52 protein-coding genes and 1 other RNA gene (1 of these 53 cut by a window edge) are annotated in these 57671 nt (G+C 58.6%); 38 read left to right on the top strand and 15 right to left on the bottom strand.

The genetic code is table 11. From position 1 onward, the window contains the following. Positions 1–27 precede the first annotated feature (27 nt). The 18 genes from WKI41_RS20875 (at position 28) to murB (ending at position 18765) form a co-directional block, all read left to right on the top strand. Positions 28–564, top strand: coding sequence for a lytic transglycosylase domain-containing protein (locus tag WKI41_RS20875; protein WP_340195345.1), 537 nt, complete (start codon positions 28–30; stop codon positions 562–564). A 74-nt stretch (positions 565–638) separates the two neighbouring features. Then, on the top strand, positions 639–1838 hold the full coding sequence (locus tag WKI41_RS20870; RefSeq protein ID WP_340195344.1) for an FAD-dependent oxidoreductase: 1200 nt from the start codon (positions 639–641) through the stop codon (positions 1836–1838). 74 nt (positions 1839–1912) lie between these two features. After that, on the top strand, positions 1913–2194 hold the full coding sequence (locus tag WKI41_RS20865) for a type II toxin-antitoxin system RelE/ParE family toxin (RefSeq protein WP_340195343.1): 282 nt from the start codon (positions 1913–1915) through the stop codon (positions 2192–2194). A gap of 53 nt (positions 2195–2247) precedes the next feature. After that, positions 2248–2547: a HigA family addiction module antitoxin gene (locus WKI41_RS20860; protein ID WP_340195342.1), complete on the top strand. Its 300-nt coding sequence runs from the start codon at positions 2248–2250 to the stop codon at positions 2545–2547. 106 nt (positions 2548–2653) lie between these two features. Next, entirely contained in the window at positions 2654–3847 is a 1194-nt protein-coding gene (locus WKI41_RS20855) for an FAD-dependent oxidoreductase (protein ID WP_340195341.1), read from the top strand. An 84-nt stretch (positions 3848–3931) separates the two neighbouring features. Further along, positions 3932–4334: RNase P RNA component class A (gene rnpB, locus WKI41_RS20850), an RNA gene on the top strand. Between the two features lie 390 nt (positions 4335–4724). Further along, a complete protein-coding gene (mraZ, locus tag WKI41_RS20845; protein WP_340195340.1) occupies positions 4725–5165 on the top strand; it encodes a division/cell wall cluster transcriptional repressor MraZ in 441 nt (146 codons plus the stop codon). A gap of 14 nt (positions 5166–5179) precedes the next feature. Further along, positions 5180–6205, top strand: coding sequence for a 16S rRNA (cytosine(1402)-N(4))-methyltransferase RsmH (gene rsmH, locus WKI41_RS20840; protein ID WP_340195339.1), 1026 nt, complete (start codon positions 5180–5182; stop codon positions 6203–6205). Between the two features lies 1 nt (position 6206). Continuing rightward, positions 6207–6770, top strand: coding sequence for a cell division protein FtsL (ftsL, locus tag WKI41_RS20835; RefSeq protein WP_296015094.1), 564 nt, complete (start codon positions 6207–6209; stop codon positions 6768–6770). Continuing rightward, on the top strand, positions 6770–8509 hold the full coding sequence (locus WKI41_RS20830) for a peptidoglycan D,D-transpeptidase FtsI family protein (RefSeq protein ID WP_340195338.1): 1740 nt from the start codon (positions 6770–6772) through the stop codon (positions 8507–8509). The genes ftsL and WKI41_RS20830 overlap by 1 nt, the downstream gene beginning before the upstream one ends. Before the next feature lie 58 nt (positions 8510–8567). Continuing rightward, on the top strand, positions 8568–10028 hold the full coding sequence (locus WKI41_RS20825; RefSeq protein WP_340195337.1) for a UDP-N-acetylmuramoyl-L-alanyl-D-glutamate--2,6-diaminopimelate ligase: 1461 nt from the start codon (positions 8568–8570) through the stop codon (positions 10026–10028). After that, the gene (locus WKI41_RS20820; protein ID WP_340195336.1) at positions 10025–11458 is read left to right on the top strand and encodes a UDP-N-acetylmuramoylalanyl-D-glutamyl-2,6-diaminopimelate--D-alanyl-D-alanine ligase; all 1434 of its coding nucleotides are present in this window, start codon (positions 10025–10027) and stop codon (positions 11456–11458) included. Before WKI41_RS20825 ends, WKI41_RS20820 begins: the two co-directional genes overlap by 4 nt. A 117-nt stretch (positions 11459–11575) precedes the next feature. After that, positions 11576–12676, top strand: a complete 1101-nt coding sequence (gene mraY, locus WKI41_RS20815) for a phospho-N-acetylmuramoyl-pentapeptide-transferase (RefSeq protein WP_296015068.1) — start codon at positions 11576–11578, stop codon at positions 12674–12676. A 3-nt stretch (positions 12677–12679) separates the two neighbouring features. Further along, positions 12680–14089 carry a UDP-N-acetylmuramoyl-L-alanine--D-glutamate ligase gene (murD, locus tag WKI41_RS20810; RefSeq protein WP_340195335.1) on the top strand — a complete coding sequence of 470 codons (1410 nt, stop codon included), beginning with the start codon at positions 12680–12682 and terminating at the stop codon, positions 14087–14089. Positions 14090–14093: 4 nt separating this feature from the next. Continuing rightward, positions 14094–15248: a putative lipid II flippase FtsW gene (ftsW, locus tag WKI41_RS20805; protein WP_340195334.1), complete on the top strand. Its 1155-nt coding sequence runs from the start codon at positions 14094–14096 to the stop codon at positions 15246–15248. Between the two features lie 6 nt (positions 15249–15254). Further along, positions 15255–16391 carry an undecaprenyldiphospho-muramoylpentapeptide beta-N-acetylglucosaminyltransferase gene (gene murG, locus WKI41_RS20800; RefSeq protein WP_340195333.1) on the top strand — a complete coding sequence of 379 codons (1137 nt, stop codon included), beginning with the start codon at positions 15255–15257 and terminating at the stop codon, positions 16389–16391. Further along, positions 16388–17803: a UDP-N-acetylmuramate--L-alanine ligase gene (murC, locus tag WKI41_RS20795; RefSeq protein WP_340195332.1), complete on the top strand. Its 1416-nt coding sequence runs from the start codon at positions 16388–16390 to the stop codon at positions 17801–17803. Before murG ends, murC begins: the two co-directional genes overlap by 4 nt. After that, on the top strand, positions 17800–18765 hold the full coding sequence (murB, locus tag WKI41_RS20790; protein ID WP_340195331.1) for a UDP-N-acetylmuramate dehydrogenase: 966 nt from the start codon (positions 17800–17802) through the stop codon (positions 18763–18765). Before murC ends, murB begins: the two co-directional genes overlap by 4 nt. 123 nt (positions 18766–18888) lie before the next feature. Here murB and WKI41_RS20785 read toward each other — a convergent pair whose 3' ends face one another. Next, the gene (locus WKI41_RS20785) at positions 18889–20193 is read right to left on the bottom strand and encodes an MFS transporter (RefSeq protein ID WP_340195330.1); all 1305 of its coding nucleotides are present in this window, start codon (positions 20191–20193) and stop codon (positions 18889–18891) included. Positions 20194–20718: 525 nt separating this feature from the next. Here WKI41_RS20785 and WKI41_RS20780 point away from each other — a divergent pair. From WKI41_RS20780 to recN, 7 genes are all read left to right on the top strand, one after another. Then, a complete protein-coding gene (locus WKI41_RS20780; protein ID WP_340195329.1) occupies positions 20719–21645 on the top strand; it encodes a D-alanine--D-alanine ligase in 927 nt (308 codons plus the stop codon). Next, entirely contained in the window at positions 21633–22562 is a 930-nt protein-coding gene (locus WKI41_RS20775) for a cell division protein FtsQ/DivIB (protein WP_340195328.1), read from the top strand. The genes WKI41_RS20780 and WKI41_RS20775 overlap by 13 nt, the downstream gene beginning before the upstream one ends. Further along, positions 22559–23893: a cell division protein FtsA gene (ftsA, locus tag WKI41_RS20770; protein ID WP_340195327.1), complete on the top strand. Its 1335-nt coding sequence runs from the start codon at positions 22559–22561 to the stop codon at positions 23891–23893. The genes WKI41_RS20775 and ftsA overlap by 4 nt, the downstream gene beginning before the upstream one ends. 91 nt (positions 23894–23984) lie before the next feature. Beyond that, positions 23985–25745, top strand: a complete 1761-nt coding sequence (ftsZ, locus tag WKI41_RS20765) for a cell division protein FtsZ (protein WP_340195326.1) — start codon at positions 23985–23987, stop codon at positions 25743–25745. A 297-nt stretch (positions 25746–26042) separates the two neighbouring features. Further along, a complete protein-coding gene (lpxC, locus tag WKI41_RS20760) occupies positions 26043–27002 on the top strand; it encodes a UDP-3-O-acyl-N-acetylglucosamine deacetylase (protein ID WP_340195325.1) in 960 nt (319 codons plus the stop codon). 311 nt (positions 27003–27313) lie between these two features. After that, on the top strand, positions 27314–28180 hold the full coding sequence (locus WKI41_RS20755) for an outer membrane protein assembly factor BamD (protein ID WP_340195324.1): 867 nt from the start codon (positions 27314–27316) through the stop codon (positions 28178–28180). 16 nt (positions 28181–28196) lie between these two features. Next, positions 28197–29870, top strand: a complete 1674-nt coding sequence (recN, locus tag WKI41_RS20750) for a DNA repair protein RecN (RefSeq protein ID WP_340195323.1) — start codon at positions 28197–28199, stop codon at positions 29868–29870. Positions 29871–29915: 45 nt separating this feature from the next. On the opposite strand, the gene WKI41_RS20745 is transcribed toward recN, so the two are convergent. From WKI41_RS20745 to WKI41_RS20735, 3 genes are all read right to left on the bottom strand, one after another. Next, positions 29916–30683 (bottom strand): EAL domain-containing protein, encoded by a 768-nt coding sequence (locus WKI41_RS20745; RefSeq protein WP_340195322.1) that lies wholly within the window; start codon positions 30681–30683, stop codon positions 29916–29918. 111 nt (positions 30684–30794) lie between these two features. Beyond that, on the bottom strand, positions 30795–31157 hold the full coding sequence (locus WKI41_RS20740; protein WP_340195321.1) for a VOC family protein: 363 nt from the start codon (positions 31155–31157) through the stop codon (positions 30795–30797). 17 nt (positions 31158–31174) lie between these two features. Continuing rightward, on the bottom strand, positions 31175–31789 hold the full coding sequence (locus WKI41_RS20735; RefSeq protein WP_340195320.1) for a LysE family translocator: 615 nt from the start codon (positions 31787–31789) through the stop codon (positions 31175–31177). A 133-nt stretch (positions 31790–31922) separates the two neighbouring features. On the opposite strand from WKI41_RS20735, the gene ligA reads away from it, so the two are divergent. Both ligA and WKI41_RS20725 read left to right on the top strand, forming a co-directional pair. After that, on the top strand, positions 31923–34097 hold the full coding sequence (ligA, locus tag WKI41_RS20730; RefSeq protein WP_340195319.1) for an NAD-dependent DNA ligase LigA: 2175 nt from the start codon (positions 31923–31925) through the stop codon (positions 34095–34097). A 49-nt stretch (positions 34098–34146) separates the two neighbouring features. Further along, a complete protein-coding gene (locus WKI41_RS20725; RefSeq protein WP_340195318.1) occupies positions 34147–35049 on the top strand; it encodes an aminoglycoside phosphotransferase family protein in 903 nt (300 codons plus the stop codon). Here WKI41_RS20725 and WKI41_RS20720 read toward each other — a convergent pair. Both WKI41_RS20720 and WKI41_RS20715 read right to left on the bottom strand, forming a co-directional pair. Beyond that, positions 35046–35576, bottom strand: coding sequence for a GNAT family N-acetyltransferase (locus WKI41_RS20720; protein WP_340195317.1), 531 nt, complete (start codon positions 35574–35576; stop codon positions 35046–35048). The two genes, WKI41_RS20725 and WKI41_RS20720, sit on opposite strands and share 4 nt — an antisense overlap. Positions 35577–35770: 194 nt before the next feature. After that, positions 35771–36670 (bottom strand): DMT family transporter, encoded by a 900-nt coding sequence (locus tag WKI41_RS20715; RefSeq protein ID WP_425341082.1) that lies wholly within the window; start codon positions 36668–36670, stop codon positions 35771–35773. A gap of 147 nt (positions 36671–36817) precedes the next feature. Between WKI41_RS20715 and WKI41_RS20710 the strand changes: the two genes are divergently transcribed. Continuing rightward, positions 36818–37408 carry a 3'-5' exonuclease gene (locus WKI41_RS20710; protein WP_340195315.1) on the top strand — a complete coding sequence of 197 codons (591 nt, stop codon included), beginning with the start codon at positions 36818–36820 and terminating at the stop codon, positions 37406–37408. A 64-nt stretch (positions 37409–37472) separates the two neighbouring features. Next, positions 37473–37961, top strand: coding sequence for a CreA family protein (locus WKI41_RS20705; RefSeq protein ID WP_340195314.1), 489 nt, complete (start codon positions 37473–37475; stop codon positions 37959–37961). Between the two features lie 225 nt (positions 37962–38186). Here the strand turns inward: WKI41_RS20705 and WKI41_RS20700 are convergent, their stop codons facing one another. Then, the gene (locus tag WKI41_RS20700; RefSeq protein ID WP_062426540.1) at positions 38187–38654 is read right to left on the bottom strand and encodes a chemotaxis protein CheW; all 468 of its coding nucleotides are present in this window, start codon (positions 38652–38654) and stop codon (positions 38187–38189) included. 224 nt (positions 38655–38878) lie between these two features. On the opposite strand from WKI41_RS20700, the gene WKI41_RS20695 reads away from it, so the two are divergent. The 3 genes from WKI41_RS20695 (at position 38879) to WKI41_RS20685 (ending at position 40851) form a co-directional block, all read left to right on the top strand. After that, positions 38879–39037, top strand: coding sequence for a hypothetical protein (locus WKI41_RS20695; protein ID WP_340195313.1), 159 nt, complete (start codon positions 38879–38881; stop codon positions 39035–39037). A 140-nt stretch (positions 39038–39177) separates the two neighbouring features. Further along, a complete protein-coding gene (locus WKI41_RS20690; RefSeq protein ID WP_340195312.1) occupies positions 39178–39777 on the top strand; it encodes an SCO family protein in 600 nt (199 codons plus the stop codon). A 189-nt stretch (positions 39778–39966) separates the two neighbouring features. Next, entirely contained in the window at positions 39967–40851 is an 885-nt protein-coding gene (locus WKI41_RS20685; RefSeq protein WP_340195502.1) for a 50S ribosomal protein L11 methyltransferase, read from the top strand. Positions 40852–40989: 138 nt separating this feature from the next. Here WKI41_RS20685 and WKI41_RS20680 read toward each other — a convergent pair whose 3' ends face one another. After that, entirely contained in the window at positions 40990–41163 is a 174-nt protein-coding gene (locus WKI41_RS20680; RefSeq protein ID WP_062426638.1) for a hypothetical protein, read from the bottom strand. Between the two features lie 268 nt (positions 41164–41431). On the opposite strand from WKI41_RS20680, the gene WKI41_RS20675 reads away from it, so the two are divergent. Then, positions 41432–43261, top strand: a complete 1830-nt coding sequence (locus WKI41_RS20675; protein WP_340195311.1) for an aminopeptidase P family protein — start codon at positions 41432–41434, stop codon at positions 43259–43261. A 26-nt stretch (positions 43262–43287) separates the two neighbouring features. Here the strand turns inward: WKI41_RS20675 and WKI41_RS20670 are convergent, their stop codons facing one another. Both WKI41_RS20670 and WKI41_RS20665 read right to left on the bottom strand, forming a co-directional pair. Beyond that, entirely contained in the window at positions 43288–43602 is a 315-nt protein-coding gene (locus WKI41_RS20670) for an AzlD family protein (RefSeq protein ID WP_340195310.1), read from the bottom strand. Then, entirely contained in the window at positions 43599–44306 is a 708-nt protein-coding gene (locus WKI41_RS20665) for an AzlC family ABC transporter permease (RefSeq protein ID WP_340195309.1), read from the bottom strand. The genes WKI41_RS20670 and WKI41_RS20665 overlap by 4 nt, the downstream gene beginning before the upstream one ends. Positions 44307–44465: 159 nt before the next feature. On the opposite strand from WKI41_RS20665, the gene WKI41_RS20660 reads away from it, so the two are divergent. After that, positions 44466–44714 (top strand): DUF2164 domain-containing protein, encoded by a 249-nt coding sequence (locus WKI41_RS20660; protein WP_340195308.1) that lies wholly within the window; start codon positions 44466–44468, stop codon positions 44712–44714. Positions 44715–44718: 4 nt separating this feature from the next. Here the strand turns inward: WKI41_RS20660 and pncA are convergent, their stop codons facing one another. Beyond that, positions 44719–45345 (bottom strand): bifunctional nicotinamidase/pyrazinamidase, encoded by a 627-nt coding sequence (pncA, locus tag WKI41_RS20655; protein WP_340195307.1) that lies wholly within the window; start codon positions 45343–45345, stop codon positions 44719–44721. A gap of 421 nt (positions 45346–45766) precedes the next feature. On the opposite strand from pncA, the gene WKI41_RS20650 reads away from it, so the two are divergent. Beyond that, on the top strand, positions 45767–47038 hold the full coding sequence (locus tag WKI41_RS20650) for a DUF2778 domain-containing protein (protein ID WP_340195306.1): 1272 nt from the start codon (positions 45767–45769) through the stop codon (positions 47036–47038). Between the two features lie 19 nt (positions 47039–47057). Here WKI41_RS20650 and WKI41_RS20645 read toward each other — a convergent pair whose 3' ends face one another. The 4 genes from WKI41_RS20645 to WKI41_RS20630 form a co-directional block, all read right to left on the bottom strand. Further along, positions 47058–47480 (bottom strand): DMT family transporter, encoded by a 423-nt coding sequence (locus WKI41_RS20645; protein WP_340195305.1) that lies wholly within the window; start codon positions 47478–47480, stop codon positions 47058–47060. Continuing rightward, positions 47477–47950 carry a DMT family transporter gene (locus WKI41_RS20640; RefSeq protein ID WP_340195304.1) on the bottom strand — a complete coding sequence of 158 codons (474 nt, stop codon included), beginning with the start codon at positions 47948–47950 and terminating at the stop codon, positions 47477–47479. Before WKI41_RS20640 ends, WKI41_RS20645 begins: the two co-directional genes overlap by 4 nt. A gap of 244 nt (positions 47951–48194) precedes the next feature. Beyond that, entirely contained in the window at positions 48195–49103 is a 909-nt protein-coding gene (locus WKI41_RS20635; RefSeq protein WP_340195303.1) for a glycosyltransferase family 25 protein, read from the bottom strand. Positions 49104–49291: 188 nt separating this feature from the next. Further along, positions 49292–51766 carry an ATP-dependent helicase gene (locus tag WKI41_RS20630; RefSeq protein ID WP_340195302.1) on the bottom strand — a complete coding sequence of 825 codons (2475 nt, stop codon included), beginning with the start codon at positions 51764–51766 and terminating at the stop codon, positions 49292–49294. 362 nt (positions 51767–52128) lie between these two features. Here WKI41_RS20630 and WKI41_RS20625 point away from each other — a divergent pair, with 362 nt between their 5' ends. From WKI41_RS20625 to WKI41_RS20615, 3 genes are all read left to right on the top strand, one after another. Then, a complete protein-coding gene (locus WKI41_RS20625; protein ID WP_340195301.1) occupies positions 52129–53280 on the top strand; it encodes an efflux RND transporter periplasmic adaptor subunit in 1152 nt (383 codons plus the stop codon). After that, positions 53277–56441 carry an efflux RND transporter permease subunit gene (locus WKI41_RS20620; protein WP_340195300.1) on the top strand — a complete coding sequence of 1055 codons (3165 nt, stop codon included), beginning with the start codon at positions 53277–53279 and terminating at the stop codon, positions 56439–56441. The genes WKI41_RS20625 and WKI41_RS20620 overlap by 4 nt, the downstream gene beginning before the upstream one ends. Before the next feature lie 120 nt (positions 56442–56561). After that, a protein-coding gene (locus tag WKI41_RS20615; RefSeq protein WP_340195299.1) for an FAD-binding oxidoreductase crosses the window boundary here: on the top strand, positions 56562–57671 show its 5' portion. The gene runs 300 nt beyond the window's last position; 1110 of the gene's 1410 nt are visible here — the first part of the coding sequence; it begins with the start codon at positions 56562–56564; its stop codon lies beyond the right edge, outside the window.

The raw sequence follows: 57671 nt of genomic DNA, 5'->3' as shown, positions 1-57671 counted from the left end.
CTTTGTGCCTGGAGACTATTTCTACTGATGAGAAGAGTGATTGTTGCTGTCTCGGTCTGCATGTCGATGCTGGCCGCGCAGACCGGAATTGTTGTTGCCAAGGATGACGTGAAAACCAAAACCGTGACGCTACAAACCTTTTTCCGTAAACCCGGTTACCCCATTCCTGAACGAACCCTTCCTGCCACGCTGAAGAACGATTACTCCGATCTCATCGTCAAATACGCCAAGCGTTACGGCGTGCCGACCAATCTGGCGCATGCGGTGGTTTCGGTGGAAAGCCGTTTCAATCCCAAGGCTCGCGGACGTGCCGGAGAGGTCGGGCTGATGCAGATCAAGCCTGCCACCGCGCGGATGATGGGTTATCGCGGCACGGTCAAAGCGCTGTACGATCCCGAAACCAATATCCGCTGGGGCATGCAATATCTCGCCACCGCACATCAATTGGGTGGCGGCGAAATATGCAGCACCATTTTGCGCTACAATGCCGGCCACGCTGCAACCCGCATGAACCCTGTGTCCAAGGCCTATTGCGGCAAGGTGCAAGCTCTTCTCCAGGGATGACAGGATTGGCGCGTTGGGGCTTCTTTCTGTAAACGGAGTTTGTTAGTTCAACGCTCTAAGTCAAGGAGCGCAGCATGACCGACTGCAGATATATCGTGATCGGGGCTGGAATGATGGGAGCGGCTGCGGCACGCCATCTTTCCTCGCAGACGGGTGGCGTTGCGCTGATCGGTCCCGCCGAGCCCGCGGACCGCAAGATGCATCAGGGCGTCTTCTCCAGCCATTATGACGAAGCACGCATCACGCGCGGTTTCGACGGCGACGCGGTTTGGGCAGAATTGGCAAAGCGCTCGATTGCGCGCTACGGCGAAATCGAGCACCAGAGCGGCATCCGCTTCTACCACGAGGTGGGCTGTCTCTTTACCGGCAACGGGCAAGGCCTTGGTGGCGACTACGTGGCGAGTGCCATGGATCGAAAAGACAGCATGGGGCTGACCATCGAGACCTACGAGCCGGACGCGCTGGCCTCTCGCTTCCCGATGTTCTCTCTGCCTGTTGACCATCGGGGCTGGTTTGAGCCGCGCAATGCCGGTTACGTCAATCCGCGTGCGTTGGTTCGAGCGCAGATAGCCATTGCCGAGCGGCAAGGCGCTTGCGTCCTTCGGCAGACCGTATGCAAGATCTTCGATAGCGGTTCTGGCGTTGTGGTCGAGACGGTGGATGGTCATCGGTTTACGGCAGAAAAGGTAGTTGTCGCCGCAGGCGGGTTCACCAACATGGCCGACATCCTGCCTTTGAAAGTGGACATGGCGGCAACCGGCCGCACCATCGCCTTCTTCGAACTGAACGAAGAAAAGCAAAAAGCTTTTGCCGGCATGCCCTCTACCATTGTGCTGGCAGAGAGCGAAGACGACATCGTCTACATCCTGCCGCCCGTGCGTTATCCCGACGGCAAGGTCTATCTGAAGATTGGTGGAGAAAGCGAGAAGAGCCGTATGGAAACGCTTGATCAAGCGATCCGCTGGTTTCATTCGGACGGAACGCCGCGCGAAGTGGATTTCCTTGTTCGTCGCGCTGTGGAATTGATGCCCGAGCTTGTCGGATGCCCTGTTACCTCCGGCTCCTGCGTCGCCTCAATTACCCGTACCAGTTACCCCTATATCGGCTACACATCGTCGTCCAACATCGCCGTGCTGACGGGCGGCAACTTCGTCTCGGCCAAATCGTCCGATGAGATTGGCCGATTGGGGGCGGTGCTTTTGCTTGAGGGGCAACTCGGCGAAGACGATTTTGCAGTGGAGATGGCGCCGGTTTTTTCTGACGACTCCGGTTGAAACGTATCTCTTATCGATACAATCCTTTGACTTTCTTTCGTATCTCTTTATGATACTATCATTGGGAGTGTGCGATGATCCGGTCGTTCAAGGATAAGCTTACTGCGTCTGTCGATGATGGATCGGTGAAAAAGGGTTTTCCGGCAGATATGGTCCGTCGCGCCCAGCAGCTGCTCATGGTTCTGGATGCTGCGGTCGCTTTGGACGACCTGCGTTCGCCGCCCGGAAACCATTTGGAGAAGCTGTCCGGCGATCGGCAGCGCCAGCATTCCATACGGATCAACAGGCAGTGGCGCATCTGCTTCGTCTGGACCGAAGGCGGGCCGGACGAGGTTGAGATTACGGATTACCATTGAGGTCCGACAGCTTTGAATCGTTCATGACAATTGGACCAAGGAGGGCAGCGCTCATGACAGTTACCAAATCACCGGCCATCCATCCGGGCGAAATTCTCCGGGAACTCTATCTTGAGCCATTGGATATGACGGCTTATGCGCTCGCAAAGCATCTGCACGTACCGCGTACTCGTATCGAACGAATCGTGGGGGAGAAGCTTGGCATTACGGCGGATACGGCGCTGCGACTGGCGAAGTTCTTCAACACAACACCGGAGTATTGGCTGAACCTGCAAAACGCTTTCGATATCAAAAGCGCTTCTGCGAAATTGGAGGTCGATCTTGCGGCCATCAAAGAGCGAGAAGCGGCGTAATGTTTTGCCCAGAACGTGCTTCCAAAAACCTCAGATGCCTCTGGCAGTGAATCAGGAAGCCGCTACAAGTCTTTGAACCAGAATCTTAAATCGGTTGAGAACAGTTATGTCAGCGCAGTTTAGATATATCGTGGTTGGTGCGGGCATGATGGGGGCTGCTGCTGCTCGGCATCTTTCTCTTGAAACTGATGGCGTTGCGCTGATTGGTCCTGCGGAGCCATCTGATATTCGTAATCACCATGGCGTTTTCGCCAGCCATTACGATGCGGCGCGTATTACGCGCACCATCGATGACGACGCGGAGTGGGCGCGGCTCGCCAATCGCTCGATTGCGCGCTACCAGGAAATCGAGCGTGAGAGCGGGATCGAATTCTATCAAGAGGTCGGTTGCCTGATCGTCGGCAAGGCGCGCGGCATGGGGGTGCCCTATATCGACAACATTTGTTCTGCGGCTGAAGCGCTGGGTGTGAACACCGACATTCTTGGCGACGCCGAGTTGAAGAGCCGTTTCCCTTACTTTTCCTTCGAGGCCGGGTGTGAAGGTGTTTTCGAGCGGCGCAACGCCGGGCACATCAACCCGCGTGAGCTTGTGCGGGCGCAAATCGTTGCTGCCGAGAAGCGTGGCATGACGCGTTATGACGATGTGGTGGTTTCGGTGCGGGACGAGGGTGGTCTGGCGATCGTGAACACGGCGTCCGGCAAAAGCTACAGCGCGGAAAAGGTGCTAGTGGCCGCGGGCGGATTTTCGATTGCGGACGGGCTTCTGCCACGGCCGCTTTCGATGGAAGTCTATGGTCGCACGGTTGCTTTCTTCGAAATCGACAAGGCCGAGCTTCCCGACTATGGCGAAATGCCCTCGCTGATTTACGAGCCGAGCGACGCGAGCAAGCACATCTATCTTTTGCCGCCAGTCGTCTACCCCGATGGTAAGGCTTATTTGAAGATAGGCGGAGAGCCGGAAGATATCGTTCTTGGCACGGATGCGGAGATCCGCGCCTGGTTCCGAGCAGGTGGCAAGCCGCAGGTACGGGACGCTCTTGCTGCAATCGTCGAGACGCTTGTACCCAAAATTGATGTTACACGACTGTCGATGGCAGCTTGCGTCACATCCTATACGCCGAGCGGCTACCCAGCGATCGGCTATTGCGGGTCCGAGCGGATTGCAGTTCTGACCGGGGGCTGCGGTGCAGCCGCGAAGAGTTCGGACGAGATCGGGCGGCTTGGCGCGGTGCTTTTGACGCAAGGTCATCTCAAGGACGAGGGATACGACGCCGACTTTGCCCCAGTCTTAGCTCAATAGCTCTGGCGGCTTCGTTGAGGGGCACGCTAACTGAGGCCGATTTTCCGTTGGCTTTTCATCCTGAACCCGTCTAAGGAGCGCGTGCCAGTTGGCCGGGCAGCCGCGCTTTACCAATGTCGAAAGACGGTAGGGTGAGGAAAGTCCGGGCTCCACGGAAACACGGTGCCGGATAACGTCCGGCGGGGGCGACCCTAGGGAAAGTGCCGCAGAGAGTAGACCGCCACCTTTAGGTGGTAAGGGTGAAAGGGTGGGGTAAGAGCCCACCGCGCCGCTGGTAACAGGGGTGGCATGGTAAACCCCACCGGGAGCAAGACCGAATAGGGATGACGTGGGGTGCTGTCAAAGCAGTGCCTACAGCCTGTTTCCGGGCGAGTCATCCGGGTGGGTTGCGCGAGGCGGCATGCAAATGTCGTCCCAGATGAATGGCTGCCACGTTCCGGGTCAAACCGGGGCCATACAGAACCCGGCTTACAGGCCAACTGGCGATTTTCCTCTTTTTCCTTGTCTCGTGTGAAGCCGATTCCGCTCGTCGGAATAAACGCTTGTTATCGCTCAATAAATTTCATTTCAACCTTCCGTAACGGAAGGCGGACATGGTGTGCGAGAAGCCTGCGAGTAAACCATTCGTTAAACTTAACGGGATATGAATATTCGAATCTGAAGTCGGTTCGCGCCGCCTTCTCCCATTGACGCCCATAGTGTCCCATGGTATCCCAAATGCACACCACAAGGGGTCGTGTTTTTGACCCGCAATCGCTGAAACGGAGACAAGGCCTTTCCAAGGCTGCAGGACTTTTGGTTCTGCCGCTCAGCGATTTGTCGTGCGTATCGGTGTCGCCTGAGCATGCGGCTTCAGGCGTTTCTGGCGAGTTGTCATATGGGGCGCTTTTTATCGAACGTGACGAACAGGATCGACGCCAAGGGGCGCGTTTCGGTTCCGTCGGCGTTTCGTTCGGTGCTGGCGCAACGCGATATCCAGGAGCTTTATTGCCTTCAGGATTTCGCTTTTCCGGCCATCAGCATTGGCGGGCCGGACCTGTTGGATCGCTACGAGCGGCAGATCGCGTCAATGGACGCGTTTTCGCCGGAAGCCAATGCAATGTCGCTGCTGGTTCACGGTGGCGGCGTGTTCATGAAGCTCGACGGGGAAGGGCGGTTGATGGTCACGGATTTCATCCGCGACTTCACCGATATTTCCACCGAAGTGACCTTTGTTGGTCGGGCGGATCATTTTCAGTTGTGGCAGCCGGAAGCGTTTCACGAGGCGCAGACGGCAGCAAGAACGGGGCGCAGTTTTTCTGCTGTTCGTCCCGTCTAAGGCGGGGACACGGAATGGCGGCGAATTCTGGCGGACGATTTTCTGATGCCGGTGGCGGACCTGTTCGCCACATTCCGGTCCTCCTTCGCGAAGTTCTAAACGCGCTCGATCCCGCCGAAGGCAAGATCATTCTCGACGGCACATTCGGCGCTGGCGGCTACACCCAGGCGATCCTTGATCGCGGTGCCCATGTCATCGCTCTCGACCGAGACCCGACGGCCATTGCCGCCGGCCAACCGATGGTGACGGCCAATGGCGGACGTCTTTCTCTCATTCAATCGCAGTTTTCCAATCTGGCGGCACATGCTCCAGCCGAAGGCCTGGATGGCGTGGTGCTGGACATCGGCGTCTCCTCCATGCAGATCGATGAGGCCGAGCGCGGCTTCTCCTTTCAGAAGAACGGCCCGCTCGACATGCGCATGTCCGCATCCGGCGTCTCCGCTGCCGATGTCGTCAATCGCTGCAAGGTCGGCGATCTGATCCGCATCTTCGGCTTCCTCGGTGAGGAAAAGCAGGCGGGTCGTATTGCGCGCGCCATCGAGAAGAAGCGTGCCGAGGAGCCTTTCCGCACCACCCGTGATCTTGCCGGGCTGATAGAAATCGTCACGCCCCGCAAGGCGAAGGACAAGATCCATCCCGCAACCCGTGTTTTCCAGGCGCTGCGCGTCTTCGTCAATGACGAGCTGGGCGAGCTGGCCAAGGGGTTATTTGCTGCCGAGCAGGTATTGAAGCCCGGCGGTCGTCTCGTGGTCGTTACTTTCCACTCGCTGGAAGATCGCATCGTGAAGAAGTATTTCGCTGATCGTTCCGGCCGTGCGGCAGGGTCCCGTCACATGCCGATGGTCGAAGACAAGCCGGCAATCTTCGATGCGCTGGGCAAGCCGATGATCGCTGCAAGCGAGGAAGAGGCGGAGACGAATCCGCGCGCCCGTTCCGCCAAGCTGCGTGCGGGTATTCGCACCAACGCTGCCGTCCGTTCGCCGGACATGTCCATTTTCGAACTTCCCGATCTCGCCAGCCTTGAAAAGATGGGAGGCTGATATGCTGCGCACACTCGACCTCATTCTCGTCGGCGTGATGGTGGCAGCAGCCGTCGTCACCTATTCCATCAAGCATCAGGCCGATCTCAAGCTTGAATCGGTCAAGAAGCTCGAAGCCGAGATCAGGCTAGAGCGCGACACGATCGATCTGCTGCGGGCCGACTGGGCGCTTCTAACGCAGCCGAACCGCCTGCATCGTCTCGTGAACGCCTATCAGGCCGATCTTCAGTTGGCGCCCACATTGCCCACGCAGCTGGCGCAGCCGCAGGAACTGCCGATGCTGCGTTCGCAGCTGCCTCAGCCGCCAGAGCCTGAAGGCATGAGCGTCGAGGACGTGATTGCTGCGGCCGTCAATGGTTCGAAGCCTGGCGCCACACTTGGTGGTGCCAAGCCGAAATCTGCGCCTGCCGGCCAGATTGTCGCCACTGGCGGCAAGCCTGTTCCAGCACCGGCGCCGCGCTCTCATGTGGCACGCGCGCCGAAGCAGCCGATGCCTGCGCCAAGAGCGCCGGTTGGCGACGAGTCTGGCGAAATGGATGAAACGATAACAGGATCGGTGGACTGATGTCTTTTCTCTCCCGCGTCATGGTTTTGAAGAGCAAGGCCCATTTCTCCGCCAGCACGATTGGCGGAGCGGACCATGCTGCGTTTGACGGTGCGCGCAAGAGGCGCGCTTCGCAGGCAAAAAGCCGCGTCGGCCTTTTGATCTTCGGCTTCGTCTGCTTTTACGGCGTCATCGGCGGTCGTCTGGTGCAATATGGTCTGGCCCAGCAGGAAACAGTTTCCAGCATTGCGCCTGCCGACAGGCTGATGGCCTCGCGTCCCGACCTTCTGGACCGCAATGGCGAAGTGCTCGCCACCGATATCCGCACCGTGTCGCTCTTTGCCGAACCGCATCGCATCGTCGATGTCGACGAGGCAATCGAGAAGCTGCGCACGGTTCTTCCCGATCTCGATACGCGCGGCACCTATCAGAAGCTGACCTCCAGTTCACGCTTCCAGTGGCTGCGCCGTCAGTTGACGCCGAAGCAGCAGAGCCAGATTTTGGCGCTCGGCATTCCTGGCATCGGCTTTCGCCCTGAGAAACGTCGCTTCTATCCCGGTGGCCCGACAGCGGCGCACGTCATCGGCCATGTCAATATCGATAACCGCGGCGTTGCTGGTATGGAGCGCTATCTGGACAGCCAGGGTCTTGCGGATCTAACTGCGCTTGGGATGACCTCCGACCAGCCGCTCGAGCCGGTGAAGCTGTCCATCGATCTGCGCGTGCAGGCGATTGTGCGTGAAGTCGTCGCCAATGCGATCCAGAAGTTCCAGGCGATCGGGGCAGGCGCTGTCGTCATCAATGTCCATACGGGCGAAATCCTCGCGATGGCCTCTCTGCCGGATTACGATCCGAACAACCCGGCGGAAGGTGCAAAGGAAGGCTGGCTGAACCGCATGTCGAACGGCACGTTCGAAATGGGTTCGACCTTCAAATCCTTCACCATCGCCATGGGGCTGGACGAGGGCGGTGTGAACCTGGGTTCAACCTTCGATGCTCGCTTCCCGATCCGCATCGGTGGCTTCACCATCAAGGACTTCCACGGCAAGGGGCGTGTGCTCTCAGTGCCGGAAATCTTCCAGTATTCGTCCAACATCGGTACGGCAAAGATCGCCGATACTGTTGGGACCGACGGACACAAGGAATTCCTGACACGTCTCGGTCTTCTAACAAGGATGCAGACGGAGTTGCCGGAAGTGGCCATGCCGACGCAGCCGCGCCAGTGGAAGAAGATCAACTCGATTACGATTTCGTTCGGTCACGGCGTGTCGACCACTCCGCTGCAGACGGCGATTGCCGGTGCGGCGCTGGTTAATGGCGGCAAGCTGATCGAGCCGACTTTCCTGCCGCGCACGGTCGAACAGGCCGATGCGGTGGCCAAGCAGGTGATCAAACCCACGACCAGCCGCGACATGCGCTTCCTGTTTGAATGGAACGGCGTCAATGGCTCGGGCCGTAACGCGCGCGTCGAAGGTTTCAATGTGGGCGGCAAGACCGGCACCGCCGACAAGGTGGTCAACGGTCGCTACGTGCACGACAAGAACTTCAACGCCTTCCTTTCAGCCTTCCCGATGGAAAAACCTGAATATGTGGTGCTTTCCTTCATCGACGAGCCGAAGACGGACAAGGGCAATGGCGCTGCACTTGCAGGCTCTTCCGCGGCTCCGATGGTACACGACATCATCACCCGCTCTGCGGCGATCCTTGGCGTGAAGCCGAAGTTCGGCAAGGATGGCTCGGCCTTGCTCGTGTCTTATTGATTGGTACAGCTTATGATGGACCGGCGATTCGCGTCGGGGGGACATGACGGACACATCAATGAATTTGCGAGATCTATCGGGACAGTCGTTTCCGGAACTGAATGAATTGCTTCGGAGCCATGCCGGAGCGCTGACCATCACCTCGATCACGGCTGATAGCCGCAAGGTCGAGCCGGGCGCGCTCTTCGTCGCTGTTGCCGGCAACAAGGCGGATGGCGCGAGTTTCGTGCAGGATGCGGTTGCCAAGGGTGCAGTCGCGATCGTTTCCGGCCAGTCCGTTTCCGCAGATGTGCCGGTTCTTGTCGTCTCCGATCCAAGATTGTATCTCGCGCTCGCTGCCGCCCGCTTTTACGGGAGGCAGCCCGAGACGATGGTCGCCGTCACCGGCACGGCCGGCAAGACTTCTGTTGCGTCCTTTACTCGTCAGATCTGGGCCTTTGCCGGTCATCCAGCCGCGCAGATCGGCACGACTGGCGTGATTGCGCCGGGCCGCGAAGATTACGGTTCGCTAACCACACCCGATCCTGTTTCTCTGCATGCGCTTCTGGCCGAATTGGCGTCGGAAGGCGTTACCCACGCCGCGATGGAAGCCTCCAGCCACGGTCTCGATCAGCGTCGCCTGGACGGCGTCAAGCTCTCCGCTGCCGGTTTTACCAATCTCGGTCGCGATCATATGGATTACCATCCGACGGTCGAGGACTATATGGCGGCCAAGATGCGGCTGTTCGATACGCTTCTGCCAAAGGGTTCGCCGGTGGTGATATTTGCCGACGATCCGTGGTCCGCGCAAGCAATCGACGTGGCGACCAAGGCTGGTCATGATGTGCGCACTGTTGGCCGTAAGGGCGAGTATCTGGCGCTGAAGCGCGTTGAGCATTTCCGTCACAAGCAGATGATCGAAGTTCATCACGAAGGCGCAATCCACGAGGTGGACATCCCGCTCGCAGGAGATTTCCAGGTGGCCAACGCGCTCGTATCGGCCGGTCTCGCCATGTCTACCGGCATTCCGGTCGCGGTGGCGATGAAGGCGCTCGAAAAGCTGATCGGCGCCGCGGGGCGTCTGGAACTGGTCGGACAGACGAAGAACGGCGCGCTCGCCTACGTGGATTATGCTCATAAGCCCGATGCGCTGGAAAACGTCCTGACGTCTGTGCGCCCCTTCACCTCGGGCCGTATCATCACCGTCTTCGGCTGCGGCGGCGACCGTGACAAGGGCAAACGCCCGATCATGGGCGAGGTCGCCACGCGGCTTTCCGACGTGGTGATCGTCACCGACGACAATCCGCGCTCCGAGGAGCCGGCCACCATCCGGTCCGAGATCATGGCAGCAGCCCCGGGCGCATTGGAAATCGCAGACCGCGCAGAGGCGATCCGCCATGCCGTGTCGATGCTGGGGAATGGAGACACATTGATCGTTGCGGGCAAGGGGCACGAGGAAGGTCAGATTATCGGCGGCGTAACGCTGCCGTTTTCGGACCATGAACAGGTGCGTTCGGCGCTGGAAGGATTGAAGATTTGAACTGGTTATGGACAGTTGCAGACATGATTGCCATCACGGCGGGACGTCCGGTCGGCAATCTGCCGCAAGGTATTACAGGCATTTCCATCGACAGCCGCACGGTGCAGCAGGGCGAGGCCTTCTTCGCCATCAAGGGCGATCGCGTCGACGGCCATGATTATGCGAGCTTTGCCGTTGCCAATGGCGCAAGCCTTATGGTGGTCTCCGAAGCGAAGCTGCCGGCTCTCGGTCGTCTGACGGTTCCAATGATCGTTGTCGATGACGTGCTGTCCGCGCTGGTCAAGCTTGGTATTGCTGCGCGCGAAAGAACCTCGGCACGCATCATTGCCGTCACCGGCTCTGTCGGCAAGACTACAACCAAGGAAATGCTGCGGCAGGTGCTGGCCCCGTCGGGCAAGGTGCATGCCGCGGTTTCCTCCTTCAATAATCACTGGGGCGTGCCGTTGACGCTGGCGCGTATGCCCGCCGATACCGAATTCGGCGTGTTCGAAGTGGGCATGAACCATCCGAACGAAATCCGTCCGTTGGTGAAGCAGGTGAAGCCGCATGTGGCGATTATCACCACGATTGCTGCGGCGCATCTTGGCAACTTCACCAGTCTCGAAGAAATTGCAGATGCCAAGGCGGAAATATTCGAGGGCGTTCTGCCCGGCGGTGCGGTGATTCTGAACCGCGACAATGCGCAGTTCGAACGGCTGGAAGCGGCGGCTATCAATGTCGGCATCGACCATATTCTGACCTTTGGCCAGCATGCCAAGGCCGATTTTAGGCTTGCCGATTTCGAAAGCACGCCAAACGGCTCAACCATCTGGGCGATCATCAATGGCGAGACCAGCGAGTTGAATATCGGAACGCCGGGTCGTCACGTCGCAGAAAATGCGATGGCCGCTCTTGGCGTCGTCGCCGTGACAGGCGCCAATCTGGATCGCGCTTTCGATGCGCTCGGCGCGCTTCGACCCGTCAAGGGTAGGGGAGAGCGTCACCGTCTCTCGGTTGGCGATGGTTCGTTTCTCCTGATCGACGAGAGCTACAACGCCAATCCCGCGTCCATGCGCGCGGCGATCGCGCTTCTCGCGCAGGCTGAAGTGCGCGGTAACGGCCGACGCATCGCAGTTCTCGGCGACATGCTGGAGATGGGCGAATTTGCCGCGGAAGTGCACGAAGAGCTCTCCGGGCCAATCCTGTCTGCCGGCATAGAACATGTCTGGCTCGCCGGAGAATCGATGGCCTATCTTCGCGACGCGCTGCCGGAAAGCGTCAATGTGTCCTGGTTCCCGACGACCGCGGAACTGGCGGAATTCGTGTTGAAATGGGTGCAGCCGGGCGATGTGGTGATGATAAAATCGTCACTTGGCATTGGTTTCGGCAAGATTGTCTCGGCTCTTCTTGACAAGTATCCGGCATTCCCCGAGACGGAGCGCCAGAATTAGAAAGTCTGAAAGTCCGAAATCCTCGGCTTTCTGCACTCGATACGGAAACAAGGACTTCGAAGCGGCACCGGTTTTACCTCCTGCCCGCCGCTTCGACCGCCTTTCGAAAGGGCAAACATGCTGATCTGGCTCGTTGAACTGTCGGACAAAATTCAAATCTTCAACCTGTTCCGGTACATCACGTTCCGCGCGGGTGCAGCGCTCTTCACCTCCGCGCTGATCGTCTTCCTGTTCGGACCTGCCATCATCAATTCGTTGCGCATTCGCCAGGGAAAGGGGCAGCCGATCCGTGCCGATGGACCGCAGACGCACTTCAAGAAGGCCGGCACGCCGACCATGGGCGGGCTGATGATCCTAGCCGGTATCCTGGGTGGATCATTGCTCTGGGGCGATCTGTCGAATGTTTATGTCGTTGCCGTTCTTTTGGTGACGCTCGGCTTCGGCGCCATCGGCTTTTATGACGACTACCTGAAGGTGACGAAACAGAGCGACAAGGGCTTTTCCGGCAAGGCGCGTCTCGGCATCGAATTTGTGATTGCTGCCATCGCCACCTTCTTCATGATGCAGATTGCGTTAGCCACCGCTCCGCATGGCGGAACGCTTGGAAGCTCGGTCGCCTTTCCTTTCTTCAAGGAATTCGTCATCAACCTCGGCTACTTCTTCGTTCTCTTCGGTGCCTTTGTCATTGTCGCCGCCGGTAATGCGGTGAACCTGACCGACGGCCTTGACGGTCTTGCGATCGTGCCGGTGATGATTGCAGCCGCGACCTTCGGTGTGATTTCCTACCTCGTCGGTAATGCGATTTTCGCGAACTACCTTCAGATCAATTTCGTCCCCGGAACGGGCGAGCTTGCCGTCATTGTCGGTGCCGTCATCGGTGCCGGTCTCGGCTTTCTCTGGTTCAATGCACCGCCGGCTGCCATTTTCATGGGTGACACAGGCTCTCTGGCGCTTGGTGGCCTGATCGGCTCGATCGCCGTTGCGGTCAAGCACGAGATTGTCATGGTCATCGTCGGCGGTCTCTTCGTCATGGAGACGCTCTCCGTCATCATTCAGGTCTTCTGGTTCAAGCGCACCGGCCGGCGGGTTTTTCTGATGGCGCCAATCCACCACCATTTCGAAAAGAAGGGTTGGACGGAAAGCCAGGTGGTCATCCGCTTCTGGATCATCTCCGTCGGTCTTGCCATGCTCGGCCTTGCCACGCTGAAGCTGAGGTAAGCGATGATCCCCGTCACCTCTTTCGCGGATCAGAAGGTCGCGCTTTTCGGTCTCGGTGGTTCTGGCCTTGCGACCGCGAGGGCGTTGGTTGCAGGCGGCGCGGATGTCGTCGCTTTCGACGACAATCCCGATAGCGTTGCGAAAGCTGAAAGTCAGGGTATTCCGACCGCCGATCTGCGCACGCTCGATTGGTCGAAGCTTGCCGCTTTTGTTCTTGCACCGGGTGTACCGCTAACTCATCCGAAGCCGCATTGGTCGGTCGATCTTGCAAAGGCTGCCGGTGTCGAGGTGATTGGCGATATCGAGCTGTTTGTTCGCGAACGTCGTGCGCATGCACCGGGTTGCCCATTCATCGCCATTACCGGCACCAACGGTAAATCGACGACGACTGCACTCATTGCGCACATTCTGAAAACCGGAGGCCGCGATACGCAGCTCGGTGGCAATATCGGCACGGCTGTGCTCAGCCTCGATCCGCCGAAGGCAGAGCGGTTCTATGTGGTCGAGTGCTCCTCCTATCAGATCGATCTCGCGCCGACGTTGAACCCGACGGCGGGTATCCTGCTCAATCTCACGCCCGATCACCTCGACCGCCACGGCACAATGCAGCATTATGCCGATGTAAAAGAGCGTCTCGTCGCTGGAAGCGATACCGCCATTGTCGGCGTCGATGATAGCTACTGCTCCTTGATTGCCGATCGTATCGAACGCGCTGGCGTGAAGGTGGCACGGATTTCCAAGCGCAATGTCGTGGCGGACGGGCTGTATGCCGACGGCAGCCGGATATTGAAGGCCGAGCGCGGGACATCCTCGTTACTCGTCGATCTTGACGGCGTCCAGACGCTGCGCGGCAGCCACAATGCCCAAAACGCCGCGGCGGCCATCGCGGCTTGTCTCGCTGTTGGTATTTCGCAAGACGAGGTACGAGCCGGTTTGAAATCCTTCCCCGGCCTGAAGCATCGCATGCAGCCTGTAGGACAGCGCGGCAACGTTACCTTCGTCAATGACAGCAAGGCAACAAATGCGGATGCATCCGCTCCCGCTTTGTCCAGCTATGACCGCATTTACTGGATTGCCGGCGGCCTGCCGAAGGCGGGCGGCATCACCAGCCTGTCACCGCTCTTCTCCCGCATTGCCAAAGCCTATCTGATTGGCGAAGCGGCAGCGGAGTTTGCTGCGACGTTGGGAGAGGCCGTACCTTACGAGATCTCCGGCACGCTCGATAGAGCGCTTGAACACGCTGCTGCCGATGCGACTGCGGATGGCCAAAGCGGCAATGTCGTCATGTTATCCCCGGCCTGCGCAAGCTTCGACCAATATAAGAATTTTGAAATACGTGGTGATTCGTTCGTTTCCCGCGTCGCTGCACTGGATGGTGTGATGATGCTGGTGGAAGTGCAAAAGGAGCACTGAAGACATGGTAAGCCGTACTGACCGCGGTCCAGTCGCTGAATGGTTCTGGACAATCGATCGCTTCTTCCTGGCGGCTTTCATTGCTCTCATCGGCATTGGTCTGATGCTGTCCTTTGCCGCATCGCCCGCGGTTGCCGAGCGTATCGGTCTCAACAGCTTTTTCTTTGTCGAGCGTCAGGCGATGTTCATCGTTCCGTCGCTGGCGATCATGATCGGTCTGTCCTTTCTGTCACCGCGCCAAGTGCGACGCGTGGCTATCGTTCTCCTGATCGTATCGCTGCTGATGATGATATTTGCGCTGTTCTTCGGCATCGAAGTGAAGGGTGCGCGCCGCTGGATTTCGATCGGCAGCTTCTCCATCCAGCCGTCCGAATTCATGAAGCCGGCCTTCGTCATCGTCTGCGCCTGGCTTTTTGCCGAACGTGCGCGTCATCCGGAAATTCCTGGCAATCTCTTTGCCATCATCACGTTCGGTATCGTCGCCGCTCTGCTCATCGCCCAGCCGGACTTCGGCCAGACGATCCTGACATCCGTGGTCTGGGGCGGCATGTTCTTTATGGCCGGCGTGCCATGGTTCTGGATCATCATGCTCGGCGGTCTGGGCGTTGGTGGCATCATCACGGCCTATTTGACGCTTCCGCATGTGGCCGGTCGTATCGACCGCTTCTGGACAGGCGAGGGCGACACGTTTCAGGTGGATACCGCCCGTGAAGCGATCATCCGCGGTGACTGGTTCGGCCAGGGTCCGGGTGAAGGCATCGTCAAGCGCATCATTCCCGACAGCCATACCGACTTCATCTTCTCCGTGGCTGCTGAAGAATTCGGCATCGTCTTCTGCATGGCGCTGGTTGCGATCTTCGCCTTCATCGTGCTGCGTGGCCTCAGCCACGCTTTCAAGGAAAAGGACGATTTCGTCCGCTTTGCGGTTGCAGGCCTCGTTCTGCAGATCGGCATTCAGTCGATGATCAATATCGGCGTCAATCTCGAACTCATGCCGGCCAAGGGCATGACGCTTCCGCTGATTTCCTATGGCGGTTCGTCGATGATGGCGATATGCGTCACGGCTGGTTTCCTGCTGGCGCTCACACGACACAGGCCTGAAAAGCGCGCACAGGAGCGCAGCTTCTTCCGAGTGGGCGCTGGTCTTCCTGCGGAGTAAAGAGTTATGACCAAGGGTATCGTTATGCTTGCCGCCGGTGGAACCGGCGGCCATGTTTTTCCAGCCGAAGCGTTGGCCTACGAGTTGAAGGCACGCGGTTACTCCGTGCATCTGGTGACCGACAGCCGTGCCGAGCGTTATGCCGGCAAGTTTCCCGCCGATGAAATCCACATCGTCCCGTCCGCCACCATCGGCTCCAAGAACCCGATCCGCGTGATCAAGGCGCTCGCCACGCTGTGGACCGGTCTTCGCTCCGCACGCAAGCTGATGACGCGCCTGAAGCCCGTCGCTGTCGTGGGATTTGGTGGTTATCCGACGGTTCCGCCGCTACTTGCATCCACGGGCATGGGTGTACCGTCGCTGCTGCATGAGCAGAATGCCGTGATGGGCCGCGCCAACAAGGCGCTGGCAAAGCGTGTGAAAGCGATTGCCGGCGGCTTTCTGCCAGATAACAAGGGTGAATATGGCGACAAGATCGTCATGACCGGCAACCCGGTTCGCCCCGCGGTTCTCTCTGCGGCAGACGTTGCCTATACGCCGTCCCAGGCGGGTGAAGAGTTCAATCTCGTCGTCTTTGGCGGAAGCCAGGGCGCACAGTTTTTCTCAGCGGCCGTTCCCGCTGCCATATGCCTGTTGCCAAACGATCTTCGCAGTCGCATCACGCTAACCCAGCAGGCACGTGTCGAAGACAAGGACAGCGTCGTCGAATCCTACAAGAAGCTTGGTGTGAAGGCGGATGTCTCGCCTTTCTTTGGCGACATGGCGCAGCGCATTGCACAAGCCGATCTGGTGATCAGCCGCTCGGGCGCTTCAACCGTGTCGGAGCTTTCTGTGATTGGTCGCCCATCTGTACTGGTGCCTTATCCGCATGCGCTCGATCACGATCAGGCGGCCAATGCCGCAGCCCTTTCTGCCGCAGGCGGCGCAAGCGTCATCAAGCAGCCTGAGCTTTCACCGAAAGCGCTGTCTGCCCTATTGGCGGAGGCGATGAACGATCCGGCGCGGCTGGAGAAGACTGCGGCCGCCGCCAAGGCGACCGGCAAGCCGGATGCCGCCAGGCGCCTTGCCGATCTCGTGGAGGCGATCGCCGCGGGGCAAAGCGTTCAGCAATTCAAATCGAAGAATGAAGGAGTGCATCCATGAAGATGCCGAAAGCCATCGGTCTAGTCCATTTCATCGGAATTGGCGGCATCGGCATGAGCGGCATTGCCGAAGTGCTGCACAATCTCGGCCATCGCGTTCAAGGCTCCGATCAAGCAGACAGCGCCAATGTGCAGCGTCTGCGTGATAAGGGCATCGAGGTTTTCGTTGGTCACAAGGCCGAAAATCTGGGCGACGCGGAAGTTGTCGTGGTGTCGACCGCCATCAAGAAGAACAATCCGGAACTGATCGCCGCGCGCGAGAGGCACCTGCCGATCGTTCGCCGTGCTGAAATGCTGGCCGAACTGATGCGCTTTCGCAATGCGATCGCTATCGGTGGTACGCATGGCAAGACGACGACGACGTCGATGGTCGCAACGCTCCTGGAAGCCGGCAATCTCGATCCGACCGTCATCAATGGCGGTATCATCAACGCCTACGGTACCAATGCTCGCATGGGTGAGGGTGAGTGGATGGTGGTTGAGGCCGATGAATCCGACGGCACCTTCCTGAAGCTCCCTGCCGATGTCGCGGTCGTCACCAATATCGACCCAGAGCATCTCGATCACTACGGCAATTTCGATGCCGTACGTGAAGCCTTCCGCCAGTTCGTGGAAAACGTTCCCTTCTATGGCTTCGGCGTTATGTGCCTCGATCATCCGGAAGTGCAGGCACTGGTCGGTAAGATCGAGGATCGCAAGGTCATCACCTATGGTGAAAACCCGCAGGCCGATGTGCGTTTCTCGAATGTTCGCATCGACGGTACAAAGTCGATCTTCGACGTAGAAATTCGCCGTCGCCGTACGGGCAAGGTGTTTTCCTTCAAGGATCTCGTGCTGCCGATGCCCGGCCGTCATAACGTCTCGAATGCTACTGCGGCGATTGCGGTCGCCAACCGGCTTGGCATTTCAGAGGCAGACATCAAGAAGGGGCTCGGCTCCTTCGGCGGCGTCAAGCGCCGGTTTACGCTGACGGGTGAATCGAATGGCGTTCAGGTGTTCGACGATTACGGTCACCATCCGGTCGAAATCAAAGCGGTGCTGAAGGCTGCGCGGGAAGCCTGCAAGGGCCGTATCATCGCCGTGCATCAGCCGCACCGCTTCACACGTTTGTCGAGCTTGTTTGAGGATTTTGCCCACTGCTTCAATGACGCGGACACGATTCTTCTTGCTCCGGTCTATGCCGCGGGCGAAGATGCCATCGAAGGCGTGAACTCCGAGACACTGGTCTCCGCCATCAAGGCAGCCGGCCATCGCGATGCCCGCCATCTCGCTGCGCGCGAGGATCTGGCAAAGACGGTTGCGGCCATTGCGAATCCGGGTGATTTCGTGGTTCTCTTGGGGGCTGGTAATATTACGCAGTGGGCGGCGGCGCTGCCCTTGGAATTGGATAGCATTTCAGGAAAGTCTGCATGAGACAGGTGGATGGGGTAAAGTTGCTGGAAAGGCTCGGCGACGGAGTAAAGGAATTAAGAGGACGTGTGACGCCGGACTCGCCAATGGACCGCGTGACGTGGTTCAGGGCCGGTGGTCTTGCGGAACTGATGTTCCAGCCCCATGACACGGACGATCTCATCACCTTCCTCAAGCTTCTGCCGGACGATGTTCCGCTGACGGTTGTTGGCGTTGGCTCCAACCTGCTGGTGCGCGATGGCGGCATTCCAGGTGTTGTCGTGCGTCTGTCCGCCAAGGGTTTCGGTCAGGTAGAGCTTGCGGGCGAGAACCGCATCAAGGCCGGTGCTATCTGCCCGGACAAGCATATCGCGGCCATGGCAATGGACAACGGTATCGGCGGCTTCCATTTTTACTATGGCATCCCAGGCTCCATTGGCGGTGCGCTGCGCATGAATGCGGGCGCCAATGGTGGCGAAACCCGGGATCGCGTTGTCGAAGTCTACGCGGTGGACCGCAAGGGCAACAGCCACGTGCTCTCCAATGCCGATATGCAGTATAACTACCGCCATTCAGGCGCTGACAAGGATCTGATCTTCACCGGTGCGCTGTTTGAAGGCTATCCGGAAGACCGTGCGAAGATCCGCGCCGACATGGACGCTGTGCGTCATCATCGCGAAACGGTTCAGCCGATCCGCGAACAGACGGGCGGTTCGACCTTCAAGAACCCGGAAGGTCACTCCGCATGGGAACTGATCGACGAGGCAGGTGGTCGTGGCATGGTGATCGGCGGCGCACAGATGTCGTCGCTGCATTGCAATTTCATGATCAATACCGGCCACGCAACTGGATACGATCTTGAATATCTCGGTGAAGCCGTGCGCAAGCGCGTCTTCGAGAAATCTGGCATCCGTCTGGAGTGGGAAATCAAGCGCCTTGGCCTCTTCATGCCGGGCCGGGAAGTCGAGCCGTTTCTCGGCGCATAATCGCCGTCGCTAGCAGTCAAAGAAAAGCCCGCGAAGTCAGAAACTTCGCGGGCTTTTTTGTAAGCTTGATTCAGTCTTCAAGCGGCGCATCTGTGATGGCGCGCCGCCCTTGTCCATTTCTTCTTATACTTCGTCCTTGCCGGAAGCGAGGATGCAGATCAGCGTGATGACGGCAGCGAGGCCGAGATAGTAGCCGACGGCTGCCATGCCGTAAGTCGTCTGCAGCCACGTCGCGATGTAAGGTGCGAGCGAGGCGCCGACGATGCCTGCGAAGTTGAAGGTCAACGAAGCGCCAGTATAGCGGACGCTGGTGGGGAAGGGTGCCGCGAGTGCTGCACCGATCAGGGCGTAGGTCATGCCCATCAGCGCCATGGCGGAAGCCGCGAAGATTGCAACGCCTGCCTCACCGCCGCCCAGCAGAACCGGAAGAAGGAAGGAGAAGGCAGCAATCAGCACGGTGATGACGATCAGCGACAGGCGACGACCGACCTTGTCGCCAACGATGCCGGTCAGCGGAATGAAGATACCGAAGACGACGGCGCTGAGGATCTGGATTTCCAGAGCGTCGAGGAAGGGGATCTTCAGAACCTTGACGTTGTAGGACAGCAGCCAGGCGGTCGCGATGTAGAACAGCACGAAGGTGACGAGCGCTACAAAGGTGCCGAGGAACAGGCTGCGCTTGTACTTGGTGAAGATTTCCTTGGCAGGAACGGCAACACGCTCATGCTTGTCGATGGCCTTTTGGAAGGCAGGCGTTTCCGAAATGGAGAAACGGACCCACAGACCAACGGCGATCAGCAGCGTCGAGGCAACGAACGGAATACGCCAGCCCCACGAGATCAGCGCTTCGTTCGACATAACGTGCAGCAGCAGCCAGAAGATGCCGGAAGACAAAAAGAGGCCGACCGGCGCGCCAAGCTGCGGGAACATGGCGTACCAGTTGCGTTTGCCGGGAGGCGCATTTTCCGTTGCCAGAAGAACGGCACCGCCCCATTCGCCACCAAGGCCAAAGCCCTGACCGAAGCGGCACAGTGCAAGCAGCAGCGGAGCAAGAACGCCCGCGGTCTCATAGGACGGGAGAAGACCGATCACGACAGTGGAAATACCCATCGTCAGCAGGGCCGCAACAAGCGTCGTCTTGCGGCCGACGCGGTCACCGTAATGGCCGAACACCAGAGCCCCGAGAGGACGGGCGAAGAAGGCAATCGAGAAAGTGGCAAAGGATGCAAGCAGCGCCGTCATCGGATCGCTGTTGGGGAAAAACAGCGTCGGAAACACGAGCACGGCGGCGGTCGCATAAACGTAGAAATCGAAGAATTCGATGGTCGTGCCGACCAGGCTGGCAGTGAGAACTCGTGCAGGCGAATTTGTCTTTACATCGTTCGGCTTGTCAGCTGTCGGCGATACGGAAGATATCGCGTCAGTCATTATTGTCGTTCCATTGTTAAGTAAGACTTATGGCCTTCAGGAAGGCTGCGGTTGCGTTAACGCAATTTTTGATCCTTTGAAACGCTGAAAGCGCAATAAGCCGCAAAAAATACAAGGATAGGAAGCGTTTTTCTCGAATGTGCCTTTCGCTGAGCGAATTCCAGCATCTCACATCAGGGCGCGTCAGATGAGATCACTGCCGTCGAAAACCCTGGGGACAAGCTGTCGATCTTAACGAATCGATCTTGCTTTCGAGGCCGATGCTCAAACTCCGCGCAACGGGTTTATTTGATCCGGTTGAAATTCTGAATCTTGCATCGACTGCAACACTCTGATTCCAAGGAAGGAATCCGTGCCTCATGTGATTCTTTAACAAAAATCGCATCGTGGGCCGTTCGGGTTAAGGAAAGTAAACGCTTCGTTAACCTTAATGACGTTTAAGTGTCTCGTACGGGTCGGGCGAGAGAATCGCGAACCATTCCGGTTCCGGTGCCTCGTCTGGGATTACAGGTGTTAGAGGTTGTGATGAGCGGCAAGCACGTGGCTGTTCTTATGGGTGGGTTTTCTTCGGAGCGGCCGGTCAGCCTCTCGTCAGGAGAGGCTTGCGCGTCCGCGCTGGAAGGCGAGGGCTATAAGGTCACGCGTGTTGATGTGGATCGTAACGTTGCGGCCGTTCTTGCTGATCTGCGTCCCGATGTTGCTTTCAATGCTTTGCACGGGCCTTTTGGTGAGGACGGCACGATCCAAGGCATTCTGGAATATCTCGAAATTCCCTACACGCATTCTGGCGTTGCCGCTTCGTCGCTGGCGATGAACAAGTCGCAGTCGAAGAAAATTGCTGCTGCTGCAGGCATTCCCGTTGCTGCTGAAAAGCTGATGAACCGCTTCGACATCGGCTCCGAACATCCTATGGTGACCCCTTATGTGGTCAAGCCGGTCCGTGAAGGATCGAGCTTCGGCGTGGTGATCGTCAAGGAAGATCAATCCCATCCTCCGCAGGTACTTGGCTCCACCGAATGGCGTTACGGTGATTCGGTGATGGTCGAACGCTATGTCCACGGGCGCGAACTGACCTGCGGCGTCATGAACGGCGAGGCTTTGGGTGTTACCGAGGTGGTTCCGCTCGGTCATAACTTCTACGATTACGACGCGAAATATGCCAAGGGTGGCTCAAAGCATGTCATTCCGGCGGAAATTTCACCGAATATTTACCAAAGAATCCAATCATTGGCAGTCATGGCGCATCAGGTGATTGGTTGCCGTGGCGTGAGCCGTTCGGATTTTCGCTACGACGACCGTGTCTCAGAAGATGGCGAGCTGATCTGGCTGGAAATCAACACCCAGCCGGGAATGACGCCAACCTCCCTCGTGCCCGAAATGGCGGCTCATCAGGGTCGCTCCTTTGGTGAGCTTGTCCGGTGGATGGTGGAGGATGCGTCGTGCTTGCGGTAAACGGCAAAAGATCGACAGCTAAAAAGCGTGATGGTCACGCATCGGCCGGTGTGGACGATCGTCTCGTTCTTCCGCGTCCGCTGCGTCGCGTGTTCCGTTTCTGCGTCAGCCTCGCAACGGGGCGCATTCATATTCCGGCCCATACTGGCACGGCTTCGACGCTGGTATTCTTCTCCGCGGTTGGTCTCTACGGCATGTCGCTTGGTGGCCACACGGAGCTGGTCGCTCAGGCAACGACGTCTGCCGCCGGTTTTGCCGTGGAAGACGTCAAAGTCTCCGGCAATCTTCAGACATCGGAAATCGAAGTCTTCCAGCTGCTCGGTCTCGACGGTGCGACGTCGCTGATTGCGCTCGACGTTAATGCAGCCCGCAAGAAGCTGACCGAGCTTCCCTGGGTCGAAGATGTCGAAGTGCGCAAGGTTTACCCGAAGACGATCGAAGTTCGTCTGAAGGAGCGCCAGGCTTTCGGCATTTGGCAGCACGGCTCGGAACTGTCGCTGATCGAGAAGAGCGGCAGCGTCATCGCGCCGTTGCGTGACAATAAATACGCAGGCCTGCCACTCTTCGTTGGTCGCGACGCCGAAACGGGTGCGGCTGGCTTTGTTGACGAACTGGCCGACTGGCCGGAAATTCGCAACCGCGTTCGCGCCTACGTTCGCGTCGCTGGTCGTCGCTGGGACTTGCACCTCGACAACGGTATCGTCGTCAAGCTGCCGGAAGAAAATGTGCCGAAGGCGCTGCAGCTTCTTGCTCGGCTCGACATGGAGCAGAAAATCCTCTCGCGTGATGTTGCAGCCGTCGACCTGCGTCTTTCCGACCGCACCACGGTGCAGTTGACGGAAGGTGCCGCCGAGCGCCGCCAGGCCGCCGTCGACGCCCGCAGCAAGGCCCTCAAGAAGGCGGAGAAGAACACATGAGCTTGTTCGGTTCTTCCCAGTTTGGTCTTCCACGCCTGAAACCGTTGTCGTCGAAGCGCAGCCACGTGGTCTCCGTTCTCGATATCGGCTCGACCAAGGTCGTGTGCATGATCGGCCGCCTGACGCCGCGCCAGGAGAGCGAAGTTCTGCCCGGCCGCACGCACAAGGTGGACGTGATCGGCATTGGCCATCAGCGTTCGCGTGGCGTAAAATCCGGCGTGATTGCCGATCTCGACGCGCTGGAAGGCGTCATTCGTCTGGCCGTCGATGCGGCCGAGCGCATGGCAGGTCTGACCGTCGACAGCCTGATCGTCAATGTTTCGGCTGGCCGTCTGGCAAGCGATATCTACACCGCCTCCATCGATCTCGGTGGCCAGGAAGTGGAAGCCGGCGATCTGCGTAAGGTTCTCATTGCCGCAAGCCAGCAGTCGCTACGCCAAGACCGCGCCATCCTGCATTCGCTGCCGACCGGCTATTCGCTGGATGGCGAGCGCGGCATTCGCGATCCGCTGTCCATGTATGGCGACCTGCTGGGCGTGGACATGCATGTGGTCACGGCTGAACGCACGGCGCTGAAGAACCTCGAGCTTTGCATCAACCGCGCGCATTTGTCGGTCGAAGGCATCGTTGCCACCCCCTATGCCAGCGGTCTGGCTGCACTGGTAGACGACGAAGTCGAACTCGGGTGTGCTGCCATCGACATGGGCGGCGGCACGACGACGATCTCGGTCTTCGCCGAAGGGCGTCTGGTACACACCGACGCGATCGGCCTTGGTGGACACCATGTGACCACCGACCTTGCACGTGGTCTGTCCACGCGCATCGAGGATGCCGAGCGTCTGAAGGTGGTTCACGGTTCATCGCTTGCCAATGGCGGCGTGGACGATCGCGAGATGATCGCCGTTCCGCCGATCGGTGAGGACGACCGCGACCAGCCGTCGCAGGTCTCGAAGGCGCTGGTCAGCCGCATCATTCGCGCTCGTATCGAAGAGACGCTGGAACTGATCCGCGACCGTATCCAGAAGTCCGGTTTCAGCCCGATCGTGGGCAAGCGCGTGGTGCTGACGGGGGGCGCAAGCCAGCTCACAGGTCTGCCGGAAACGGCGCGTCGTATTCTGGCTCGTAATGTGCGCATCGGTCGTCCGATGGGTGTAGCGGGCCTGCCGGTTGCGGCCAAGGGCCCGGCCTTCTCCACGGCTTGTGGATTGATGATCTATCCGCAGATCGCGGACATCGAAATTCATGCGGCGCAGAGCGGAATGTTCTCGCCGTTTGGAATGGGCAGCGGGCGTATCGCCCGCGTGGGGCAGTGGCTGAAAGAAAGTTTCTGATCCTTTTCCTGCGTATCGGAAGAGGAATGAGTGAAGTTCAAAGGAATTGGCCAGCGGGGCGTTGCCGGCCATCAAAAGAAGGAATGGTAAAATGACGATACAGCTGCAAAAGCCGGATATCACCGAGCTGAAGCCACGCATCACCGTTTTCGGTGTTGGCGGCGGTGGCGGTAACGCTGTCAACAACATGATCACGGCAGGTCTGCAGGGCGTCGATTTCGTCGTCGCCAACACGGACGCACAGGCGCTGACGATGACGAAAGCCGACCGGGTTATCCAGCTCGGCGTCAACGTCACCGAAGGTCTTGGCGCGGGTTCGCAGCCGGAAGTCGGCCGCGCTGCTGCCGAAGAGTGCATCGATGAAATCATCGACCACCTGAACGGCACGCACATGTGCTTCGTCACCGCCGGCATGGGCGGCGGCACCGGCACGGGTGCGGCTCCAGTCGTCGCACAGGCAGCCCGCAACAAGGGCATCCTGACGGTTGGCGTCGTGACCAAGCCTTTCCACTTCGAAGGGGGACGCCGCATGCGTCTGGCCGAACAGGGCATCGAAGAGCTGCAGAAGTCTGTCGATACGCTGATCGTCATTCCGAACCAGAACCTCTTCCGCATCGCCAACGACAAGACGACCTTTGCCGATGCCTTCGCAATGGCCGACCAGGTTCTCTATTCCGGCGTTGCCTGCATCACCGACCTGATGGTGAAGGAAGGTCTCATCAACCTCGACTTCGCCGACGTTCGCTCGGTCATGCGCGAAATGGGCCGCGCAATGATGGGTACGGGTGAGGCCTCCGGCGAAGGCCGCGCAATGCAGGCTGCAGAAGCGGCGATTGCCAACCCGCTGCTCGACGAAACCTCGATGAAGGGTGCACAGGGCCTCCTGATCTCCATCACCGGTGGTCGCGACCTGACCCTCTTCGAAGTCGACGAAGCTGCAACGCGTATTCGTGAAGAAGTCGATCCGGATGCCAACATCATCCTCGGCGCGACTTTCGACGAAGCGCTCGAAGGCCTCATCCGCGTCTCCGTCGTTGCCACCGGTATCGACCGTGTACCGGGCCAGATGGAAAAGAACATCGCTGAAATGCGTGCAGCCGCCGCTGCAGCAGCAAAGCCCGTTATCCGTCCCTCCGCGGCCGTTGCACCCGCACCGGCCGCAGCTCAGCCTGCTCCAATCATGCAGGCACCAAAGTCCGTAGATCCGATTGCTCAGACCATCCGCGCCGCGGAAGTCGATATGGAGCGTGAACTGGCTCTGGCCGCTGCTGAACAGCAGTTGCGTCAGGCACAGGCAGAAGCCGAGTTCCGCCCACAGAGCAAGCTGTTCGCATCTGCTCCGGCCGAAGCGCCGGTCGTTGCTCGCCCCGCAGCACCGGTTCAGGCTGCTCCGGCACCTGTATACCACGCTCCGGAGCAGGTCGCAGCGCCGGCTCCGCGCATGGCACAGCCACAGGCTCAGGTTTATCATGAACCAGCTCCTGTCGCACGCCAGCCGGAGCCGGTTCGCATGCCAAAGGTCGAGGACTTTCCTCCGGTCGTAAAGGCTGAGATGGATCACCGTGCACAGGTTGCTCATGCAGCGCCTGAAGAGCGCGGCCCCATGGGTCTGTTGAAGCGAATCACTAATTCGCTCGGCCGTCGCGATGAAGAAGATGCCGTTCCTTCCGACATGATGGATGCTCCTAGCCTTGCTCCGCAGCAGCGCCGTCCGATGTCTCCGGAAGCCAGCATGTACGCACCGCGTCGTGGCAATCTGGATGACCACGGTCGCCAGTCGCCGGCTTCTGCCAGCCATCACGAAGACGATCAGCTCGAAATTCCGGCCTTCCTGCGCCGTCAGTCGAACTGATCTGATAGCCGGTCGGTGAACCGATCAGGCGATTCTGCGTTAAGCGAATACCCGGGTCCGAAACGCCCGGGTATTCGTGTTTCAGTGCCGTCGATCGCGCGCACTTCTCCCAATCCTTTCAAATGCTTGAGTGTGTAACAAAGCGAAATCAACAGTGATTTGTGATGGCGCTGCAGTGTGCGTATGTAAGAGCATGGGAATGGGAAATAACGTCTGCGTGAGCGCTTCATTTCCCCTCTTTTGACTTCCGACCAAGCCGGCATCGCTGGCTGGGTCACATGAAAAGGCTTGATACGCATGACCATCGGATTGCTCGGTTTTCAGACAACTATCGCCAACCCTGTTCAGCTCAAGGGCATCGGCGTTCATTCGGGCAACCCGGCTTCCATGACGTTTCAGCCGGGGGAAGCCGGAACCGGCATCGTCTTCAGCCGCACGCTGGAGAATGGCACCGTGGTGGAAGTGAAGGCGGTTTCTGCCAATGTCGGCAATACCGATCTCTGCACCGTGATCGGTCGTTCGCCCGCACAGTCCGTTGCAACCGTCGAGCACGTTATGGCCGGTATCTATGCCATGGGCATCGACAACCTCATCGTTGAAGTCGACGGCCCTGAAGTGCCGATCATGGATGGCAGCTCTGCCCCCTTCATCGAAGCGATCGAATCGGTTGGCATCGTCAATCTCGGCGTGAAGCGTCGCTATATCCGCGTTATCAAGCCGGTTCGCATCGATGCGGGCGCCTCCTGGGCGGAGTTCCGCCCCTATGACGGCACCCGCTTTGAAGTCGAGATCGATTTCGATACGCCGTTGATTGGCCGCCAGACCTGGAAGGGCGACCTGACGGCTGAAACATTCAAGAACGAGCTTTCGCGCGCTCGCACCTTCGGCTTTATGCGTGATGTAGAGCGCCTGTGGGCTGCCGGTTACGCGCTCGGTTCTTCGCTCGAAAACTCGGTGGTCATCTCTGACGATCACACAGTCATCAACATGGAAGGGCTGCGTTACGAGAAGGACGAGTTTGTCCGTCACAAGACGCTCGACGCGGTCGGCGATCTGGCGCTGGCCGGCGCGCAATTCATCGGCTGCTATCGCTCCTATCGTGGCGGTCACAAGGTCAATGCAAATGCGCTCAAGGCACTTCTCAGCGACCCGACCGCTTATGAAATCGTGGAGGCTCCTGCCGCCCGTCAGCCGGTCGTTCGTGCGCGTGAATTCGTGGCGATCAACCAGCCGGAATTTGCTCCCTGGTCTGCATAAGATCAGAGAGACATTCGACTTTCCAAAAAAGGCTGTCCTCCAGGCAGCCTTTTTCTTTTGTCTCTTGAGGCCGCGGCTCAAATGCCTTTCAAGCGCCAAAACCACCCCGCTTAAAAAGCTGGCCAAGCAGATTACAACCGGCTAATAGGGGTGGTACGGGTGGAGGTGAGGATTATCGCGTTTGACGCGTGGGCCTGCCATAAAAATGCGTTAATGCGTCATCATTGCGTTGCCCTGCTGGTGCTTTTGCGGCTAGAACCGCCGGCGAGAAGCCAAAGCTCTGTAGTGACGCAGGAAGTGGGAACTGTCGAATGAAGCGTGTAGGGTCTGGTGCAATGAATGGAACGGTACGGGTCGGACTCGTATCGCTGATGCTGCTTGGCGCCGGAACGCTGGTCACTGCCTGCCAGTCCGATCCCGATATCGACATCACCAAGCTTGGCGTTGAGAACGATCCGCCGGATGTGCTGTACCGCCAGGCGCTTGCCAACATGAACAAGGGCAACATGACGGAAGCCGGTCGCAAGTTCACCGCGATCGACAAGCAGTATCCCTTCACCGAATGGGGCCAGAAGGCTCTGGTGATGAACACCTTCATCGCCACGCGCCAGAACAAGAACGAAGCCGCGATCACCTGCGGTCAGCGCTTCCTTAAGCAATATCCGCGCGCGAAAGACGCCGCTTACGTCCAGTACATGATCGGCCTTGCTTACTCCAAGCAGATCGCCGACGTCACGCAGGATCAGCGCGCCGCGCAGCGCACCATCGAAGCGATGAGCAAGGTGGTCAACGATTATCCGGACTCGGAATATGTCGCCGATGCGCAGGCGAAAATCCGCTTTGCGCGTGACCAGCTTGCCGGTCGCGAAATGCAGGTCGGTCGCTACTATCTTGAGCGCAAGGAGTATCTGGCTGCTGTGTCGCGCTTCCGTATCGTGGTGGAGCAGTACCAGAACACCAACCAGATCGAAGAGGCGCTCGCGCGTCTCACCGAAGCCTATTACGCCATGGGACTGGTGGATGAGGCCCAGACGGCAACTGCCGTTCTTGGCAACAACTACCCGGACAGCCAGTGGTATGCCGATTCCTACAAGCTCTTGAAGGGTCAGGGTCTGGAGCCGCGTGAAAACCGCGAATCCTGGATTTCCCGCGCCGGCAAGAAGCTGATCGGAGCGTAAGGCAAAGGCATCTTCCATGCTGGTCCAGCTTTCGATCCGCGACATCGTTCTGATCGAACGGCTCGACCTTGGGTTCGAGGCCGGTCTCTCCGTGCTGACCGGCGAAACCGGCGCCGGCAAATCCATTCTTCTCGATAGTCTCTCTCTCGCCCTTGGTGGGCGCGGCGATGGCGGTCTTGTGCGCCATGGCGAGGACAAGGGGCAGGTGACCGCGACTTTCGAAGTCGGCATGGATCATCCTGCGCGCCTGCTGCTGAGAGAAAACGGTCTAGACGATGACGGCGACCTGATTTTTCGCCGCGTGCAATCCGCTGATGGGCGCACAAAGGCCTATGTGAACGACCAGGCCGTATCGGTGCAGATGATGCGCCAGCTTGGCCAGCATCTGGTCGAAATTCACGGACAGCATGACGATCGTGCGCTGGTTGACACCAACGCGCATCGCGCGCTTCTCGATGCCTTTGCCGGTCTCAATGACGAAGTTGCTTCTGTTCAAGGTCTCTACCGCACCTGGAAGGACGCCGAGCGCGGCTTGAAGGTGCACCGCGCCAAGGTCGAGGCTGCGGCGCGTGAGGCTGATTATCTGCGGTCTTCCGTCGAGGAGCTGGAAGCGCTTTCTCCTCGCGATGGCGAGGAAGAAGAGTTGGCCGAGCGCCGCGCCGTGATGCAAAAATCCGAGCGCATTGCCGGTGATATTGCCGAGGCCAGTGAATTTTTAAATGGCAATGCGTCTCCCGTTCCGATCATCGCCTCGATGATGCGGCGCCTGGAGCGCAAAAGCCATGAGGCGCCGGGTCTTTTGGAAGACACCGTGCAACTGCTGGACGCTGCACTCGATAATCTTTCGAACGCCCAGATGGAAGTCGAAGCGGCGCTTCGCCGAACGGAATTCGATCCGCGCGAGTTGGAGCGCGTCGAAGAGCGTCTCTTCGCGCTGCGCGCGGCCGGTCGAAAATATTCGGTTGCCGTTTCTGATCTTCCAGCCCTTGCCGAGCGGATGGTGACGGATCTTGCCGATCTGGATGCGGGTGAAGAAAAGCTGGCAAAGCTTGAAGCGCAGCTTGGCGTGGTCAAGGCCGACTTCGACCGTGCGGCACTTTCGCTCTCCGACAAGCGACGCAATGCAGCGGCAGCTCTCTCTGAAGCGGTTATGGCCGAACTTCCAGCCCTGAAGCTGGAGAGGGCGCGTTTCACAGTGGAGGTGACCAGCGATCCTTCTTCTGCGACGGCAGACGGCATAGACGTGGTCGAGTTCCACGTCCAGACCAACCCAGGCACGCGGCCCGGTCCGATCATGAAGGTAGCGTCCGGCGGCGAGCTGTCGCGCTTCCTGCTGGCCCTCAAGGTGGCTCTTGCCGATCGTGGCTCCGCACCGACGCTGGTCTTCGATGAGATCGACACGGGTGTTGGTGGTGCGGTGGCAGATGCAATCGGCCAGAGGCTGAAGCGGCTGTCGAAGACGGTGCAGGTCCTGTCAGTGACGCATGCGCCGCAGGTGGCGGCACGGGCGTCCACGCATCTGCTGATCGCCAAGGGGCCGGCAGGTGACGGCACTGAGCGCATCGCCACGCGCGTGGCGACCATGAAGCCGGAACATCGCACGGAAGAGATTGCGCGCATGCTTGCCGGTGCGTCCGTGACGGACGAGGCGAGGGCCGCTGCTGCGCGGCTGTTGGCCGCGCAGGACTAAGCAACGACGACTGATATAAGTCTTCGATCCAGGTCCGCGTAAAAATTACGCGGCGGGTACCAGCAATTCGCCGATCGTGGTGGGAAGGGCCACGGACTCGAAGGCCGGTTTCGCGAGAAGATATCCCTGCATCAGGTTGACGCCGAGGTCGCGCAGGGCCGATAGTTCGTCGGCGGTTTCCACACCTTCACAAAGCGGCGTGATGTTCAGGTCCGCCAGCATGTTCAGCGTGTTGCGCACGATCACGCGTCTGACCGGATCGCGGTCGATGCCACGGATCATATCCATGTCGAGTTTCACGATATCCGGCTGGAAATGAGTGAGAAGGCCAAGGCCCGAGTAGCCTGCGCCGAAATCATCGATCGCGGTCATGAAACCGATATCCCGATATGTCCGCAGGATGTTCAGCACATGGACCGAGTCCAGCTTCTCGGTCTCGGTGAACTCGAAAATGATACGGTTCAGCGGGAAGCCGGTCTTCATCGCGGTTGCCAGCGTCAGGCGAATGCAGGCGCGCGGCTCATAGACGGCGTTCGGCATAAAGTTGATCGAAAGCTTTGTAGTGTCCGTGGGGTCGAAAAGACGCGCGGCGAGTTCAATTGCCTTGACGCGACATTGCTGATCGAAGGCGTACCGGTTGCTGTCATCCACCTGGGAAAGCACCGTCCCCGCACCCTCGCCATTCGGGCCACGCACCAGTGCTTCATTGGCAAACACCGAGCCGGTGTTGACATCGAAGATCGGCTGGAATGCCATCGAAAACGGCAGGTCGAGGCTTTTGCCGTCCCGGCAACCTTCGCATTTTGTCGACATGTTCAGCTTCTCTCCATGATCGTTGCGAGAAACCTAGCCGGGCAATCTTAAGTAATCGTGTGGACAGGGTCATAAACCTGTGTACGACAGCGTACGGTTGACGGGGGACGTTCACTCCTCTTCTTCGTGAGACAGGATATTGATCAGCCGCCCAAAAGGATCGCGCAGATAGAAACGCTTCACGCCCCATGGCTCATGGGCAGGACCGTATTCGAGCTTCACGCCTGACGCTTTCGCCCGCTGAATCACCTCTTCAAGATTATCCACCTCAACCGAGAGATCCGGGACAGGTGTTCCTGATCCACCTTGCGTGGCAATGCTGATCTGCGGCTGGGCTTCGTTTGCCGGTGCTGCAAATGTGACGATCCAGCCGTGATCCATGACGAGGTCGAGGCCGAGAATATCGCCGTAGAACGCCTTTGCGGCTTTGACGTCCGCTGCAGCAATGTTGGCAACAATCCTTTTGACGACCATGGTCATGTCACTCCCTGTCAGCGGCTGGCGGCGACAGCCACGCCGGAGCCGATCATAACGGTGCCTGCCACGCGGTTGACACGCTGCACGATGCGTTCAGACCTTAGAAGCTTGCGCGCTCTCACCGCAAGCAGAACGTGACCACCGATCACCACAACTTCGACGCACAGGATGACGCCCGCCAGCGATGCCAGATGATCCATAGTGAGCGCGGCGCCAACGATGTTGGGCAAGAGCGCGACGTAGAAGAGTGGCATTTTCGGATTGCCGAGATTGAGGACGAAGCCAGTGAGAAAGATGGAGAAAAGGCCTCGTTTTTCACTGGTTGGTTGAAGTTGCGGCACGACCGCCGGCGCCGTCCACATCTTCACGCCCATCCAGATCAGATAGGCCGCACCGCCGTAGCGCAGAACCGTCATGACGCCACTCATCTCTTGAGCAATCAGCGAGAGACCGAAGGCAGCAAGGGTGAGAAAGATCAGGATGCCAGCAACGGTGCCGATCCCATAGGCGATGCCTGAGCGCGCGCCGTGGGTGATGGTTCGGGCAACGATGGTCATGTTGTCGGGGCCTGGACTGGCTGCGAAGACGAAGAAAGCAGCGGTGAAGGCGAGCAAAGTCGTCACGTCCATAGGGTGACTCCGGAACAGAGGGATTATCCGGAAGTTCAGAGTAACCTATTCCGGCAGGATGGGAAGTGGATGCCCGTTTCGCCGCCGGCAATAATTGGCTAAAACCACAGACAGATTCCCCAATGAGGCCGCCATGTCGAACGACCAGATACCTGTCGAAAACCTGACCGAGCTTGAAGCGTCTTCCGAGCTTGCATTTCTTGCGGCAGAGATTGCCCGGCACGACGCGCTCTATCACGGCAAGGATCAGCCTGAAATTTCGGATGCGGAGTATGACGCGCTGAAGCGGCGTAACGATGCGATCGAAGCGGCTTTTCCGGCGCTGGTGCGCGCCGATAGTCCTTCCAAGAAGGTGGGTTTTACGCCGCTGCCGACGTTTGCGCCCATCGTTCACGCGCGACCGATGCTCTCGCTCGATAATACCTTTTCGGACGAGGATGTCGCCGACTTCGTGGCCTCGGTCTATCGCTTCCTTGGCCGCCTCCCGGACGATTCAATTGCTTTTACCGCCGAGCCGAAGATCGACGGACTGTCCATGTCGATCCGCTATGAGCGAGGTCGCCTGACGACGGCGGCGACGCGCGGCGATGGCACGACGGGGGAGAATGTCACAGCCAATATCCGCACCATCAAGGAAATTCCAAACGAGCTTCCCGCGGGCGTTCCGGATGTGGTGGAGGTGCGTGGCGAAGTCTATATGGCCAAGAGTGACTTTCTGGCGCTGAATGCGCAGATGGAGGCCGAGGGCAAGCAGACCTATGTCAATCCGCGTAACACGGCCTCTGGATCGCTACGCCAGCTCGATCCGAACGTCACCGCACGGCGCAAGCTGAAGTTCTTTGCCTATGCACTCGGTGAGGTCTCCAGTGGGGGGCAACAGACTCGCTTGGCCGACACGCAGCATGGTATTGTCGAGAAGTTTCGCCAGTGGGGTTTTCCCGTCAATCCGTTGATGAAGAGATTCACTTCGGCCGCACAACTGCTTGAACATTATCATGAAATCGGGATCGCGCGGCCGGACCTCGATTACGATATCGACGGCGTTGTCTACAAGGTCGATGAGCTTGATCTGCAGGAACGGCTTGGGTTCCGCTCGCGCAGCCCACGCTGGGCAACGGCACACAAATTTCCCGCAGAGCAGGCTTTCACCACTGTGGAGGCGATCGACATTCAGGTGGGACGTACAGGCGCGCTGACGCCCGTGGCGCGACTGACGCCGATCACCGTCGGCGGCGTGGTGGTGACGAATGCCACGCTGCACAACGCCGATTATATCGAGGGAATCGGCAATCACGGCGAGCGTATCCGGCCTGACGATCATGATATTCGGATCGGCGATACGGTCATCGTTCAGCGCGCAGGCGACGTCATTCCGCAGGTTCTGGATGTCGTTCTGGAACGGCGTCCCGATAATCTGAAGCCTTATGAATTTCCGAAGAAATGCCCGGTTTGTGGCAGCCATGCGGTTCGTGAGCGCAACGAAAAGACCGGCAAGCTCGACTCGGTAACACGCTGTACCGGCGGTTTTGTCTGTCGGGCACAGGCGGTGGAGCACCTAAAACACTTTGTGTCGCGCAACGCCTTCGACATCGAGGGGCTTGGCACCAAGCAGATCGAGTTCTTTTTCGAGAGTGACGACCCGGCACTGTCGATCAAGACCGCACCGGACATCTTCAGGCTGAAGGAGCGACAGGAGAAAAGTCACCTCACGAAGCTTGAGAATATTGAAGGCTTCGGCAAAGTCAGCGTGAAGAAGTTGTTCGATGCCATCGATGCTCGCCGCGAGATCGATCTGCACCGGCTGATTTTTGCGCTCGGCATTCGCCATGTGGGAGAGACAACTGCGAAGCTGCTCGCGCGCAGCTACGGCACCTATTCGCATTTCGAAGACGCGATGAAGGCTGCATCTGATCAGACCAGCGACGCGTGGAGCGACCTCAATACGATAGACGGCATCGGTGAAGTGGTGGCGCGCGCGATTGTGGAATTCTACAAGGAGCCACGCAATCTCGATGTCATCGACCGGCTGATGAAGGAGCTCCGGCCGAAAGAGGCGGAGAAGCCTTCGACGGCGGGAAGCCCTGTCGCCGGCAAGACGGTGGTCTTTACCGGCTCGCTGGAAAAATTTACGCGAGATGAAGCCAAGGCGAGGGCAGAAAGTCTCGGTGCCAAGGTGGCGGGGTCGGTGTCGAAGAAGACCGATATCGTGGTGGCAGGCCCCGGTGCGGGATCGAAGCTCGACAAGGCGCGCGAGCTTGGCGTGCAAACCATGGACGAGGATGAGTGGCTGGCGTTGATCGGCGGATAACGAGATCAACGCGTCCTGTCGGTTTGGTTGAAGGCAAGGAGGCGCCCTCATGAGCGATCGGCTGGATGTATCGACGGAGACTGTGGCGCGACTGGTTGCCGAGCAGTTTGCGCACTGGGCGGATCTTCCGGTCAGGCCGGTGCGCCACAGCGGTTGGGATAATCGCAGTTTTCGCCTTGGAGAGACGATGCTGGTGCGTCTACCGAGTGCAGCGGGTTATGTTGCGCAGGTGGAAAAAGAGCATCGCTGGCTGCCCTGTTTGGCAAAGCGGCTGCCGCTGCCAATTCCCGAACCTCTGGTTAAGGGGAAACCGTCACAGGACTATCCCTGGCCTTGGTCGATCTACCGTTGGCTTGATGGCGACCCTCTGGCGCTGCAACTACCAGAGACGAATTTGAAACTTTTGGCACAGAATGTCGCGGCGTTTCTGCAGGCGCTTCACGCCATAGACGCCAGCAAAGGGCCGCCTGCAGGCGCACACAACTTCCATCGAGGCGGCTCTTTGCTAGTCTATGATGCGGAAGCGCGAGCCGCGATCGAAAGCGTAAGCGATGAGGTGGATGCGGAGCTGGCGCGGACGATTTGGGATGTAGCGCTTGCAAGCCGTTGGCGGGGCGAGCCGGTCTGGGTCCATGGCGATATCGCCGAGGGCAATCTCCTAATGCAGGGCGGTCGGCTTTGCGCCGTCATCGACTTCGGCAGTTCGGGTGTGGGCGACCCCGCGTCCGATCTCATCCTTGCCTGGAATGTGCTGGATGCCGAAAGCCGTGCTGTATTCAGGGAGGCTCTTCCTCTCGATGTTGCCACATGGCAGCGCGGACGGGGTTGGGCGCTATGGAAGGCGATGATCGTGCTTGCGGCGGAGCGAGGCCGCGATGAGAAGCTCAGCGAATGGTCACGCAGGACCATTCGCGAGGTGATGGCAGACCATGTCGAGAATAATGGGTCTTAACGAAGCCTCGCCATCAGATGACAATCGGCGTAGGCGCCGTTGCGGAAAGCGTATTGCCGCATCGTTCCCTCCTTCTCGAACCCGAACTTCTCGTAAAGCCCGATGGCGGACGCGTTGTCGTTGAAGACGTTAAGTTCGATCCGTTTCAAGTCATGCCAGTTATCGGCTGCATCCAGCAGTGTTTTGAGGAAGAGCGTTCCGAGGCCTTTGCCGGTGAAATCGTCGTGGATGCCAAGCCCGAGTGAGGCTGCGTGTCGCCTGCGACCGCGTTGAGCGTGGAGGCCGGCATTTCCAAGCACGCGACCACGCCATTCTGCGGCGATGACGATATCGGCGGGCGTGAGGGATTCGATATATTGACGGGTCTGGGCAACACTTTGAAACGGCTGGCGCAAGGTGCCATGGCGGACGCCAGGCATGTTAAGCACCTGCGTCAAAGCTTTGGCGTCATCCGGTCGAACGCCGCGGATGATAACCTCATCAAGGGAAAAGTCGGCGGGTGAGGGCGGGTCCTGAGAGTGCGACATGCTGTTTCCTTTCAGTCGGAAGAGCAGGTGCATTCTCTTGCCCTGCTACTTCGGCAGGGCTTCGGTGGAAAGATCGCGAGACCTATCGCGACAATGCTCCATCGTCCCCCGGCGCGCCGGTGGTACCCACGATAAGCATCACTGTATTGGTCGTTGCGATCATTGCTGCAGGATGCTGTGACCGGTGGGGACTGTCAAGTCTTGAGAGACTTGCGCTGCAATAGCCGGCCATCGATGGCAACGAGACCGGCCGCGATCATCGCCATGCCGATAAGGTGCTTCAGGGCGAGCTGCTCTCCCAGGACCAGGGAGCCGAGGACGATGGCGCTGACTGGAATGAGGAAGGTAACGAGCGCAAGGTTCGTCGCACCCGCCGACGAGAGAATGCGGAAGAAGATAAGATAGGCGAGTGCGGTGGACAAAAGCGCGATGCCGAAGAGTGCCGCCCATGTTTCGCCGCTCGGCATGGCAAGCGTCCACGGCCTGTCGACCAAGAGTGCAACGGGTATGAGGATGAGGCTCGAGGCGGAAATCTGACCCGTGGCTGTCACCAGAGGCGGCACGCCCATGGCCTTGAAACGCCGTCCGAAAATGCCTGCGAAAGCGTATGATATGGCGGCCCCGAGAATGGCAAGCTGACCCCAGAGACTGGAGCGTTCACCTGTGAGTGCTGCAGGGCCGATCATGGTCGCGACGCCGACAAAACCGATGATGACGCCTGCAAGCTTGTTGGCGCTGAGCTTCTCATCCGTTGTCATTATATGGGCGACAAGCACGGTGAAGAGCGGCGTCGTGGCGTTGAGGATGGAAGCGACGCCGCTGGCAATATGCGTCTGACCCCAGACGATCAGCGAAAAGGGTATGATGTTATTCAAGAGGCCCATGATGACGAAGGCGCGCAGCACCTCCGACTTTCGCGGCAGGCTGTAGCCGAGGACACGGCATACGGTGAGAAGCGCGAGCGCGGCGATGGTGACCCGCAATGTGACGATGGTGATCGGCGGCAGTTCTTTGACCGCGATGCCGACGAAGAAAAAGGAGCCTCCCCAGAGGACGGACAAGGCAACGAGCATTGCCCACTCCGTTGCGTTCATTCGGCTGTGTACGCTCATGACCATCATCCGGTTTCGTTTGGTTGCTTCTACCTCCGTGGGTATCGCTGTCCCACCCGTTTCCTGCTTGGCGGTTCATTTTCGATCGGTTTTGTTTTATGCCGTTTACGACCAACCGGGAATCGCCTCTTGAAAACAATCGCCATCGATTTTGAAACCGCCAATGAGGAGCGTGGCAGCGCCTGTTCCGTCGGGCTGGCATGGATCGAGGATGGCGTCATCACGCGGGTCGAAGAGCGGCTGATCCGGCCCAAAGACATGCGCTTTTCGCCCTTCAACATTGCCGTGCACGGCATTCGTCCGGCCGATGTGGAGGATGCGCCTGAATTTCCGGACGTGATGGAAGAGTTTGTTGACGATCTGCGTGAGGCGACGATGATCGCGCACAATGCGGCCTTCGATTTCAGCGTGATGCGGGCGAGCTTCGACAAGTACCGCCAGAGCTACCCATCGCTGTCTTACTTCTGCAGCGTGAAGATGGCACAGCGCGTCTGGCCATCACTGCCGTCGCATAAGCTCAACATTATCGCGCACCATCTGCAGCTTCGCTTCGTCCACCACAATGCGGCGGAAGACGCTGTGGTCTGCGCTTCTGCGGCCATTGCTGCAGCGAAGTCTCTTGCCCTGCAGCATGTGAGGGATATCCCAGCAAAGATTGGAATGGTGGCGGGGCGTCTGCACGCCATGGGTTATGAGCCCTGCACGATGAGAAAACGCTGACCCCACGATCTTGTTACGCTGACGTGTCATCCTATCTCTTGTCTCAGACACGGAGGTAAAGGCGATGGCATCACAGAAACTTCGAGCGATCCTGGTTGCGGGACTGGCACTCTTTCCGCTGGGCGCATTGGCGCAGGTTGTAGGCAAGGTGGGTGTCGATTGGACCGGCAATGACATCGTGGTGGAAGCGATCGCCGATCCGGAGGTAAAGGGTGTGACCTGCCACATCACCTATTTCGAACGCGGCGTCATCGATCGGCTGAAGAACGGCAACTGGTTCGAGGACCCGTCCAACAACGCCATTTCCTGCAGCCAGACCGGGCCGGTGGAAGTGGGCGATATCGATCTGTCCAAGGGTGGCGAAGAGGTCTTCCGTCAAGGCATGTCGCTGGTGTGGAAGAAGATGGTGGTCAACCGGATTTACGACAAGGCGAACGATGCGCTGATCTATCTGGTCCACACGCGGGAGTTGACCGATGGCTCGGCCAAGATGGCGATTTCGACGGTGCCGCTCTATGGTCAGACCGTAACGTGGAAGAATGGCAAGCCATAACAGTCTATCCAATGATCGCGTTCGGTCGCCTGCAAATGGTAATTTCTGCGCTTCCGGTGCCCACGTACCGAAGTACGCTGCGTTCCGGTTCTCGAAATCACCCTTTTCGGCAGACCAACCACAATTCTTGAACAGACTGTAAGGACCGGTGCGTATAAAGGAAGTCGTCCAACGAAAAACGGCGGACCAAGGCCCGCCGCAATCTGAAATCCGAAATGCCGGACGTTATGCGGCTTCGCGCGACAATTCGTCGGCAATGACCGTGTCGAGGTTGAGGAAGCAGACCATGCTCTTTTCCAGCGCCACGATGCCGCGGCAGAAATTGCGCTGCTCTTCCGGGATGATTTCCGGGGCGGGCTGGAGGTCTTCGGAGCGGATGGTCATCATGTCGGAGACCTGTTCGACCAAGAGGCCGACCAGCTTGCCGCCGATATCGGTGACGATGATGGCGGAACGTTCGGACGGTTCGGTCATCTTCATGCCTAGGCGGCATGCCATGTCGATAACCGGGATTACCGCACCGCGAAGGTTGATCAGGCCGAGAACGTAAGGCGGTGTGTGTGGCATCGGGGTCACCGGCGCCCAACCGCGGATTTCGCGGATCGCCATGATGTCGATGCAGAATTCCTGATCGCCGAGATGGAAGGAAACGATTTCGAGGTATGCGCCGGATTGTTTGATGGCGTTCGACATGGTCGTTGCTTGTCCTGGCGGCTCTCTGGCGGGCCGTGTGCTGGGAAGGATGAATGCGGCGTCCAGTTGAAATCCGGTGACATCATGTCGTGCGCTTGCGCGGACCGCTGACGGGTAAGATGGCAAGAATCGTTTAAACTTTCACTAACACGTCCAATGACGGCCGGGCCTCCGGTTTTGTATCTCGCTTTGCTCTTGCAGTGCCACTGCGGTATACTCGCGTCATGAACGCGTTATTGTCCCATTCCGGAAAGTTGCTATTTGCGGCCATTGCCACGGCGGCGGTGCTTTACGTGTCCGTTGCCACCTTCGAGGGTTGGCTGCGGCACGGCACGGACATCTTTATTGCCTCGGTGCAGAACGGCATCGCTTGGTGCTTCTGACGGATCGCTTTCCCATCGTCACGTTGAGACAAAAGAGCGCGGGTGTGCTTTCTGGCTGTTCTTGATTTGCGCAACGTCAACGGCTTGGCTATCACACGGGTAGGGCGCTTGGCGCTGGTTATCGCATGGTGAGGAACAGCATGAAATCGATCCGTCTTGCGCTCTGGGGTGCGGTTGTTGTTCTCTTGGGCGTCATGGGGTGGTTGACGGTGGAGTTGACCAAGAGCCGTGAGCAAATGGTCGAGGAGGCCTATGGCGTCCCTTTCCAACTGGTTGCGCAGAACGGCCAGCCAATCACCGAGAAGGCGTTTCAAGGCAAGCCGACAGCGCTTTTCTTCGGCTTCACCCATTGCCCGGAAGTTTGCCCCACCACGCTGTTTGAGTTGAACGGCTGGATGGAGAAGGTCGATCCAGCAGGTGACAAGCTGCAAGCCTTTTTCGTGTCCGTCGATCCTGAGCGCGATACCCCGGAGGTGATGAACCAGTATGTCTCCAACGTCTCCAAGCGTATCACCGGCATTACCGGTGCACCGGACAAGATCGCCGAGACGCTGAAGGGCTATCGCATCTACGCCAAGAAAGTGCCGGTCGATGAGAAAGACCCGAACGGTGACTACACCATGGACCATACGGCCTCGGTGATCCTGCTTCGCCCGGACGGTTCTTTCGGCGGCACCATCGCTTACGGCGAAAATCCCGATGTCGCCGTTCTAAAGCTGCAAAATCTCGTCAAGTCCTGACGCTTCGCCCTAAAGAAACTCTTGTCGCTCCATTGGATTGCCGCGTGTTTTGTGGCAAAGGCTGACGCTTCAACCAGCTGAAGCGTGTGGCGATTGATGCGCACGTTTGAAGGCCTCGTTTCGTCGCATGTCATCATTGCAAGACCGCTGAACGGGATTGCGCAACATGCCTTAGGGAAAGCGTCTGTCGTGAGCGAAATCCGTCTCTATGTCACCACAACCGAAGTTCAGGCAGGTGACGTGCTTGATGTGATGTCGGAGGTCTTCGGCGAGGAAGATATTGCGATCGCGACCACCGAGGTCGATGAGAAGCGCGATATCTGGGAAGCATCGATCTACATGCTTTTCGAGCAGGAAGAAGAGATTACTGAGCGCTTTCAGACGCTGTTGAAATCTTCCTTTCCGCATCTTGCGATCGAGCGAGAAGTCATTCCCGATGTCGACTGGATCGCCAAGTCGCTTGAGGGCCTGAAGCCCGTGCGGGCAGGGCGCTTCCTGGTGCACGGTTCGCATGATCGCGACAAGGTTCGTCCAAACGATCTTGCCATCGAAATCGAGGCTGGTCAGGCTTTTGGTACCGGTCATCACGGCACCACGGCGGGTTGCCTGGAGATGATCGAAGAGGTGCTGCGTTCGCGCACCATTCGCAACGCACTCGATCTCGGCACGGGCAGCGGTGTTCTGGCAATCGCGACGGCAAAGATGCGCAAGGTGCCGGTGCTTGCCACCGATGTCGATCCCATCGCGACGCGGGTCGCCAAGGATAATGCGAAGCTGAACGGTATCGTCTCCGGTATTGCCTTCGAGACCGCGCCCGGCTTCCATTCGCATTCCTTCCGTCGGCATGGGCCATTCGATCTCATCATTGCCAATATTTTAGCGCGTCCACTGATCAAGATGGCACCGCAACTCGTGGCGCATCTGGCGCCCGGTGGCACCGTTATTCTGTCGGGTATTCTCAGCACCCAGCGCTGGAAGGTTCTGTCGGCCTATAATGGCATGAAGCTCAGCCACATCCGCACTATCTGGCGCAACGGCTGGGTCACGATCCATCTTCGTCGCGATGTCATCTGACGACATGAAAAAGGCGACGCTTGCGCGCCGCCTCTTCAATCGGTCCTGGCGACCGAATCCGCGAGCCTTGGGAGGAGAGGCTCGAGCGGATAAACGTATTCCTTGTTCAGGGAGCGGGGAGGACGCCCGCCCAAACGATCAGAATACGTAAGTGGATTTCGCCTTGCGACGCAGTTCTTCACGTGTGGTGCCAAACGCTGCGATCGTCGTGTCGTCCAGGTTCAGCATTGCGCTACTGACATAACGATCCGCCTGCCGCTGACGGGCTTCGACGACGCGTTCAAATGCGGTGCGAAAGATCGACTTCGACATGTGAAAAATCCTTGTTTTATAGGCTTTTGTTTGCCCTTTCGATGCTTTGAAATCTAAGACATTGCAGCGGCGAGCACCATAGCCGCATCGGCATCCGTGCTATGCGCCTGATGCATTTCTTGGTGCGTTATCTATCCATTTTTGGGCGGTGTGCCTAACTATTGAGCGGACAACATCGCAGTTTGCCAGATTAGCTTTCATCTGGACCTGCAAGACGCTGCCGGGCTATGGTCTCGTAAAATTGCCAAGACAATCCAGAAAGCATGCCATGTTTCAGTCCTTCGACAACAAGTCCACTCCGCAATTCGGCAAGGCCCGTGTGGAGGCGCTGCGCGCCACCTTCGACGCGCTCGGCATAGACGGGTTCCTTATTCCCCGCGCCGACGAATACCAGGGCGAATATGTGCCGGAATGTGCCGAGCGGATGGCATGGTTGACGGGTTTTACCGGTTCTGCGGGCATCGTCCTCGTGACGCGGTCGGAGGCCATCGTGTTTGTCGATGGGCGCTACACGACGCAGTTGACGTCGCAGGTAGATTCCGCCGTCTTTACCGGTGGCGATCTGGTCGGCGCTCCGCCGGCAAAATGGCTGGGCGAACATGCGCCGAACAGATTCCGCCTCGGTATCGATCCCTGGCTGCATACAAGCACGGAACTGTCGCGCCTTGAAAAGGCGCTGGCGGAGAAGGGCGGCTGCGTGGTGCTGTTGTCAGCAAACCCTCTCGATCCTCTCTGGGAAGGGCGTCCCGCAGAACCTCTCGAGCCGGTGACGATCCAGCCCGAAGCCTTTAGCGGAACGCCATCGCGTCAGAAGATCGATAAGGTTGCCGAGGATGTGACAGGCCGGAAGGCTGACGTCGTTCTGGTGACCGATCCCTCGTCGATCGCTTGGATCTTCAATATCCGTGGCAACGACGTGCCGCATACCCCTCATCCGCTGGCTCGCGCCATCATCCATGCTAACGGCAAAGCCGATCTGTTTCTGGATGAGCGCAAATTGAACGGTGAGGTCAAAGACTATCTCAACGGACTGGCGAAGCTTCACGCGCCAAATGAGATCGAAGCTGTTCTTGGTGGGCTTGCTGAAAAAGGCGCATGGATTCTCGTGGACGCCGATGTGGTGCCGGTGGCGCTGACGCGTCTCATCACGAACGCTGGCGGCACGGTCGTGGAGGCGACTGATCCTGTCAAGCTGCCGCGTGCCTGCAAGAACGAAGCGGAACTGGCTGGCTCCGCCGCTGCCCATATTCAGGATGGCGCGGCGATGGTGGAGTATCTCGCATGGCTCGACAGCCAGCAGCCCGGCAGCGTTACCGAAATCCAGGCGGTAAAGAAGCTGGAGCAGGCTCGGGCGCGTCTTGGCGAGGCGATGCAAAATCCGCTCAAGGATGTATCCTTCGATACGATTTCCGGCTCCGGCCCAAATGCCGCGATCATCCATTATCGTGTGACCACCGATAGCGACCGCCGCCTGCAAGACGGCGAGATGTTCCTCGTCGATTCCGGCGCGCAATATGTGAATGGCACCACGGATATCACTCGCACCATTGCCATTGGTAACGTGCCTGAGGAGCAGAAGCGCTTCTTCACGCTGGTTTTGAAGGGCGTGATTGCCATCAGCGACGCGAAGTTTCCAAAAGGAACGCGCGGTTGCGATCTCGATCCGCTGGCGCGCATCGCGCTTTGGAAGGCGGGGGCTGATTACGGCCACGGAACCGGCCACGGCGTTGGCTCTTATCTCTCGGTGCATGAAGGACCGCAGCGCATTTCGCGTGTGTCTCAGCAGGAATTTTTACCGGGCATGATCCTGTCCAACGAGCCGGGCTATTACCGCCCCGGCGCCTTCGGCATCCGCATCGAGAACCTCATCTATGTGCGCGAGGCTGAGGCAATCGAAGGCGGCGATCAGCCGATGCTGTCCTTCGAGACGCTGACATGGTGCCCGATCGACCGCCGGCTGATCCTTGTTTCACTGCTAACAGAGGACGAGCGAAACTGGCTGAACGACTATCACGCCACGACGCGGGAGAAGCTGATGCCGCTCATCAGCGACGAGAGCGTCAAGCAGTGGTTGGTGGCTGCAACGGAAACCTTGTAACTTAAGACTTAGGCGGCGTTTTCATCTCACGCGAGTTGGAAATGCCGCAACGCCACGACCAGCGCCCAGCCAGCAAACAGCATGATAAGGCCAGGGAAGCGCAGACCGACGATCAGCGCCACGATCATGCCGAGCTTCACGTCATATCCGCCTTCAAAGAAGGCGGGCGCGACGAGCGTCGTTAGGACCGCGACGGGTACGGCGTTCAACCCGGCCTCCACGCGCGGCGGAATGGATTTCAGCCGCGTCATCAGCACATAGCCGCCAACGCGGGTGAGGTAGGTCGCGACGGCCCCGGCAAAGATGATGATCAGGGTCTGAAGATGGAAGAAGTCGCTCATGGTGTCTGGACCTCGGGCTCTTCGCTCTTTGCGGGCGGCAGTATGACGGCGATGATGATGCCCGTCATCGCGCCGATGCTGACATGCCAGGGCGAGCCGACGAAGTGGAAGGACGCGATCGAGCCGACGGCGCTTGCCAGCATGACGGGATAGAAGCTGTTGCGCTTACGAAAACCCAGCACCATGCCCATGAAGTAGATTGGCAGCAGCACATCGAAGCCAAGCGCCTTTGGATCACCGACCAGATTGCCGAGCGAGGCGCCGAGGACGGTGGAGATCATCCACAGCACATAGACCACAAGTGCATAACCCATATAGAGCGAATAACGCACCTCGCCGTGAAGTTCTTTCTGCCGGACGGATTCGGCAAATTGCGGATCGACCAGAAAGAAGAAGCCGATGGCTTTGCGGGCAAAGGACCATTCCGGTACGATGCGAACCATGGCGGCGGAATAAAGCACGTGCCGGAAGTTGACGGCAAAGATCGATAACACCACGAGCCAGGCGGGCAGGTTCTGATTGAAAAGCTCGATACCGACGAGCTGACTGGCACCAGCGTAAATGATGCCGCTCATTAAAGTTGCTTCGTAAATCGTCATGCCATTGTCGATCGCAACGGCACCAAACAGTGCGCCAAACGGCAAAACGGCAAGAGCGACGGGAAGGCCAAGGCGGATGCCTGACCTGAAAGATGACTGGGTCATGGGGTAAGCCGGTCCTGTACCGGGGAACATCGGATGTCTGTTCTCCTACAGGCTGGGCTCTATTCGCACAAACAAAAATAAAGAATGGCTCGATTGATTTATTTGAAGCTCGATAGAGGCGCAGTCATACTGCCTTGAGTACGTCGGGAGGAACACGAGTTGGAACTGAAGATCGATAAGCAGCAGAAAGCGGGGTTGGCCAAGGCAGTCCAGGACTATCTGGTGAATGAACTGGATGTGGAGGTGAGCGGGCTGCAATGCGAAATGCTGCTGGACCACGTGGCGGAGGTCGTCGGTCCGGCTTTTTACAATCAAGGCCTGAGAGACGCACAAGCGGTGATCTCGCGCCGGATGGATGATGCTGCTGCCGATATCGATGTTTTGGAGCAGCCGCTGAACGGCCGCTGACGGATCAGGCTTTCAGGATATCGCTGCTGTTGACCACTGCAATGCCCTGGACGCGCATAGCCGCGATGGCAGTCTTGATACCTTCCGGATCTATCCCACGGCTGGCATCCTCGATGAAGCGGACTTTGACATCCGGCAGCATCTCTCGCGCATCAAGCGCGGAGGAACTGACACAGTAGTCCGTAGCAAGCCCGCAGATATCGAGCACGGTTACACCCTGGCGGCTAAGGTAGTCCGCTAGGCCAGTCGTCGCTGACTGGTCGTTATCGCGAAAAGCTGAATAGCTGTCGATTGCCGGGTTCTCACCCTTCTGCTGCACGTAATCGAATGCCTGAGTATTGAGGTCCGGATGGAAGTCCGCATCCGGGGTTTCCTGCACGCAATGATCCGGCCACATGACCTGCGGCTTGCCGGAAAGTTCGCCCATCTCGAAGGGCTGCCGGCCCGGGTGCTGGGACGCGAAGCTGCCATGATTGGCCGGATGCCAATCTTGTGACGCGACAATCAGATCGTAGCCGCCATTTTCGATCAGCGCGTTGGCGATCGGCACGATTTTGTCACCATCGGCAACGGGGAGATTGCCACCCGGGCAAAAGCCGTTCTGGATGTCGATCAGCAGCAGCGCCTTCATCTGTCATTCCCTTGCGTTTATCGCGGATGGCAAAGCTTAGAAGGTTTTGCTCGAAATGAAAACGACGCGATGACCGAGACCGCCATGATCGCCGCATTTTAGGCAAAGTCAAAAGATACAGGCTTCCTCCAGAAGAGGGGAGCCGAGTCAGCTTTATATGCGCTGCGTGGACAGCCCTGCTCTTCGGTTTCGACGCCCGACAATAATGAGGCGCGAACTTCGGATCTTACCTGCATGAACATAGCTCACGCTCAAGGGACAGCGTTTTCAGGGGACTCGTAAAGATTTTGGTTACCATAATTCGGCATGCTTCGAACCTGTTCGCTTCGAGGATGGTGCGATTCGCATCTGACGATCGAGGTCAACGCCAAGTCGCCGGCGATAAGCCGGTTTTGCGTAAACGGTTCGAGTAACGAGTATCATGGCGTCATCAGTCGTGACCTATCAGGGCGTGCCCGCGCGCGGTGCAGCCCATGCCAAAAAACGTGCCGGCCTTTCGTCAGGCGGCCTCTCCGCTCTGTTGGGCGGCGGAATCCTTGCCAGTGTCTGTGCTGTGGCGGCTTTTGCTTCGCTGCACGGGATGGCGCAGGCCTCTCATGGCACGGCTCGCTTCGACAAGATGCTGCTGGCTCAGGTGGATCGTGCTGTGGGCGAAACGTCCGATAACGTTCAGCCGACCATCCGCGTCCATAAGTTTTCGCGCCTTTCAGCCAACCCCCAGGGCCACCAGAAAATGACGCGTCTCGCGTCAGAGCATCAGCTGAACGCCAAGCTCTTTGCTGCGCGCTTCGGCACCGCAGCGGCTATCGATGCGCAAGGCCAGGCGACGGTGAAAGAACTGGACGCGCTTCGCCCGTCGGCGATCGTCGATTCGGCACTTGGTCGCGGATCTGAAACCGCGATGCTGGAAACGCAGGAGGCGAAGGAGCATCCAGCGTTCGCCGCCGCCCTCGGTCGTCCGCAGGAAAAGGCGGATGAGGAGATCGATCTCCTGCCAGAGACGGTCCCGTTACCGAATTTCCGCCCTGAGATTGCGAAAGCCTTCGAGGTCGAGCCGACACCACGTCCGGCCAATCCATCTGTCGTCGAGAAGGAAATCGCGGCCCAAGCAACTGTTCCAGCGCCTGCCAAGCCGCCGGTTCAGCAGCCTGCGACATCTACGATGGTGGCCTTTGCCCGTCCCGACAATCCGATGCGCGAAACGAAAATGGACGCCGTTCCATGGCCGGACCGCGGTAACGGCACTGCCATATATGATATTTCCGCAGGCGTTGTGCATCTTCCGAGTGGCGAGAAGCTCGAGGCTCATTCCGGTATCGGCAAGATGCGCGATAATCCCGATTTCGTGCATGTGAAGATGCGCGGCGCGACGCCACCGTCAAGCTATCGCCTGACGATGCGCGAATCGTTGTTCCACGGCGTGGAGGCCATTCGTTTGACACCGGAAAGCGGCGTCAATCCGCATGGGCGCAACGGTCTTCTGGCGCACACCTATATGTTGGCAAAGCGTGGCGAATCGAACGGCTGCGTTGTCTTCAAGGAATATCCGAAGTTCCTGGCAGCCTTCAAACGCGGCGAGGTCAAGCGCTTGATCGTGGTGCCGAAGCTGAACGGCCGTCCTTCGGCTGTTGCGGCCGGCGGTGGAAAAAGCGGCGGCAAGACATTGTTCGGCAGCCTGTTCGGCAAGGGCTGAGCCTGGCGACGCGGTTGATTTAACGCTGGCGTTGGGTCAGCACCATTCCGCCGAGAATGAAGACCACGCCGAGCGCAGTCGCCCAGATTTTCGGCGGCTGATCGCTGAAGAAATCCAGCACCACCCCTGATACCATCTGCCCGCTGATGACGAGAAGCGCCGTATTGACCGCGCCGATGCGCGCGATCAACCAACTGCCAGACGCGATGAAGACGACGCCGATCGGCCCGCCGATAAAGGCGTACCAGGGCGCATCACTGGCGCCGGGCGGCCACAAACCACCGATAGCGAGCCCCACCAGCGTCAGCACCATCAACCCGACGAAGTGATTCCAAAAGGATGCAGTCAGCGGCGATGTGGAGAGGCTGAGGCGGCCATTCACTTGGCGGCTTAGCGATACGAAGACACCACCGATGAAGGCCATTGCGATCCAAACGATCATGCCGCTCTCCCGACCAGGATGATGAGAGCGCTACCGCCAAGGATCAAGGCAATTGCTAGAATATCCTGCCCCTGTGGGCGACGCTTGGGAAAGCCGAACAGGCCCCAAAAATCTGCTGCAAGGCTGAAGATTACCTGCCCGGCCAGTCCAAGCGCAATTGTGCCGGAAAGTGCCAGAGGTGAATTCACCGCTGTGGAGGTCAGCATCACCAAAACAGCGCCTATCATCCCGCCCATGTAAGCCCAGAGCGGCGCTTTGGGTTTTGCCGGCTGTCCCGGTGCCGGTTTGCGGTAGAGCAGCCCCATGACGATGATGGCGGCAACCGTACCGGTGGCGTGCGCCGTCCAAGAGGAAAACAGCGCATTACCGTAATGGGCAAGCATCCCATTGAAATGCACCATGAGGGTCAAAAGGCCGCCGCTGGCGAAAGCGGCCGCCAAGTGAAGCGGGTTGGAACGTGTCGGCGTCATGGGAAACCTGGTCTTTGCGGGATGGTCCTGAAGAAGTCTTCCGGCTTTAGAACCTTACTGCGCAAAAATAAAACGAATTGCGCTGATGTCCCCGTCATTCGAAGTGACGGGAAGGTCGTTGCAAGGGAACAAAATCAGCGCGGCGATGTTGTCTGCGCATGAAGAAAACGACACGCAAACCACTGAGCCGGATGACGATGTTCGTCATCACCATCTTTATTATCGCCGTCATCGTCGCTGCGGTTTACTTGATTGGGTTCACGCCTGGCGAAACGAACGCGTGAGTCGTTGCGGTCTCATTGGCGATCAAGCTAAGCGGCGTGGAGGAGACTGGCGGAGTGTTCGGTCTCTTCTCGGCCGCCGCTTTGCGCGGAGCGCTTAGATTGCCCGCATAGCCCACCAGGAGCCTCGCTCCTCTGAACAGGAAGCGGGTCACCTCCAGATATGCGCGGAATGGCAGCACGGTAAAATAGCGCCAGCGGGGCAGCTTGTATGCGCGAGCCGTGCCCTGAATGGAACTCGTGTTGTCCGCATCCTGCGAGGCGCAAAGCGGGTAGATGAAGGCCGATTTCAGTCCGGCCAGATATTCCAGATCGTAGGCGATATCGTAGGCAAGCCGCATTGGTACCAGCTTTTCCGCAATCCACTTTGCCGCCTTGCGATTGACGATATAGGCGCCGGAGCCTTTTTCTCGCGTCAGCGCCACGCTCAATGAGCGGTCGCCTGTTAGTTTGCGAAAGGGGTATTTTCTGCCGTGGCTCACAGTTGATAGTCGTAGAATATCCCAATCATTGCGATGATCGATCGCGGCTTCTATCGACTCCATGAAATCCTGCTTGAAGACGACGTCATCCTCCAAGATCAGCGCGAAGTCCGCGTCACTGTTCAGCAGCCGACGTGCGCATTCGACGTGGCTCAAATAGCAGCCGATTTCAGGCGGACAGGTGCGGCGACCGTGCATCAGCTTGTAGGAGAGTTCGCTGAACTCCGGAATCGGAAATGTCAGCGCTCTGCCGTCGACCGCTTCGACACGCTCTGCCGTCAGCCCAATGGCCGAAAGTTTATCGAACATGGCGTGCTTCCGTTCCTGAGCATTGGCCATGTTGATGAGGTAAACTGCAAGTATTGAATTAGAATTTTCGAATATATGCAAGTTAACCTCGAGATGAGCGATCTGGCAAAACCAGTTGGTTATTGCCGAGAATCGATCCGAGGGAAATAGTCTAAGAGGTCACTTTGTGGAAAATACCAGGTGAAAATTTGGCGCCCTATGCGCCTTTTTTGGGCGTATAGGCACACTTTCCCATCTTCCAGCTGAAGCGGCGTCCTGATGCTATGGCATCAGGTCTTTTCAACGAAGCCGTCGAGCACGCGTTTTTGACCCGCCCGGTCAAAATCGATCGTCAACTTATTGCCTTCGACGGTCGCGACATTGCCGTTACCGAATTTGATGTGGAAGACACGGTCTCCGACAGCGAACTTCGATGGCGCGTCCGCTACGGATTTCGCCACCAGTTCTCCCTCGATAGTCCGGGCGCGGGGGCCACTTTCGCCGTAACCGATACGCTCCACTGCATGGCCTGACCGGCTGCCCCAATTGTCGCGCGTGGCGTCCGACCGGTTGGCCTGCGCTCGTTTCCAGCCGGGAGTGGCATAATTATTGGCAAAAGGTTCAGCCTTATCGAAGCGAGATTGTCCATAACCGCCGCGACCACCATAGCCACCGTAATTGCTTTCCGACGCGGTAACCTCGACATGGGATGGCGGCAGCTCATCAAGAAAGCGCGAGGGCAGGGTGGATTGCCACAGGCCGTGGATGCGCCTGTTGGAGACGAACCAGATGTGGCAGCGCCGCTTTGCGCGCGTAATGCCCACATAGGCGAGCCGACGCTCTTCCTCCAGACCAGAGCGGCCACCTTCATCGAGAGACCGCTGATGAGGGAAAAGGCCTTCTTCCCAACCGGGCAGGAAGACCGTTTCGAATTCCAGGCCCTTGGCGGAATGAAGCGTCATGATCGAGACGGCATCAAGCTCTTCATTCTGCTCGGCATCCATGACGAGCGCGACGTGCTCCAGGAAGCCGCGCATGCTCTCGAAGGACTCCATCGAGCGGATGAGTTCTTTCAAGTTTTCCAGGCGTCCTGGCGCTTCCGCCGTTTTATCCGCCTGCCACATGGCAGTGTAGCCGCTTTCATCAAGGATCTGCTCGGCCAGAACAGTGTGCTCCGTGTTCTCCAGCAACCCCTGCCAACGGCGAAAATCCTGCACCACATCAAAGAGTGCCTTGCGCGCCTTCGGCTTCAACTCATCCGTTTCGATAATATCGGCGGCCGCGGCCAGCATTGGAATATTACGGGCGCGAGCATAGTCATGCAGCGTCCGGATCGTTGTATCGCCAAGGCCGCGCTTGGGCGTATTCACGATGCGCTCGAAAGCAAGATCGTCGGCCGGTTGGCAGACGAGGCGGAAATAGGCCATGGCATCGCGAATTTCCATGCGCTCATAGAAGCGCGGGCCGCCAATGACGCGATAGTTCAGACCGAGTGTGACGAAACGGTCTTCGAATTCGCGCATCTGGAACGAGGCACGAACCAGGATCGCCATGTCGTTGAGATTGTGCTTGGTGTTGCGCTGAAGCGCTTCGATCTCTTCGCCAACAGCACGGGCTTCCTCTTCAGAATCCCACGCCGCGTGGACCACGACCTTTTCGTCGTTGGGATCGATGCGGTCGGTAAACAGCGTCTTGCCGAGACGGCCCTCGTTATGGGCGATCAAATGACCGGCAGCGCCGAGGATGTGCTCGGTGGAGCGATAGTTGCGCTCAAGTTTGATCACTTTGGCGCCGGGAAAATCCTTATCGAAGCGCAGGATATTGTCCACCTCTGCGCCGCGCCAGCCATAGATGGACTGGTCGTCGTCGCCGACGCAGCAGACGTTCTGAGTTTCGCCCTTCGCGCGCTGCGCCAAAAGCCGCAGCCACATATATTGGGCGGTGTTGGTATCCTGATACTCGTCGACGAGGATATAGCGGAACCGCTGGTGATACTCTTTTAGAATGTCTGCATGGCGGCGGAAGATAGTGATGGGGTGAAGCAGGAGATCACCGAAGTCGCAGGCGTTCAGGTTTCTCAATCTCTCCTGGTAGGCGGTGTAAAGATCGCGGCCCTTGCCGTTGGCGAAAGCCCGGCTGTCACCTTCCGGAATATCCGGCGGCGTCAGCCCCTTATTCTTCCAATTGTCGATCATGCCGGCGAACTGTTTGGCGGGCCAACGCTTGTCATCGAGCCCTTCGGCCTGGATCAACTGCTTGATGAGCCGCACGACATCGTCTGTATCGAGAATGGTGAAGTTGGATTTCAACCCCACAAGCTCTGCATGTTTGCGCAGAAGCTTCACGCCAATGGAGTGGAAGGTGCCGAGCCACGGCATGCCTTCAACCGCGCCGCCGACGAGAACGCCAATACGCTCTTTCATTTCGCGGGCGGCCTTGTTGGTAAAGGTCACGGCAAGGATCTGGCTCGGATAGGCTTTGTTGGTCGCGAGAATATGGGCGATGCGTGTGGTCAGCACACGGGTCTTGCCGGTGCCTGCACCTGCCAGAACCAGAACCGGACCGTCCACCGTTTCAACGGCCTCCTGCTGCTCAGGATTAAGACCGGAGAGATAATCGGGCGTACCACGTGCCTGGTCGCGCGCTGCCATGGCGCGGGCCGCAATGCCCAGACCGCCTGCGGCTGGAGCTGCGTTTGGGGCCGGACGGCGCGGCTCTTTTGGTTCTTCCTCGAAGAACGGCATATCGTCGAAACTATTGCTCATGCGGCTCAATGTAGTGATTCGGGATGTAAACGCTAGAAGATCGTTCTGCTTTTATTCCCGGTATTGGCGTCGAACACGACGAATAGAAGGCAAAACCACGGTTTGAAGGGGGCGTGCGACATGGCCGGATGGGCATGTCTGATGTGGTATGGAGGATGGCTTAGGGAGCGAATTACAACCCAAGATAAAGTATAGCGGTTGTTTTTCGAGGTGTTTCCGTAAAATTTTCGCGAATTACAATTCCGTAAGAAACGGAATCTTGCGTTGCGTTGTTAAGCACCAGCAAAGATACTGCGCCAAATCATTCGCCTGTCCGCGCTGCGGCAGGGCTGCGTTCGCGGATGGATCATACGGAGAATTGCATGCGGGTTTGGAAGCAGGTTGGTGTCAGTCTGGCGGTTGTCGGGGCTGGGTTCTTCATGTGGGCGTTCAATTCGTCCACCGGGCAGAACCTGCTGGCGAAAGCTGGACTCGTCACGAGCGCAGAGCCTGCTGCGAAGGAGGCCGCCAACGGCCCATCCAGACCTACAGGGCAAGGTGGCGGGGCTGGGCGCAACAATTCGACACTCGTCATCACAGCTCCTGCCAAAACCGGAACGGTGAACGATCGCCTCAATGCCATCGGTAACGGCGAGGCGATTCAGACTGTCGTTGTAACACCTCAAGCGTCAGGCTTGATTTCCGAAATTCTCGTGTCGTCGGGGCAGAAGGTGAAGAAGGGCGATGTGCTTGCAAAGCTCGATGATGACGAGCAGGTGATCGAGCGCGACAAGGCGCAGGTCGCGCTGAAGAGCGCTGTCGAGAAGTCAACCTCCTACAGAAATCTCAGATCGGTGGCGCGTCTTGATGTTCTCGATGCGCAGATTGCCGAGGAATCTGCCAAGCTTGCGGTCAGCACCGCCGAGCTCAACCTGAAGCGTCGTGACATCGTTGCGCCGATCGATGGGATTGCCGGCATCGTCGCCATCAATGTCGGCGACAATGCCACGACGCAGACGAGCATCGTCAGCCTCGACGATCGTTCGAAAATTCTCGTCAATTTCTGGGCTCCAGAACGGTTTGCCACCGCGATCAAGGTCGGCATGCCGGTGGAGGCAACTTCGATCGCACGCCCGGGCGAGACTTTCACAGGCAAGGTGGAAGCGATCGACAATCGCGTTGACGAGGCAAGCCGCACCGTCCGTGTGCGCGCCGTCTTCGATAATGCCAAGGACGAGTTGCGTGCCGGCATGTCGTTCAGCGTCACGATGAAGTTCGAAGGCGAGACCTACCCATCGGTCGATCCGCTAGCGGTGCAATGGGACGCCGATGGTTCTTATGTGTGGCGCGTGAAGGACAACAAATCGAACAAGGTCCGCGTTCAGGTGGTGCAGCGCAATCCCGATGCGGTTCTGGTAAAAGCCGAGCTATCGCCCAACGACCTCCTCGTAACGGAGGGTTTGCAGCGCGTGCGTGAGGGCGGCGCCGTGCGCGTCGGCAATGAACCGAAAGCACCGGAGGTCGCTAGCCAATGAGCGGTTCATCAACCGGACAGACACCGCCTGCTGGGCAGGACTCGAAGCTTGCTTTCACCGCGCTCTTCGTAAGGCGGCCGATCCTTGCAGCGGTGATCAATACGCTGCTGGTGGTCGCGGGTCTTGCGGCATTGGTGGGCGTGGAAGTGCGCGAACTGCCGGACGTGGACCGTCCGGTTATCTCTGTGCGCACGACCTATGACGGCGCATCTCCGCAGACCATCGACCAGGAAGTAACGCAGACGATCGAAGGTGCTGTTGCCCGCGTCAGTGGGGTCAAGTCCATTTCGTCCGCCTCTCAGTTTGGCACCAGCCGTGTGACTTTGGAATTCGGCGACAATATCGATCTTGCTGTTGCTGCCAATGATGTGCGCGACGCGATTGGGCGCGTCACCAACCAGATGCCGGAAGACGCCGATGAACCGCAGATCATAAAGGCGGATTCCGACAGCCAGCCGATCATGCGTCTTGCCGTCACATCCACCACGCTCAGCATGGAAGATCTCACCAAGCTCGTTGATGATGAGATCGTTGACCGTCTGGCTGCCGTCGACGGCGTTGCCGATGTCGAGCTTTACGGCGACCAGGAAAAGGTCTTCCGTATCGATCTGGATCAGGCGGCCCTTGCAAGCCGCGGTCTGACCGTGACCGATGTCTCGAATGCGCTGGCGACTGCGGCCCTCGACGTGCCGGCTGGCTCATTGAAGAGCACCACGCAGGACATCGTCGTTCGTGCGACCGCCAACTTGACCACGCCTGCCGAATTCGAAAATCTGCTGATCAAGGACAAGGTGCGTCTTCGCGATGTGGCGAGCGTGCAGCTTGGTGCCGATGACGAGAGTACGTCATTGAGGTCCAACGGTGTTCAAGGTGTGGGCCTTGGCGTCATCCGCCAGGCGCAGTCCAACACGTTGAACATTTCGACCGGGGTGAAGGCGGCCGTTGATGCGATGACGCCGAACCTGCCGGAAGGCACACGAATCGTCGTCACAAGCGATGATGCGGTGTTTATCGAAGGCGCGCTTCATGAGGTGGAACTGGCGCTGGGTCTCTCCGCGCTGATCGTGGTCGTCGTTCTGTACCTCTTCCTGAGGGACTGGCGGGCCACGCTTATTCCAGCCATTACGATGCCCGTCGCGCTGATCGGCACCTTGGTCGCCATCTTCATGGTCGGCTTCTCCATCAACATCCTCACTCTGCTTGCCATCGTGCTGGCGACGGGTCTTGTGGTGGACGATGCGATCGTGGTGTTGGAAAACATCGTGCGCCGACGGGCGGAAGGCATGGGACCGCGTGCCGCGGCCGTGCTCGGCACCCAGGAGGTCTTCTTTGCTGTTCTCGCCACCACGGCGACGCTGGCAGCGGTTTTCATTCCGCTCTCCTTCCTGCCTGGCCAGCTGGGCGGGTTGTTCCGCGAGTTCGGCTTCGTGCTTGCCTTCGCCGTCGGCCTGTCTTCGATCGTGGCTCTGACGCTTTGTCCGATGCTGGCATCGCGCATGCTCAAGAAAACCGTCGAGCATAACACTGGCCCGCTTGCATGGTTCGGCAATCTCTTTGCCAGCACCTACAAGAGCACTCTGTCGAGCTGCCTGAATAATCCCCTGATCGTCATCGTCGTGTCGCTTGGCTTCGCTGGTCTGTCCTGGGTGGCATTCGGTATGGTCCAGAACGAGTTGACGCCGCGCGAGGACCGCTCGTCCATCTTCATGCGCGTCACGGCGCCTCAGGGCGTCAGCCTCGAATATACCCGCGACCAGTTGCAGCGGATCGAGGAGAATCTTGCGCCTCTGCGTGAGAGTGGCGAGATCCGCAACATCTATTCAATTACCGGCATGAATGGTGCGACAAACTCAGGCTTCATGGTGCTAACGCTGGCGCCTTGGGCGGACCGCGACCGGACGCAGAACCAGATTGCACAGGATATCAATGCTGCCGCGCAAAAGGTGCCGGCGCTGCGCGGCACGGCGCAGCAGCCGAACAGCTTGCGTATTCGTGGTGCTGGCAACGGCTTGAGCATGGCGATGGTAGGCTCCAACTATCCGGCGCTGACGGAATCCACGCAGAAGCTGCTGCTTGCCATGGAAGAAACCGGCATGTTCGACACGCCGCGTTTCGACAATGAACCCAATCAGGCGCAGCTTTCGGTGTCTATCGACCGAGAACGAGCCTCCGATCTCGGGATCGATATCACAGGCCTGTCGCGTGCGATGCAGTCGCTCCTGGAAGGCCGTTCCATCGTCGACGTCTTCGTCAATGGTGACGCCATTCCGGTTCGTCTTCTGGCTTCCACCCGACCGATCAATGATCCGACGGACCTCGAGAACGTCTTCCTCAAGACCGATGACGGCAAGATCGTGCCTATGTCGGTGATTGCGACGATGAAGGAAAATGCCGTCGCGCCGCAGTTGAACCGCGAGCAGCAACTGCCATCGGTCGGCTTCTCTGCCAATCTCCGCGAAGGCGTTTCGCTGGGTGAAGCGGTCGCCAAGGTCAACGAACTGGCAGGACAGATCATGCCATCCGGCGCGCGTCTGATCCCGCTTGGCGAAGCCGCCACACTCCAGGAAAATTCAAGCGGCATGCTGCTGACCTTCGGTTTTGCCATTGCGATCATCTTCCTGGTGCTGGCAGCGCAGTTCGAAAGCGTTCTGAGTTCGCTGATCATCATGACGACAGTACCGCTTGGTCTTGCCTGCGCCGTAATTGCGCTGCTCGTGACCGGATCGAGCCTCAACGTCTATAGCCAGATCGGTCTCGTGCTTCTGGTGGGCGTCATGGCGAAAAACGGTATTCTGATCGTGGAATTTGCCAACCACCTGCGCGATCAGGGCGCAAGTGTGCGAGAAGCCATCGAGAAGGCGTGCAGCATTCGCCTGCGACCCGTGATGATGACGATGATCGCTACCATTCTTGGCGGCGTGCCGTTGGTGCTGGCGCAGGGTGCTGGTGCCGAAGCTCGTATCGCGCTTGGCTGGGTGATCGTCGGCGGTCTGGGTTTTGCGACGCTGGTGACACTCTACATCACGCCGGTTTCGTATCTGCTCATCGCACGTTTTGCCAAACCGCAGGCGGACGAGGAAATACGTCTGCACCGCGAGTTGGAAACGGCGATCCGCCGCCGGGCGATCGAGGAGGACAAGCCGCTCCTCGCCGCCGAATAATTCGGCGTCCGACACCTTGTCGAGGTAAATCCCGCGCTGGACAAAGTGAGAGCCTTGTCACATACCACGCCATGGCCCGCGCGTGACGCGGGCCGAGTTTGCAGCGTGGTGGAGCATGTCATGGCTTTGAAAGATGTCGTATCGGGAACACGAAACGAGGCTGGCATCGCCACTGTTCTGACGATGCTGAAGCGCGATCTCGGAGACAAATTCCAGACGGGACAGTCTTTTCGCGAGCAGCACTCGCACACTACGACTTACTTGACGACGCAGCTTCCCGATGGCGTTGCCTTCGTCGAGAACGCCGATGATGTAAAGACGGTCGTCAAGGCCTGCGCGGAGCATAAGGTACCGGTCATTCCCTTCGGCACGGGTTCTTCGCTCGAAGGACAGGTGAACGCGCCGTCAGGCGGGATCTCTATCGATTTCAGCAGGATGAATCGCATCATCGAGGTCAATGCCGAGGATCTGGACGTGACGGTGGAGCCCGGCGTCAATCGTGAGCAGCTCAACACCTATCTGCGCGACACCGGCCTGTTCTTTCCGATAGACCCCGGCGCCAATGCCTCGATTGGCGGCATGGCCTCCACGCGCGCATCCGGCACAAATGCGGTTCGCTATGGTACGATGAAGGACAATGTTCTGGCCGTGACGGCAGTGACGGCCAATGGTGAGGAAATCCGAACAGGCCGGCGCGCCAGAAAATCCTCTGCGGGTTACGATCTGACGCGGCTTTTCGTTGGTGCGGAAGGAACGCTTGGCGTCCTCACCTCCGTTACGCTTCGGCTTCAGGGTATCCCTGAAAAGATCGCCGGTGGTGTCTGCACTTTCGACACGATAAAGGCCGCTTGCGATGCGGTGATCATGACGATCCAGATCGGCATTCCGGTGGCCCGTATCGAACTGCTGGACGAAGTCCAGATCCGTGCCTGCAACGCCTATTCGGGCCTTGGCTATGAAGAGAAGCCGACACTCTTTGTCGAGTTTCACGGGACGGAGGAAACAACCGCGATGCAGTCGCAGCAATTTGCCGAAATCGTTGCGGAATTCGGCAGCGCTGATTTCAAATGGACCGGCGATGCGCAGGAGCGCAACAAGCTTTGGAAGGCGCGCCATGATGCCTATTGGGCATCGCGGGCGCTCGCGCCGCATCTCGACGGCCTTTCGACCGATGTCTGCGTGCCGATCTCCCGCCTGGCCGACTGCGTGGTGGAAACCCAGCGTGACATC

This window comes from Agrobacterium larrymoorei (assembly GCF_037722385.1).
Classification (GTDB): domain Bacteria; phylum Pseudomonadota; class Alphaproteobacteria; order Rhizobiales; family Rhizobiaceae; genus Agrobacterium; species Agrobacterium larrymoorei_C.
This window is presented reverse-complemented; position numbering and strand designations above follow the sequence as displayed.

What these genes read in the sequence shown, in the direction of transcription:
- WKI41_RS20875 (WP_340195345.1), top strand. Translation starts at nt 28, where the DNA reads ATGAGAAGAGTGATTGTTGCTGTCTCGGTCTGCATGTCGATGCTGGCC.
- ligA (WP_340195319.1), top strand. Translation starts at nt 31,923, where the DNA reads ATGTCGAACGACCAGATACCTGTCGAAAACCTGACCGAGCTTGAAGCG.
- WKI41_RS20650 (WP_340195306.1), top strand. Translation starts at nt 45,767, where the DNA reads ATGGCGTCATCAGTCGTGACCTATCAGGGCGTGCCCGCGCGCGGTGCA.
- WKI41_RS20830 (WP_340195338.1), top strand. Translation starts at nt 6,770, where the DNA reads ATGTCTTTTCTCTCCCGCGTCATGGTTTTGAAGAGCAAGGCCCATTTC.
- WKI41_RS20675 (WP_340195311.1), top strand. Translation starts at nt 41,432, where the DNA reads ATGTTTCAGTCCTTCGACAACAAGTCCACTCCGCAATTCGGCAAGGCC.
- WKI41_RS20625 (WP_340195301.1), top strand. Translation starts at nt 52,129, where the DNA reads ATGCGGGTTTGGAAGCAGGTTGGTGTCAGTCTGGCGGTTGTCGGGGCT.
- WKI41_RS20665 (WP_340195309.1), bottom strand. Translation starts at nt 44,306, where the DNA reads ATGACCCAGTCATCTTTCAGGTCAGGCATCCGCCTTGGCCTTCCCGTC.
- mraZ (WP_340195340.1), top strand. Translation starts at nt 4,725, where the DNA reads ATGGGGCGCTTTTTATCGAACGTGACGAACAGGATCGACGCCAAGGGG.
- WKI41_RS20745 (WP_340195322.1), bottom strand. Translation starts at nt 30,683, where the DNA reads ATGTCGACAAAATGCGAAGGTTGCCGGGACGGCAAAAGCCTCGACCTG.
- WKI41_RS20620 (WP_340195300.1), top strand. Translation starts at nt 53,277, where the DNA reads ATGAGCGGTTCATCAACCGGACAGACACCGCCTGCTGGGCAGGACTCG.
- WKI41_RS20870 (WP_340195344.1), top strand. Translation starts at nt 639, where the DNA reads ATGACCGACTGCAGATATATCGTGATCGGGGCTGGAATGATGGGAGCG.
- WKI41_RS20680 (WP_062426638.1), bottom strand. Translation starts at nt 41,163, where the DNA reads ATGTCGAAGTCGATCTTTCGCACCGCATTTGAACGCGTCGTCGAAGCC.
- WKI41_RS20630 (WP_340195302.1), bottom strand. Translation starts at nt 51,766, where the DNA reads ATGAGCAATAGTTTCGACGATATGCCGTTCTTCGAGGAAGAACCAAAA.
- WKI41_RS20720 (WP_340195317.1), bottom strand. Translation starts at nt 35,576, where the DNA reads ATGTCGCACTCTCAGGACCCGCCCTCACCCGCCGACTTTTCCCTTGAT.
- WKI41_RS20780 (WP_340195329.1), top strand. Translation starts at nt 20,719, where the DNA reads ATGAGCGGCAAGCACGTGGCTGTTCTTATGGGTGGGTTTTCTTCGGAG.
- ftsW (WP_340195334.1), top strand. Translation starts at nt 14,094, where the DNA reads ATGGTAAGCCGTACTGACCGCGGTCCAGTCGCTGAATGGTTCTGGACA.
- WKI41_RS20865 (WP_340195343.1), top strand. Translation starts at nt 1,913, where the DNA reads ATGATCCGGTCGTTCAAGGATAAGCTTACTGCGTCTGTCGATGATGGA.
- WKI41_RS20785 (WP_340195330.1), bottom strand. Translation starts at nt 20,193, where the DNA reads ATGACTGACGCGATATCTTCCGTATCGCCGACAGCTGACAAGCCGAAC.
- WKI41_RS20640 (WP_340195304.1), bottom strand. Translation starts at nt 47,950, where the DNA reads ATGACGCCGACACGTTCCAACCCGCTTCACTTGGCGGCCGCTTTCGCC.
- lpxC (WP_340195325.1), top strand. Translation starts at nt 26,043, where the DNA reads ATGACCATCGGATTGCTCGGTTTTCAGACAACTATCGCCAACCCTGTT.
- WKI41_RS20740 (WP_340195321.1), bottom strand. Translation starts at nt 31,157, where the DNA reads ATGGTCGTCAAAAGGATTGTTGCCAACATTGCTGCAGCGGACGTCAAA.
- WKI41_RS20860 (WP_340195342.1), top strand. Translation starts at nt 2,248, where the DNA reads ATGACAGTTACCAAATCACCGGCCATCCATCCGGGCGAAATTCTCCGG.
- WKI41_RS20825 (WP_340195337.1), top strand. Translation starts at nt 8,568, where the DNA reads ATGAATTTGCGAGATCTATCGGGACAGTCGTTTCCGGAACTGAATGAA.
- rsmH (WP_340195339.1), top strand. Translation starts at nt 5,180, where the DNA reads ATGGCGGCGAATTCTGGCGGACGATTTTCTGATGCCGGTGGCGGACCT.
- WKI41_RS20725 (WP_340195318.1), top strand. Translation starts at nt 34,147, where the DNA reads ATGAGCGATCGGCTGGATGTATCGACGGAGACTGTGGCGCGACTGGTT.
- WKI41_RS20695 (WP_340195313.1), top strand. Translation starts at nt 38,879, where the DNA reads ATGAACGCGTTATTGTCCCATTCCGGAAAGTTGCTATTTGCGGCCATT.
- recN (WP_340195323.1), top strand. Translation starts at nt 28,197, where the DNA reads ATGCTGGTCCAGCTTTCGATCCGCGACATCGTTCTGATCGAACGGCTC.
- WKI41_RS20700 (WP_062426540.1), bottom strand. Translation starts at nt 38,654, where the DNA reads ATGTCGAACGCCATCAAACAATCCGGCGCATACCTCGAAATCGTTTCC.
- WKI41_RS20855 (WP_340195341.1), top strand. Translation starts at nt 2,654, where the DNA reads ATGTCAGCGCAGTTTAGATATATCGTGGTTGGTGCGGGCATGATGGGG.
- WKI41_RS20755 (WP_340195324.1), top strand. Translation starts at nt 27,314, where the DNA reads ATGAAGCGTGTAGGGTCTGGTGCAATGAATGGAACGGTACGGGTCGGA.
- WKI41_RS20705 (WP_340195314.1), top strand. Translation starts at nt 37,473, where the DNA reads ATGGCATCACAGAAACTTCGAGCGATCCTGGTTGCGGGACTGGCACTC.
- murC (WP_340195332.1), top strand. Translation starts at nt 16,388, where the DNA reads ATGAAGATGCCGAAAGCCATCGGTCTAGTCCATTTCATCGGAATTGGC.
- ftsA (WP_340195327.1), top strand. Translation starts at nt 22,559, where the DNA reads ATGAGCTTGTTCGGTTCTTCCCAGTTTGGTCTTCCACGCCTGAAACCG.
- mraY (WP_296015068.1), top strand. Translation starts at nt 11,576, where the DNA reads ATGCTGATCTGGCTCGTTGAACTGTCGGACAAAATTCAAATCTTCAAC.
- ftsL (WP_296015094.1), top strand. Translation starts at nt 6,207, where the DNA reads ATGCTGCGCACACTCGACCTCATTCTCGTCGGCGTGATGGTGGCAGCA.
- WKI41_RS20735 (WP_340195320.1), bottom strand. Translation starts at nt 31,789, where the DNA reads ATGGACGTGACGACTTTGCTCGCCTTCACCGCTGCTTTCTTCGTCTTC.
- ftsZ (WP_340195326.1), top strand. Translation starts at nt 23,985, where the DNA reads ATGACGATACAGCTGCAAAAGCCGGATATCACCGAGCTGAAGCCACGC.
- WKI41_RS20715 (WP_425341082.1), bottom strand. Translation starts at nt 36,670, where the DNA reads ATGAACGCAACGGAGTGGGCAATGCTCGTTGCCTTGTCCGTCCTCTGG.
- WKI41_RS20690 (WP_340195312.1), top strand. Translation starts at nt 39,178, where the DNA reads ATGAAATCGATCCGTCTTGCGCTCTGGGGTGCGGTTGTTGTTCTCTTG.
- WKI41_RS20670 (WP_340195310.1), bottom strand. Translation starts at nt 43,602, where the DNA reads ATGAGCGACTTCTTCCATCTTCAGACCCTGATCATCATCTTTGCCGGG.
- pncA (WP_340195307.1), bottom strand. Translation starts at nt 45,345, where the DNA reads ATGAAGGCGCTGCTGCTGATCGACATCCAGAACGGCTTTTGCCCGGGT.
- murD (WP_340195335.1), top strand. Translation starts at nt 12,680, where the DNA reads ATGATCCCCGTCACCTCTTTCGCGGATCAGAAGGTCGCGCTTTTCGGT.
- murG (WP_340195333.1), top strand. Translation starts at nt 15,255, where the DNA reads ATGACCAAGGGTATCGTTATGCTTGCCGCCGGTGGAACCGGCGGCCAT.
- WKI41_RS20645 (WP_340195305.1), bottom strand. Translation starts at nt 47,480, where the DNA reads ATGATCGTTTGGATCGCAATGGCCTTCATCGGTGGTGTCTTCGTATCG.
- murB (WP_340195331.1), top strand. Translation starts at nt 17,800, where the DNA reads ATGAGACAGGTGGATGGGGTAAAGTTGCTGGAAAGGCTCGGCGACGGA.